This is a genomic window from Stenotrophomonas sp. CASM114, from assembly GCF_049384325.1.
Classification (GTDB): Bacteria; Pseudomonadota; Gammaproteobacteria; order Xanthomonadales; family Xanthomonadaceae; genus Stenotrophomonas; species Stenotrophomonas muris.
In genome coordinates, this window is the sequence record NZ_JBMRGJ010000001.1 from 452893 (window position 1) to 510563 (window position 57671).

Sequence of the window (57671 nt, forward strand, 5' to 3'; positions counted from 1 at the left end):
GGCCGGCATGCGCCAGGTGATCGAGCGCGAGATGAACCGCTTCACCGACGAGCGCCTGCGTGGCAGCCCGGTGCGCGCCACCGCGCTGGACCTGATGGACGAGTACGGTTTCGACGCCGGGCTGGCCCGCGACGTGGCCATGCAGATCCCGCTGGAAACCGAAGCCCATCGTGGCCGCGGCCTGATGCTGGGGCTGATCTCGCGCAAGCTGCCGATCGCCCCGGTCGACCCGCTGGAGGAAGGCGGCGTGATCGCGCTGGTCGGCCCGACCGGCGCCGGCAAGACCACCACCATCGCCAAGCTGGCCTCGCGCTTCGCCGAGAAGCACGCCCCGCGTGACGTCGCCCTGGTCACCACCGACACCACCCGCATCGGCGCCCGTGAACAGCTGTATGGCTACGGCCGCCAGCTCGGCATCGCCGTGCACGAGGCCAACAGCGGCACCGACCTGGACCAGCTGCTGGAACGCTTGAAGGACTACAAGCTGGTGCTGATCGATACCGCCGGCCTGGGCCCGCGCGACCGTGCCCTGGCCGCCCAGCTGCAGTGGCTGCGCGCCGCGCGCCAGGTGCGCACCCTGCTGGTGCTGCCGGCCAACACCAGCTTCGGCGACATGGACGAGGTGGTGCGCCGCTTCGGTGCGGCCAACCTGCAGGGCCTGGTGCTGAGCAAGCTGGACGAGACCGGCCGCTTCGGCAACGCCCTGTCGGTGGCCGTGGACCACGCCCTGCCGATCACCTGGGTGACCGATGGCCAGGACGTCCCGGAGGACCTGCACCGGGCCAGTGCAGCCAATCTTGTACTTCGCCTTGAAGATTTGCGCCGAGCGGCCGATATGCCCTGCAACCCGGAGTTGAACCATGCCGTCGCGTGAGTACGCCAAGCTGACCAAGACCTTCCCGCTGTCGGCCACCCGCAGCGAGCCGCTCGGCCCTGTGCGCACCATTGCCGTGACCGGCGGCAAGGGCGGCGTGGGCAAGACGAATGTGTCCGCCAACCTGGCGGTGGCGCTGGCCGGCATGGGCAAGCGCACGCTGCTGCTGGACGCCGACCTCGGCCTGGCCAACATCGACGTGATCCTGGGCTTGAACCCCACCTTTACGCTGGCCGACCTGGTGGCCGGCCGCTGCTCGCTGGACGACGTCATCGTCGAAGGCCCGAACGGCGTGCTGGTGGTCCCGGCCGCTTCCGGCCGCCGGCACATGGCCGAGCTGGCCCCGGCCGAGCATGTCGGCCTGGTCAACGTGTTCTCCGAACTGGAACGCGAGCTGGACATCATGGTGGTCGATACCGCCGCCGGCATCACCGACGGCGTGCTGACCTTCTGCCAGGCCGCGCAGGACACCGTGGTGGTGGTCTGTGACGAACCGGCCTCGATCACCGACGCCTACGCACTGATCAAGGTGCTGTCGCGCGAGCGCGGCGTGGACCGCATCCAGGTGGTGGCCAACATGGTGCGCGACCCGAACGAGGGCCGCGTGCTGTACGAGAAGCTTACCCGCGTCTGCGAGAAGTTCCTCGCCGATGTCTCGCTGAACTACCTGGGCTGCGTGCCGCAGGATGACTGGCTGCGCCTGTCGGTGCAGCGCCAGCAGCCGGTGGTGAAGGCCTATCCGTCCAGCCCGTCGGCGCTGGCGATCACCGAGATCGCACGCCGCACCGCGCGCTGGCAGGCACCGACCGAACCGCGCGGTGGCGTCGAGTTCTTCCTCGAACGCATCCTCAAGCAGCGTGGGGTGGCCGCATGAAAGGCGCAGCCCACCAGTACAGGGAAGTCCAGCGCTCGGCGGCCAACGAGGTCATCGCCCAGCATTCGGACCTGGTGCGACGCATCGCCCACCACCTGGCCGCGCGCCTGCCGGCCAGCGTCGAAGTCGATGATCTGATCCAGGCCGGCATGATGGGCCTGATCGAAGCCTCGCGCAGCTACGACGCCGACCAGGGCGCCTCGTTCGAGACCTATGCCTCGATCCGCATCCGCGGCTCGATGATCGACGAGATCCGCCGTGGCGACTGGGTGCCGCGCTCGGTGCACCGCCGTGCCCGTGATGCCGCCGCCACCATCCGCCGCCTGGAACAGAGCACGGGCCGTGCCGCCAGCGCCACCGAAGTGGCCGCCGCGATGGAGATGCCGCTGCCCGAGTACCTGAGGCTGATGGAAGACGCCGCACGTGGCCAGGTGCTGAGCCTGGAGTCGCGCATCGAAGACCAGGGCGAACTGGATACCGTCGCCCAGGGCGGCCCGACCCCGCAGCAGGTGCTGGAGCGCGGCGAGTTCGGTCGCGAGCTGGGCAAGGCCATCGGCCACCTGCCCGAGCGCGAACAGCTGGTGCTCTCGCTGTACTACGAGCAGGAGCTGAACCTGAAGGAGATCGGCGCGGTGCTCGGCGTGAGCGAGTCGCGGGTCTGCCAGATCCATGGCCAGGCCGTGCTGCGCCTGCGCGGCCGCCTGAAGATTTTCGAGGCCGTCGACGCCGGCCTGGAAGAATGAACATCCCCGAGGCGACTGCCCCCGGCCGCCCGGAATGAACAACAAAGGAACTCTGCTTTGAACAAGAACATGCGCATCCTCATCGTCGACGATTTCTCGACCATGCGTCGAATCGTCAAGAACCTGCTGGGCGATCTGGGCTTCACCAACACCGCCGAAGCCGAGGACGGGCATGCCGCGCTGTCGCTGCTGCAGAGCCAGCCCTTCGATTTCGTCGTCACCGACTGGAACATGCCGGTGATGACCGGCATCGAACTGCTCAAGGCGATCCGTGCCGACGCCAAGCTGAAGACCCTGCCGGTGCTGATGGTCACCGCCGAAGCCAAGCGCGAGCAGATCATCGAAGCGGCCCAGAACGGCGTGAACGGCTACATCATCAAGCCGTTCACCGCGCAGACGCTGGAAGAGAAGCTGGGCAAGATCTTCGAACGCCTGGCGGCCAGCGCCTGATGGATACCACGGTCGACAAGAACGCCCTCGCCCTGCGCCTGCAGGAAGCCCTGGATGCCCTGGAGTCCGGTGACGAAGCCGCCTGGCGGCAACGCATCGACGGACTGGTCGCGCTGCGCACGCAGCCGATGATGAGCGGCCTCTCGCGGCTGGCCCGCGAGCTGGGGCAGGCCCTGGGCGAACTGCCGACCGTGCCCAGCGAGGCCGGCGAACTGGACGATGCGTGCGCACGCCTGGACCACGTGGTGGCGATGACCGAACAGGCCACCCACCGCACCCTGGACCTGGCCGAGGAATGCCGCAGCCTGACCGAGCAGCTGCGCGCCGAAGGCCTGCAGCCAGGCCAGGACGCGCAGCTCGAGCGCATCCGCCACAACCTGACCGAGATCGCCCTGACCCAGAGCTACCAGGACCTGACCGGGCAGATCATCCGTCGCGTGGTCGGCATCGTCCGCCGCGTGCATGAAGGCTTCGGCGCGCTCGGCCTGCCGCCGGAACAGCATCGCACCGACCCGGAACTGGCCGGGCCGGCACTGAAGGGACTGGACCGCCACGCGGTCTCGCAGAACGACGCCGACGACCTGTTGTCGGATCTGGGGCTGTAAGCATGAGCGCGGTATCCGACGACATCACTGCCGATTTCATCATCGAGGCACAGGAAATCCTGGATCGCCTCGGCGAACAGCTGGTGTCGCTGGAGCAGGCACCGCAGGACACCGAACAGCTCAACGCGGTGTTCCGGGGCTACCACACGCTCAAGGGCGGCGCGGGTTTCCTCGGTGTCACCGCCATGGTCGAGCTGTGCCACGCCGCTGAAGAAGCGCTGGGCGCTGCACGTGCCGGCCAGGCCGTGCTGCAGGCCCATCACTTCGACGCCGCCCAGCAATCGCTGGACTACCTGCAGTCGATGCTCGATGCCGTGTCTTCCGGCACCGAGCCGGGCTATGCACCGCCGGACCTGATCGCCCAGTTCGACGTGCATGGAGGTGCAGCAGCGCCTGCCGCCGCTGCCGCGGCACCGACGGCCGGTGCCGGCGACCTGATCACCGATGACGAGTTCGAGGCGCTGCTCGACCAGCTGCACGGTGGCAACGCACCGACTGCGGTGGCGCCGGCAAAGAAGGCCGACGACGGCCTGATCAGCGAAGATGAGTTCGAAGCCCTGCTCGACCAGCTGCACGGCGGCGCCGCACCCGGCGCCAGGCCCGCAGCTGCGGTGGCGCCGGCACCGATCGCCGCCCCGCGCCCGGCGGCCGCACCGGCACCGGTGGCCAAGCCGGCCGCCAAGCCGCTGGCCGAAGCCGAACACACCGTGCGCGTGGACACCAAGCGCCTGGATGCGATCGTCAACCTGATCGGCGAACTGGTGCTGTCGCGCAACCGGCTCAAGACCCTGCGTGCGCGCCTGCGCGACGAGGAGCTGGACCGCGCCGTGTCCACCCTGGACATCGCCACCGCGCGCCTGCAGTCGGCGGTGATGCGCACCCGCATGCAGCCGGTGGGCAAGGTGTTCTCGCGCTTCCCCAAGGTCGCCCGCGACGTCGCCCGCTCGCTGAAGAAGGAAGTGGACCTGGAGCTGATCGGCGCGGAGACCGAGCTCGACCGCAACCTGGTCGAAGCGCTGGCCGACCCGCTGGTGCACCTGGTCCGCAACGCCATCGACCATGGCGTGGAAATGCCCGACCTGCGCGAAGCGCAGGGCAAGCCGCGCATGGGCCATGTGCGGTTGTCGGCGCAGCAGGAAGGTGACTACGTCAGCATCGAGGTGCAGGACGATGGCGCCGGCATCGATCCGGAAAAGCTGCGCGCGAAGGCACGCGAGAAGGGCCTGATCGATCCGGAAGCCGCCGCCCGCCTGAGCAGCGAGGAGTGCCTGCACCTGGTGTTCCTGCCCGGCTTCTCGACCAAGCAGCAGGTCACGGATATTTCCGGGCGCGGCGTCGGCATGGACGTGGTGCAGTCGCGCATCCGCGAACTCAGCGGGCAGATCCAGATCCAGTCGGAGCTGGGCCGCGGCAGCCGCTTCCTGATCCGCGTGCCGCTGACCCTGGCGATCCTGCCGACCCTGCTGGTGCAGGCCGGCGAGGACGTCTATGCGTTGCCGCTGGCGCGCGTGATGGAGGTGCTGCACGCGCCGCGCACCTCGCTGGGCTGGTTCGATGGCCGTGCCGTGCTCGACCGCCGTTCGCACACGCTGCCGCTGGTCGATCTGCGGCAGTGGCTGGATGTGACGCCGGCCGCATCGACCCTGCTGACCATCGTGGTGCTGCAGGCCGGCGAAGCGCGCTTCGGCCTGGTCGTGGACCAGGTCCGTGGGCGCGAGGAAGTGGTCATCAAGCCACTGCCGAAGGCCCTGCGCGGCCTGCGCGGTTACGCCGGTGCAACCTTGATCGGCGATGGTCGCATGGCGCTGATCCTGGATGTGGATGGCCTGCGCAGCCCGCACGATTGACCCGCTTGCTGAACCCGTAAAACCGTGAAGTCGCACCAGTAGCCCGTACCGGTGTCTCAAGTCCCATTCATACAAGCCGATACCGGATCCATGGATAGACTCAGCCTCATTGGACTCTTTCTCGCCCTGGCCTCGCTGGTCGGTGGCAGCATCCTCAAGGGCGCCGGCCTGGCGTCGTTGTGGTCGCCTGCGGCGTTCGTGATCGTCATCGTCGGCACCGTTGCCGCGATCCTGCTGCACACCTCGCCGGCGGTGTTCAAGCATGCGTTCAAGATCGTGCGCTGGGTCGTGCGCCCGCCGCACAGCGATCGCCGCGAACTGATCCAGCAGATCGTCGAGTGGAGCAACATCGCCCGCCGCCAGGGCCTGCTCGGCCTGGAATCGCAGGTGGAAGCGCAGCAGGACCCGTTCCTGCGCAAGGGCCTGCAGCTGCTGGTGGACGGTGTCGAGCCCGAATCGATGCGGCACATGCTGGAAATCGAACTGGGCAGCCAGGAACACCAGGACCAGGCCGGCGCCAAGGTGTTCGAAGCGATGGGCATCTACGCACCGACGCTCGGCATCATCGGCGCCGTGCTGGGCCTGATCGCGGTGATGAAGAACCTGGCCGACCCGAGCAAGCTCGGCCACGGCATCGCTGCGGCGTTCACCGCCACGATCTACGGCATCGCCTCGGCCAACCTGCTGTTCCTGCCGATCGCCGCCAAGCTCAAGAGCGTGATCTCGCACAACACGCGCGACCGCGAAATGGTCATCGAAGGCCTGATCTCGATCGCCCAGGGCGAGAACCCGCGCAACATCGAAACCAACCTCTCCGGCTTCCTGCACTGACATGGCCCGCCGCAAGCACCACGAAGAGCACGCCAACCACGAAGCATGGGCGATCCCCTATGCCGACCTGATGACGCTGCTGCTCGCCTTCTTCGTGGTCATGTACGCGATCTCGTCGGTGAACGAGGGCAAGTACCGGATCATGGCCGACGCGCTCACCGATGCCTTCGGTGGCGCGCCGCGCACGATCAATCCGGTGCAGGTGGGCAACAAGCAGGTGCAGGGTGGCGGCTGGGACAGCCCGTCGGTGATCAAGTCCGGCACCAAGATCGGACCGTCCGCGCCGGCGCCCTCGCACGACCCGACGCTGCTGCCGTCGATGGCCTCGCAGATGCGCATGCCGGTGTCGGTGCACAACCAGGAGCAGATCGCCCGTGCCGAGCGCCAGCTCAACACGATTGCCGACCGCCTCACCGCCGCCCTGGCGCCGCTGATCGACCGCGGCATGATCAGCGTGCGCCGCACGGAACTGTGGATCGAGGTCGAGATCAACAGCGACATCCTGTTCCCCACCGGCTCGGCCGCACTGGACGTACATGCGCGGCAGACCCTGGCCAGCCTGGCCGAGGTGCTGCGCGACGTGCCCAACAGCGTGCGCGTGGAAGGCCACACCGACAACGTGCCGATCGCCACCGCCACCTTCCCTTCGAACTGGGAGCTGTCGGCCGGACGCGCCGCCAGCGTGGTGCATCTGTTCGCCGACCAAGGCGTGCAGCCGTCGCGGCTGGCGATGGTCGGCTATGGCCAGTTCCGCCCGCGCGAAGAGAACGACAGCGCACAGGGCCGCAACCGCAACCGCCGGGTGATGGTCATCATCCTGGCCGACACCTCGCATTCGGTGGACCCGCTCGGCCAGCGCCTGAACGCAGCCACCGGCGCCACCGGCAGCACCGTCACCGAACAGGCCGCCGCAACGCCGGCCAGCGCCCCCACCTCCCCCATCGCACCGGTGACGTTGCCACCGGTGCCGGCTGGCAGCCGCGTCGGCGCCGCCGTTCCCCCGGCAATGAAGGAGTAATCCGATGCGCATCTGGGCAGTCGCCAACCAGAAGGGCGGAGTCGGCAAGACCACCACCACCCTCGCCCTCGGCCGCGGCCTGGCCGCGCTCGGCCATCGCGTGCTGCTGATCGACCTCGACCCGCATGCTTCGCTCAGCCGCGCCTTCGGCGTGCCGGTGGACCCGCCGCCGGCCGGCGTGCTGGAGCTGTTCGGCGCACCGCCAGCGGACCTGTCCGGCCTGTGCCATGCCAGCAATATCCAGGGCCTGGACTACGTCTGCGCGCAGTCCGCGCTGGCCACGCTGGAACGCCGTAGCGCCAACCAACCCGGCCTCGGCCTGGCCCTGCAGAACGCGCTGGCGCGCCACCAGGGCCAGCACGACTACATCCTGCTGGACTGCGCACCGACGCTCGGCCTGCTGATGATCAATGCACTGGCTGCCGCCGATCGCCTGATCATTCCGACCCAGGCCGAGCCGCTGGCGCTGCACGGCCTGGATGGCATGGTCCGCACCGGCGAGATGGTCGAGCGTTCGCGCCGGCGGCCGCTGCCGATCTCGATCCTGCCAACCCTGTTCGACCGCCGCACCCGCGCCGGCAACGAGTCGCTGCGCACCATGCAGGACCGCCATGGCAGCCGCGTCTGGGAAGATGCGATTCCGATCGACACCCGCATCAGCAACGCCGCCGGGCTGACCCTGCCGAGCGTCGGCGAAGACTACCCGGGGCGCGGCGTGGCCGCCTACCGGCGCGCCTTGAACTGGATTCTCGGCGAGGATGCCCGTGCCCTGGAGCAGGCCGCATGAACAGCACCGGCATCCTCGACGACTACCTGGACGAACTGCTGGGCGAGGCGATCGCCCCGGCCGCCGCTCCCCACCCCGCGCCGATCAGCACCGCCCCGGCCACGGCCACCGAAGCCGCCGCCGAACGCGAACCCACCTGGGATGACCTGCCGGCCGAGGTGATCTACGAAACCGAAACCGAGAGCGTTGCCGCTGCCCCTGCCGTGGACAATGCCGCACTGGAAGCCGCTTTCGATGCTGCGTCCGCGCCCGTCAGCGTGATCGATGCCGAACGCGAGCCCACCTGGGACGATCTGCCTGCTGAAGTGGTCTACGAAACGGATGCCGTCGTCGCGGCCCCGGCCGAGGATGAGGCTGCACTGGAGGCCGCCTTCGAGGCCGCCGCCGCGCCGGCCAGCGCCGGGCCCACCGAACGCGAGCCGACCTGGGATGACCTGCCCGACGAGGTCATCCACGAAACCGCGCCGGCCCCCGCTGCGGCCGCTGCGAACACCGGCCCGGAACCCACCTGGGACGATCTGCCGGACGAAGTGATCTACGAGACCGACCCGGCGGACAGCCATCGTCTCGCCCACACCGACAGCCCCGGCCTGCAGGCCGCCTTCGAGGCGGCCGCTGGTGGCGAAGACGTGCCTGCGCCGCCGCCCGCCGTGGTCGCAGCGCCGGTGGCACCCCCGGCGGCACGCCCTGCACCGGCCCCGGCAGCACGCGCCGCCACGCCGCCGCCGCGCGTCGCCGTCGATGCACCCGCAGGCAACCGCCCCGGCACCTGGCAGGAGCTGCAGGCGCAGGCCCACCAACCGGCCCGCAGCCCGCATCCGCAGAACCGTCGCGCCGGTGAACGCACCTCGCGCTGGCTGCGCCTGCGCTGCGGCACCCAGGCCTATGCGCTGGAACTGCTGAAGGTCCAGGAGGTCGTGCTGCCGGTGCCGCTGCTGCCGTTGCGCGGCACCGCTGCCGCCATGCTCGGCATCATGAACCTGCGCGGCCAGGTGGTCCCGGTGATGGACCTGGGCCTGCACCTGGGCGCGGCTGCCGCCGAGGACGACGCCCAGACCCGCATCGTGGTGCTGGAAGAAGACGGCGAGACCATCGGCCTGCGCGTGTCGGCAGTGGAAGATGTCGCCAACCTCACCGATTCACAGATCGAACCTCCCGATACCGCACGCATCTGCCAGATTTCCAACGACCTGTTCCGCGGCGTGGCCCGGGTCAGCCAGCGCCCGATGATCCTGCTGGACGCCACACGGCTGTTGAGCTGACCCCCAAAAAGGGGACGGAGGGGATTAAGTCGCAAGTGGCTCGGCGCTTGGCGCCGAAGCGGTGCCTGTCGGGGACGCAAGGGGTTGATCCGTTGGATCAACACCTTACATCCCCACTGCGCGGTCGCCGTTGCCGAGGGGGCTGCGGCAGAGCCAGGTCGCTTGCGACTTAATCCCCTCCGTCCCCTTTTCAACAGCGACCACATCGACGCACCGCGTCGATTCTTCTAAAGAACCCCACCGGGATGCCGTTATGGATCACGGAACCGTTTGTCCGGAGCAACGATGAGCACTGTCGAACTGGGTGGGGATCTCGGCATCGAGAGCACTACCGAGCTCAAGAACCGCCTTGCCCCCCTGGTGGAGCAGGCAGGCGAGCTGACCCTGGATGCCAGCCAGGTCGCCCGCATCCACACGGCCGCCGTGCAGGTGCTGTGTGCGTTCGTGCAGGCCCGCCGCGAGGCAGGCCTGGGCACCGGCTTCCACGGTTGCACTGCAACCTTCCGTGACGCCGCGCGCCTGCTGGGCGTCACCCAGGCCCTCGGCCTGGACGTAACCCATGACAACCTGAAATCTGTGGAGAACGCTGCATGAGCGCACGTATCTTGGTGGTGGACGATTCGGCGTCGATGCGCCAGATGGTGTCCTTCGCCCTCACCTCGGCCGGTTTTGCCGTCGAAGAAGCTGAAGACGGCGCGGTCGCGCTCGGTCGCGCCAAGGGCCAGCGCTTCAATGCGGTGGTTACCGACGTCAACATGCCGAACATGGATGGCATCGCGCTGATCCGCGAACTGCGCCAGCTGCCGGACTACAAGTTCACCCCGCTGCTGATGCTGACCACCGAATCTGCCGCCGACAAGAAGTCCGAAGGCAAGGCCGCTGGCGCTACGGGTTGGCTGGTCAAGCCGTTCAATCCCGAACAGCTGGTCGCCACCGTGCAGAAAGTGCTGGGCTGATCGCCCGGCACCGCTCCCCCTCTTCGCTTCCGGACCACCACTGCCATGAGCATGGACCTGCAACGCTTCCACGCCACCTTCTTCGAGGAGAGCCGCGAAGGCCTCGACGCGATGGAGGCTGGCCTGCTGGCCCTGGAATCGGGGCAGCAGGACGCGGAGATCATCAATTCGGTGTTCCGCGCTGCCCATTCGATCAAGGGCGGCGCCGGCACCTTCGGCTTCGACGCGATCGCCGGCCTGACCCACGTGCTGGAAACGCTGCTCGATGAGCTGCGCGCCGGCAAGCGGGCACTGGAAGGCCACGCCGTCGACGCCATGCTGTCTTCGGTGGACGTGCTGCGCGCCCTGCTGCGCGAAGCCGAACATGGCCAGGCTGCCGATCCGGCTGCCGTCGCTGCGGTGAAGGCACGCCTGGAAGCGGTTCTGTCCGGCCAGGCCGCAGCGAGCGCCCCGGCGGCCGCCGCAGCCAAGGTGGACGATACGCCGGAAGCCTGGCAGATCGGCTTCACCCCGGCGCCGTCGCTGTTCATGAGCGGCAACGACCCGCTGCGCATCATCCGCGAACTGGAACACCTCGGTTCGCTGCAGGTCGCCGCGCGCATGGACCGCCTGCCGGGCTTCGCGCAGCTCGATCCGCTCGAAGCCCACCTGGCGTGGGACTTGGGTCTGGTCGGCAAGGTGCCGCGCAGCAAGATCGAAGACACCTTCGCGTGGGTACTGGACGACTGCGAGCTGGACATCCGTCCGGCCGCACCGCCGAGCCTGGCCACCCAGGCGCCGGCCGCGGCTGCTCCCGCTCCGGCGGCAGCGTCGCCGTCGGCACCCGCCGCGCCTGCCGCCAGCGGTGGCGCCAGCCAGGAAGCGGAAACCTCCATCCGCGTCAGCGTCGACAAGGTCGACGCGCTGATCAACCTGGTCGGCGAACTGGTCATCACCCAGGCCATGCTCAAGCAGGTCTCGCATGCGCTGGACCCGGTTCACGCCGAGAGCCTGTTCGCTGGCCTGGACCAGCTTGAACGCAACACCCGCGACCTGCAGGAAGCGGTGATCGGCGTGCGCATGCTGCCGGTCGATGCGGTGTTCCGTCGCTTCCCGCGCCTGGTCCGCGACCTGTCCAGCCGCCTCGGCAAGCAGGTGCGGCTGCGCACCGTCGGCGAAGGTACCGAGCTGGACAAGGGCTTGATCGAGAAGATCGCCGATCCGCTGGTGCACCTGGTGCGCAACTCGATCGACCACGGCCTGGAAATGCCCGACGTGCGCCGCGGTGCAGGCAAGGACGAAACCGGCACGATCACCCTGGCGGCCTCGCACCAGGGCGGCCACATTGTCATCGAAGTCAGCGACGACGGTCGCGGCCTGGACCGCGCCAAGATCCTGGCCAAGGCCACCGAGCGCGGCCTGGCGGTGCCGGACAACCCGACCGATTCGCAGGTCTGGGACCTGATCTTCCAGCCCGGCTTCTCCACGGCCGATGCGGTCACTGACCTGTCCGGTCGTGGCGTCGGCATGGACGTGGTCCGCCGCAACATCCAGGCGTTGGGGGGCGAGGTGCAGATTGAAAGCAGCCTCGGCGCTGGCACCCGCACGCTGATCCGCCTGCCGCTCACCCTGGCCATCCTCGATGGCATGACCGTGGCGGTAGCCGGTGAGACCCTGATCCTGCCGTTGGCCTATGTGCTTGAGGCGTTGCAGCCGCAAGCCGAGGACATCCGCAGCATGGCCGGCGAAGGCCGCGTGCTGCGCGTGCGCGGTGAATACCTGCCGATCCTGTCGCTGAGCGAGTACTACGGCTACGGCAACCGTGCACCCGGCAGCGAATCGCTGGTGGTGGTGGTCGAAGGCGATGGCCAGAAGATCGCCCTGGAAGTGGACGAACTGGTCGGCCAGCAGCAGGTGGTGGTGAAGAACATCGAGAACAACTACCGCCGCATCGGCGGGGTGTCCGGTGCGACCATTCTCGGCGACGGCCGCGTCGCATTGATCGTCGACATCGGCGGGCTGGTGCGTTCACTGCGGATGCCGCAGGCCGCCTGATCCACACTGCATGCGTGTACTGGACCGCCGCCCTTCGGGGCGGCGGTTTTTGTTTGCGCGCTCTGCCAAGGGGGTCGGATCCCTTTCCGCAGGAAAGGGATCCGACCCCATCCCTTCTGTGAACTCCGTCGCCATGATGGTTGCGGGCGCAACTACTTCATCCAAGCGAAAGCACGCCGCTGCAACGCTTTCGCGCTGTCATCCCTACGCAACCGAATGTGATCTGCGTCCATAAAGTCCACGCGGACGGCGCCGTTATTTCGCAATGACGGCCGTCACCGAACCCCACCGGGCACCACCGTTCGCTCTGCAACCACCCCCAAACCGGCGCACAGACGCCGGCACTCTGCCCACCTGGAGCACCCTGCATGAAGTGGTTCCAAGATCTGCCCATCGCCCGCAAGCTGGCCGTGGGGTTCACCCTTACCACCCTGATGACCCTGGTCCTCGGCGCGTTCGCCCTGCTGCGACTGAGCGAAGCCAACGCGCAGCTGCGCGAGATGGCCGGCAACGATATCCCCTCGGTCCAGCACCTGGGCGAGGCGCGCTCGCAGCTCGGTGAGTTCCGCACCTACGAACTGGCCCAGCTGAGCATGCTCGACCAGCCGGAGAAGGTCGCCGACTACAACAAGCGCATGGACGATACCGCCAAGGCCGTACATGACGAACTGGCGGCGTACGCGGCGCTGCCGGCGCTGGACAAGGAGCGCGAACTGTATCGCGCCGCCAGCACCCAGCTGGATCGCTACTTCGCCGCCAACAAGGCGATGCGCGACGCCGTGGCCGCCGGTGATGGCACGCAGGCCCAGCAGATCTCCGATGAGCAGTCACGCCCGGCGCGCCGCGACCTGTTCGCTGCGATGAAGGCACTGGGCACCCACATCGCCGGGCAGATGGACGGCAAGATCGCCGACGCCAACGCCACCCATCGCACCAGCATGATCGCCATCATCGGCTGCATCGTGCTGCTGTCGCTGGTGGCCGCCGCGCTGGCCATCGTCATCTCGCGCGCCGTTACTGGCCCGCTGGGCAAGGCCGTGCATGCCATCCAGGCGGTTGCCCGCGGCGACCTCAGCGTCAGCACCCAGGCCACCAGCAAGGACGAAGCCGGCAGGATGCTGGCCGCCACGACCGAGATGACCGCAATGCTCCGCCGCTTCAGCGAGCAGACCCAGCTGATGGCACAGATGCACGCGGGACCGGACATCAGCCATCGCATTCCGGAAGATTTCCCGGGTGTCTATGGCCAGCTGGCCGGAGGCATCAATACGGTGATCTTCGAGCACCTGGATGCGATCCGCGATGCCATCGACGTGCTCAACCAGTACGCCATCGGCAATCTCACCCCGGATGCACGCCGCCTGCCCGGCAGCCGCGCGATCCTGCACGAATCGATGGACGCGGCCAAGGCCAGCCTGCTGGCGATCAATTCGCAGATCCAGCAGCTGGCCGCGGCGGCCGCTGCCGGTGACTTCAGCCAGCGCGGCGACGCACAGCGTTTCCAGCATGACTTCAAGCTGATGATCGAGCATCTCAACACCATGATGCAGGTGGCCGACGGCAACCTCGGCCAGCTCTCGCAGCTGCTGCAGTCGATCGCCGCCGGCGACCTGACCGCGCGCATGGAAGGCCAGTTCAATGGCGTGTTCGCGCGCATGCGGGATGATGCCAACACCACCGTTGCACAGCTGACCCAGATCGTCGGCCAGATCCAGGCCAGCGCCTCCAGCATCACCCTGGCCGCCGGCGAGATCGCCTCCGGCAACAGCGACCTGTCGCGCCGCACCGAGCAGCAGGCCGCCAACCTGGAAGAAACCGCCGCCTCGATGGAGGAACTGACCTCCACCGTGCGCCAGAACGCCGAGCACGCACGCCAGGCCAACCAGCTCGCCATCGGCGCGCACGGTGTCGCCTCGCAGGGCGGTGACGTGGTCGGCCAGGTGGTCACCACCATGTCGGCCATCGAAGCCTCGTCGAAGAAGATCGCCGAGATCATCTCGGTCATCGACGGCATTGCCTTCCAGACCAACATCCTGGCGCTGAATGCCGCAGTGGAAGCCGCCCGTGCCGGCGAACAGGGCCGCGGCTTTGCCGTGGTCGCCAGCGAAGTGCGCACCCTTGCCCAGCGCTCGGCCGCCGCCGCCAAGGAGATCAAGGGCCTGATCGACGACTCGGTCGGCAAGGTTGCCGAAGGCTCCAGCCTGGTCCACCAGGCCGGCAGCACCATGGGCGAGATCGTCGCCTCGGTGCAGCGCGTGACCGACATCATGGCCGAGATCTCTGCGGCCTCGCAGGAACAGTCGGCGGGCATCGAGCAGGTCAACCAGACCGTGGTGCAGATGGACGAAACCACCCAGCAGAATGCTGCGCTGGTGGAAGAAGCCACTGCTGCGGCGCGCGCGATGGAAGACCAGGCCGTGCAGCTGGGTGAAGCCGTGGCCCGCTTCCGGCTGGCATCGCAGGGCACGATGGCCATCCCGGCACGCCCGCTGGCCGCACCGGTACCGCGACAGCTCGCAGCCGCCGCGCCTGCGGCAAAGCCGGCCCCGGCACGTGCGCTGCGCACGGCAACGGCCCAGCCGGCGCTGGCCGCGGACGGCGACTGGCAGGAATTCTGACAGAACCACGGGGTCAGATCCCTTTCCTGCGGGAAAGGGATCTGACCCCTTACGCGTGGAAAGTGATGCAAATCCCACTTCATAATCCGGTGCAGAGGCCGATATCCCCATCGAGCCTCGCGCCAATGCGTGCTGGCGCCCGCCCCTGACCGTAGATTCCATGTCCGACGGCAACGACACTGCAGTGCATGATGTCCACGCGGCTGATGCCGCGGACGAACGATTCCTGGTCCGCAACCCGCGCCAGCTGCGCCAGCTGCTGCGCTCGCTGATCGACCAGCGATCGCTGATCAACGCCCATATCGACGGCCGCGACCGTTCCTTCCCGACCGCCCTGCTCGACCTCGACGAGGACGAAGACACGCTGCTGCTCGATGGCAGCCCGCAGGAGGCGTCCAACCGCGCCGCCGAACAGGCCGATCACCTGCTGTGCTTCGCCCAGCTCGAACGCGTGCTGGTACGGTTCCGGCTGCACGAACTGCAGCGCGTGGACAACGACGGCCATGTGGCCTTCCGTGCGCCGCTGCCTGACGAACTGGTGCACCTGCAGCGCCGCGAGCTGTACCGGCTGGAGACGCCGGTCACCGACTCGCCCCACCTGCTGCTGCCGCCTGGCGAAGCGCGGGCCGAAGCGCTGTCGATGCGGGTGGTGGACATCAGCGGTGGCGGCCTGGCCGTGGTGGTGCCCAATGACTGCGCGGTGTTTGGTCTGCAGAGGCGCTATCCGGCGCAGCTGTCGCTGCCGGACGGCCCCGACCTGGATATCGAACTGGTGGTCTGCAACCTGCTGCCGCAGCGTCAGCCCAATGGCATCGAGGTCAAGCGCGTGGGGATGCGCTTTGAATGTCTGCCACGCGGCGCCGACAGCGCCATCCAGCGCTACATCTTCCGCATCGACCGCCAGCGCAAGGCCCGCCGCAACGGCGAGCTCTGAGGCCGTCCGACCGGTAGTGCCGGCCGCCGGCCGGCAACCCTGGAACGCATGCCGGGGTCAGATCCCTTTTCCCTGAAAAGGGATCTGACCCCATCCACGGCACTGCCCGGCACCTAAAGTCCCCCCCGGCGGGGCCGATATCGAGCCTGACACCGGGACTTCCGGCAGAACCAGGACCCCTCGATGAACGACAAGACCAGCTCCGCCGCCAGCGCCGGTGGCGAATTCCTCAGCTTCACCCTTGGTGATGAGCACTACGGCGTGGACATCCTCAAGGTGCAGGAAATCCGCGGCTACGACGCCGTCACCCGCGTGCCGGACGCCCCGGACTACATCAAGGGCGTGATCAACCTGCGCGGCACCATCGTCCCGGTCATCGACCTGCGCCTGAAGCTGCGCCTGGACAACGCCCGCTACGATGCCTTCACCGTGATGATCGTGCTGAACGTGGAAGACCGCGTGGTCGGCATCGTCGTCGACAGCGTCTCCGACGTGATCCCCCTGTCGGCCGAGCAGATCCGCCCGACCCCGGAATTCGGCGCCGCCGTCGACACCCGCTTCATCTCCGGCATCGGTACCCACGACGATCGCATGCTGATCCTGCTGGACATCGAGACCCTGCTCGACAGCGCCGACATGGGCCAGGCCAACCTCGCCGAAGACGTCGCTGCCTGAGCAACCGGAACTGCTTCACGTTCCAGTCACAAAACCCTTCAGTTCCCTTCGGCGGTGCCGATAGGGGGACAGAAGCCGGTCGCGCAGGAGCGCGCAGGACCGGCCCGATCGTTACCATCCCCGGAGATACCCTCGATGAAGTCCCTGTTTGCGTTCGTCTCGGCCGCTGTCCTGGCCACCACCGCCGCCTCCGCTTTCGCCCAGTCGGCCGACATGATCCCGCCGGAAATGGCGCCGCGTTCGGTCGGCAAGGACGGCATGGTCTGTGGCAAGGTCGAAAAGGCCCGTTACGCAGAAGGCTCCGAAGGCCAGCCGACCTTCCTGTACATGGGCGGCGCCTTCCCGCGCCACACCTTCTCGGCGCGTATCGCCGGCGAGAACCGCGGCAAGTTCTCCTTCCCGCTGGAAACCCTGGAAGGCAAGACCGTGTGCGTGATCGGCAAGATCCAGCGCGACGCCTCGCGTGCGGAAATCGAAGTCAGCTCGCCGGCCGGGCTGAAGCTGGCCAACATCAAGTAATCCGCCGTTCGTCGGACCACGCCGGGCCTGGTCTTGGCGTGGTTTCTGCTGCAACCGGGCCCGATGCCCGGGCGCGTCTGCCTTAGGAGCTCGCAACGCCCATGCCGTGGATCAACAACCTGAAACTGATGCCGAAACTGCTGCTGACCTTCGGCGTCCTCCTGCTGGTGATGCTGCTGCAGGGCATCGTCGCCTATCGCGGCCTGCATTCGCTGAACAACGTGACCACCGAGCTGGCCGGTTCACGCATGGAGAGCATCCGCATGGCCGGCGAGATGCGCGGCATGCTGGGCGAGTACCGCAATGCCGCCTACCAGCAGCTGATCCGCGCCAGCGATGACGTCAAGTCCGATGCGCGCAAGCAGGGTGTCGACCTGCGCGCCAGCATGGACAAGTCGATCAAGGAGTATCCGAAGCTGGTCGACAACCCGCAGCAGAAGAAGCTGTTCGACGCCTTCGCCAAGGAATGGAAGGACGCCCTGGCATCCTATGACAGCGTCACCGAGATGCTGGAACTGGACCTGCCGGACGACGCCATCGATACCTTCGTCGGCGAAACCCGCACCAAGCACCGCAAGGCCGCCTCCGCGCTGGAGGCGCTGATCGCCGAAGACAACCGCCTCGCCCGCGCCTCGCGCGAAGAGGCCGCATCCACCTACTCCGCCTCGGCCGTGCTGACCGTGATCGCCCTGCTGGGCGGCGCCGCGCTCGGCCTGGTGCTGGTGTGGCTGTTTGCCCGCGCCCTGGTCGGCAGCGTGCGTGGCGCCGTCTCGGTGGCCAACGACGTGGCCGGCGGCAAGCTCGATGGCCACATCGACGTCAGCCGCCAGGATGAAGTGGGCGAACTGATGCAGGCCATGCAGCGCATGCAGCGCGACCTGCGCGAGCGCATCGAGACCGACCAGGCCATCGCCCGCGAGAACCTGCGCATCCGTACCGCGCTGGACTACAGCTCGACCGGCGTCTACCTGACCGACACCAGCAACACCATCGTCTACAGCAACCGCGCCCTGCAGCAGACCCTGAGCCAGTACCAGGACGAACTGCGCCGCGACCTGCCGGACTTCGATGCGCAGGCTTCGCTGATCGGCAAGCCGGTCACCGTGCTCGAACACCGCGGCGAGATGGACCAGACCCTGCTGGGCAACCTGAAGGCACACGGCGTCGCCCGTCGCCCGATGCAGTACGGCGATGCCCAGTTCGCCCAGGTGGTCTCGACCATCCGCAATGAAGGCGGCGACACCGTCGGCTACGTGGTGGAATGGCGCGACCGTACCCAGGAAGCGCAGGTCGAAGCCGAAGTGGCCCGCGTGATCGCCCAGGCCGCCGCTGGCGACCTGTCCGGCCGCATCGATGCCAGCGACAAGGAAGGCTTCTTCCTGCAGCTGGCCCAGCAGATCAACGGCCTGCTGGACGCCAATGCCGGCAGCATCGAGCAGATCTCCGGCCTGCTGGCCGCGCTGTCGCAGGGCGACCTGACCGTGCGCATGCACGGCGATTACCAGGGCGTGTTCGCCCGGATGCGCGACGACGCCAACGCCACCGCCGCGCAGCTGAGCGAGATCGTCACCCGCATCAAGCAGTCCAGCCGCGCGATCAGTTCGGCGGCCGGCGAGATTGCTTCGGGCAACAGCGACCTGTCGCGCCGCACCGAACAGCAGGCCGCCAACCTGGAGGAAACCGCTGCCTCGATGGAGGAACTGACCTCCACCGTGCGCCAGAACGCCGAGCACGCACGCCAGGCCAACCAACTGGCCATCGGCGCGCACGGCGTCGCCTCGCAGGGCGGTGACGTGGTCGGCCAGGTGGTCACCACCATGTCGGCCATCGAAGCCTCGTCGAAGAAGATCGCCGAGATCATCTCGGTCATCGACGGCATTGCCTTCCAGACCAACATCCTGGCGCTGAACGCGGCAGTGGAAGCCGCCCGTGCCGGCGAACAGGGCCGCGGCTTTGCCGTGGTCGCCAGCGAAGTGCGCACCCTTGCCCAGCGCTCGGCCGCGGCCGCCAAGGAGATCAAGGGCCTGATCGACGACTCCGTCGGCAAGGTCAACGACGGCTCGGCGCTGGTACACAAGGCCGGCGCGACCATGGGCGAGATCGTCGCCTCGGTGCAGCGCGTGACCGACATCATGGCCGAGATCTCTGCGGCCTCGCAGGAACAGTCGGCGGGCATCGAGCAGGTCAACCAGACCGTGGTGCAGATGGACGAAACCACGCAGCAGAACGCCGCGCTGGTGGAAGAAGCCACCGCCGCCGCACGTGCGATGGAAGAACAGGCCGGCCACCTCAGCGAGGCCGTGTCGATCTTCGTGGTGGACGAAGCCGAGGTCGTCGCCGCCCCGCGCGTCACCACCCCGGCACCGCGCGCCGCTGCACCGGCTGCCCCGGCCCCGGCTGCCACGCCGGCCCGCCGCACCGCCGGTGGTCGTCCGATGGCCACCGAACTGGCCGACGGAGACTGGCAGGAGTTCTGATGCCTGCCTGACCTGATGTACGAGAACGCCCTGGCCCTGTGCTGGGGCGTTTTTGTTTACCCCCCGGGGTCAGATCCCTTTTCCTCAGGAAAAGGGATCTGACCCCACGTCGACCCCATCGCGGGATCCTCTACGCCCTCAACTCAAGCCTGTCTTCAAAGTCGAACTCGAGTTGCCTCGGAACACGCAGCGCACGACATCGACGCCATGGCCTCAGGCTCTCCATGCTGATCGGCGGAGCCAGAACGAGCGCATGTTGCCACGCGGACAGCGCGCTCGCACCGGCACAACAACGGTACGTGTGGGAAATGGACAAACGCAGAAAGCGGGCCAGTGCGGGGACGCGGAAATTGTGGTGCTGCAACATCACCAGATAAGTGCTTGCCACGGAATACTTCAGCTCCCCCTCGCCCGGCGGGAGGGGAGCCTCTTCACGCAGTTGCAGAAAGGACAAGGGGTCCTGCCCGTCCGCACTCAACCGCGCCAGCAAGGGGTGACCTCCCTCCTCCCCGCTGGGTGCGTGATCCAGGCGTACGGCGTGCCTGACGTTCACATCGGTGTAGCGAACCAGCTTCTGGTACAGATAACTGATCAACAGGGTCCGATCATCAGGCGCCGCCAGATCCAGCGGCTCCCTCCCTTCGTCTCCCCATGTCGCAGCCAACAGCCATGCTTCATTGATCACATCCTGTTCGCTGCATTCCCCCTGGGTATGCCGCGCAACGCGCTTCAGATCGGCCCTCTGCTGCTCGACGAACGCCGCAAATCCATCCAATACGCAATCACCTCGACCCAAAACCTGGAACGTTGAACCGGGTGGCGAACAAGTGGCTATGGGGGAAGTTGCAAATGCGAGGTCCGCCGGATCTACGGGGTCAGATCCCTTTACCCGAGGAAAAGGGATCTGACCCTATGATCCGCAGGCAGCGCCGCAGCCGCCGCTGCAAGGAAACCTGAATACGTTCGGACACCGCACCTCAATCCCCCGCCCGCGCGGCCGATAACGGGGTTGTCACGGCGTATCCCGCCGCTGACCGGCACGGCGCCGCCCGCCCGCTTCGACCTGGTCCTGCTCGATGAATCTCCTGCATCGCTGGCAACACTACTTCCGCAATCTTTCCGTCCGGCGCAAGCTCAACCTGCTGACGCTGCTCATCGCGCTCGGCGTGATCGCGCTCTCGGTGATCGCCGCCCGCATGCAGTACCTGGACCTGACCGAAACCCGCAAGAGCGCGCTGAAGACCCAGGTCGAACTGAGCTACGGCATCCTGCTGCACTACCACCGCCTGGCCGGTACCGGCGAGCTCAGCGAAGAGGCCGCCAAGAGCGCCGCGCTGCAGGCGCTGGAGGTCATGCGCGCCGGGAACGATACCTACTACTTCAACATCTACGACACCGGCTACCGCCTGCTGATGCACCCGTTCCGCAAGGACCTGGTCGGCAAGGACATGAAGGACTTCCGCACCGACGACGGCGTACGGATCTACTACGACCAGGTCGAAGCGGCTCGCGCCGGCGGCGGCTTCGTCAACTACCGCTGGGCCAAGCCGGGCAGCAAGGGCGAGGTCGAGAAGGTCGCCTATGCCGGCCTGTTCGCGCCCTGGAACTGGGTGGTCAGCAGCGGCGTCTACATGGACGACGTGCAGAAACAGGCGCTGGTGTTCACCGCCATCATGGCGGTCTCTGGTGGCGTACTGGTGCTGATCGTGCTGGCCCTGAGCTGGGTCATCGGCAACCGCATCGCCGTGCCGCTGAAGCAGGCCACCGCCGTGGCCGAAGGCATCGCCGGCGGCAAGCTGGACAGCCACATCGGCCCGCAGCCGCACGACGAAACCGGCCGCCTGCTGGAGGCCATGGCCGGCATGCAGCAGCAGTTGCATGCGGTCATCACCGGCCAGCGCGAAATGGCGCGCCGTCATGACGGTGGCGAACTGAGCTACCGCATCGACGCCAGCGCCTTCCCCGGCGAGTACGGGCTGATGGTGCAGGAAACCAACGCCCTGGTCGGCGGCCACGTGCAGACCCTGCACGACGTGCTGGACGTGGTGCAGCAATACGCGGTCGGCGATCTCAGCCGCGACATTGCACGCTACCCGGGCGAAAAGGCCGCGATGACAACCACCGTTGATACGGTCAAGGCCAACCTCGGCCGCATCAATGCCGAGATCAAGCAGCTGGCCAGCGCCGCCGCGGCCGGCGACTTCAGCCTCCGTGGCGATGCGCAGCGCTTTGATCACGATTTCCGCCTGATGCTGGAGAACCTCAACGCGATGATGGCGGTCAGCGATGACAACCTCGGCAAGCTCTCGCAGCTGCTGTCGGCCATCGCCGAAGGTGACCTGACCGCACGCATGCACGGCGACTACCAGGGCGTCTTCGCACGCATGCGCGACGATGCCAACACCACCGTTGCACAGCTGACCCAGATCGTCGGCCAGATCCAGGCCAGCGCCTCCAGCATCACCCTGGCCGCCGGCGAGATCGCCTCCGGCAACAGCGACCTGTCTCGCCGCACCGAACAGCAGGCCGCCAACCTGGAAGAAACCGCCGCCTCGATGGAGGAACTGACCTCCACCGTGCGCCAGAACGCCGAGCACGCCCGCCAGGCCAACCAGCTCGCCATCGGTGCGCACGGTGTCGCCTCGCAGGGGGGTGAAGTGGTCGGCCAGGTGGTCACCACCATGTCGGCCATCGAAGCCTCGTCGAAGAAGATCGCCGAGATCATCTCTGTGATCGACGGCATTGCCTTCCAGACCAACATCCTGGCGCTGAACGCCGCAGTGGAAGCCGCCCGTGCCGGCGAACAGGGCCGCGGCTTCGCCGTGGTCGCCAGCGAAGTGCGCACCCTCGCCCAGCGCTCGGCCGCCGCCGCCAAGGAGATCAAGGGCCTGATCGACGACTCGGTCGGCAAGGTCAACGACGGCTCGGCGCTGGTGCACAAGGCCGGCGCGACCATGGGCGAGATCGTCGCCTCGGTGCAGCGCGTGACCGACATCATGGCCGAGATCTCTGCGGCCTCGCAGGAACAGTCGGCGGGCATCGAGCAGGTCAACCAGACCGTGGTGCAGATGGACGAAACCACCCAGCAGAATGCTGCGTTGGTGGAAGAAGCCACTGCTGCGGCACGCGCGATGGAGGACCAGGCCGGCCAGCTGGCTGACGCCGTGGCGATCTTCCGCCTCGACAACCAGGTGTCCGCCGCAGTGAAGGCCGTGGCCGCGCGCGCGGAGCCGGCCCGTATCACCACCGTGGCACGCCCGCAGCCGACCAGCACGCCCGCTCCGGTCCGCCGCAGCAGCAACGCCAGCACCTTCGCCGCCAGCGACAGCGACTGGCAGGAATTCTGAGACCCACCCGCGGCGGCTGCGGCCGCCGCCTCTGCCGATGGACACGTCCCCCGTGCAAAGTCCTACCCCCATCGTCACCGGCCCGCGCGAATTCGAGTTCGCCGACCGCGATTTCCGCCGCGTCTGCGACCTGATCTACCAGCGCGTGGGCATCGCCCTCGCGCCGGCAAAGCGCGACATGGTCTATGGCCGCCTGTCGCGCCGCCTGCGCACGCTGGGCATGCGCAGCTTCCAGCAGTACCTGGACCATCTGGAGCAGGAAGATGGTGACGAATGGCAGGCGTTCACCAACGCGCTGACCACCAACCTGACCTCGTTCTTCCGCGAACCGCATCACTTCGACAAGCTGCGCGAGGAACTCCAACAGCGCTCCAGCCGCACCCCACTGCTGCTGTGGTCGTGCGCGGCGTCCACCGGCGAAGAGCCCTACTCGATGGCGATCACCGCCTGCGAGGCCTTCGGCACGTTGAAGCCGCCGGTACGCATCATTGCCACCGACGTCGATACCCAGGTGCTGGCCACCGCCGGCCGCGGCGTCTACAACATCGATCGCGTCGCCAGCCTCGATCCGGACCTGCGCCGCCGCTACTTCCAGCGCGGCAGCGGCCCCAACGAGGGCCAGTGCCGCGTGCTGCCGGCGCTGCGCGAACTGATCGAGTTCCGCCCATTGAACCTGCTCGCCCCGCGCTACGACGTCGGCGGCCCGTTCGACGCGCTGTTCTGCCGCAACGTGATGATCTACTTCGACAAGCCGACCCAGCGCGCCATTCTCGGTCGCCTGGTCCAGCACCTGGCCGATGACGGCCTGCTCTACACCGGCCATTCGGAGAACTACCTGCACGCCGCCGACCTGATCCAGCCCTGCGGCCGCACCCTGTACCGCCGTGCGGCAAAGGCCGGCGCATGAATGCCTCGCTGCGTACCGACGATGTGATGCGCTACCAGGATGCGCGCTTCCAGACCATCGCCGCCAAGCTGCTGCCGACCCAGTACCTGGTGGTCGATGACACCACTGCGCTGACCACCACGCTGGGCTCCTGCGTGGCGGCGTGCCTGCGCGACCCGGTGCTGAAGATCGGCGGCATGAACCACTTCCTGCTGCCGGAGGGCAACGCCGGTGACGGCGCACCCGCACGCTACGGCAGCTATGCGATGGAACTGCTGATCAACGACATGCTCAAGCGGGGCGCCCACCGCAAGCGCATCGAAGCCAAGGTGTTCGGCGGCGCCAACGTGCTCAAGGGCTTCACCAGCAATCCAGTGGGCACCCGCAACGCCGAGTTCGTGCGCCAGTACCTGCAGGCCGAGCACATCCCGATCATCGCCGAGGACCTGTGCGGCATCCATCCGCGCAAGATCTGGTTCTTCGCCGACACCGGCCGCGTGGTGGTGCAGCGCCTGCCGCATGCGCATGAGGCCGAAGTGGCCGCCACCGAATCGGCGGTGCGTGCGCGCCTGTCCAAGGCGCCGGTCACCGGTGGCGTGGAGCTGTTCGAATGACCTTTACCGGCAACGCCCCCTGCCGGGTGCTGATCGTCGACGACTCTGCCGTCGTGCGGCAGATGCTCACCGAGATCCTGTCCAGCGATCCCGCCATCGACGTGGTCGGCACCGCCGCCGACCCGCTGCTGGCCCGTGAAAAGATCAAGCGACTGGCCCCGGACGTGATCACCCTGGACGTGGAAATGCCGCGCATGGACGGGCTGGCGTTCCTGGAAAACCTGATGCGCCTGCACCCGTTGCCGGTGGTGATGATCTCCTCGCTGACCGAGCGCGGCGCCGACACCACCCTGCAGGCACTGGCGCTGGGCGCCGTGGATTTCGTGTCCAAGCCGAAGTTGGACGTGGCCCGCGGCCTGCAGGGCTACGCCGACGAGATCATCGCCAAGGTCAAGATGGCGGCGCGCTCGCGGGTACGTCCGCTGGTGCGCGCTGCCGCGCCGAAGCTCATGCTGGACGCCGCGCCCGCGATACGCCCGGCCGCGCCGCAGTTCCGCACCACCGACCGGCTGATCGCGATCGGCTCCTCGGCGGGCGGCACCGAAGCGCTTCGCGTGGTACTGGAGGGCATGCCGGCCGACGCGCCCACCGTGGTGATGACCCAGCACCTGCCGGCAAGCTTCAGCAGTGCCTTCGCCGAGCGACTGGACCGCCACTCGGCGATGGCCGTGCGCGAGGCCAGCGACGGCGAAGCAGTACTGCCCGGCCACGCCTACCTTCCACCCGGCGGCAAGCACCTGCGGATCATCCGCGACGGTGCGCGCTGGCGCTGCCGCGTCGACGACGGCCCGGCAGTGAACCGCCACAAGCCCGCGGTGGACGTGCTGTTCCGCTCGGTCGCGCAGAGCGCCGGTGGCAATGCGATCGGTGCCATCCTCACCGGCATGGGCGACGACGGCGCACGCGGCCTGCTGGAAATGCGCCAGGCCGGCGCGCCGACGCTGGTGCAGGACGAAGCGACCAGCGTGGTCTGGGGCATGCCCGGCGCCGCGTTCAAGCTGGGCGCGGCCGAGGAACAGGTGCCACTGGAGCGGATCGCCGAGCGACTGCTCGCCCTCGCCCGCGGCTGAAAGGCCCCTGTAGAGCCGAGCCCACGCTCGGCTCTGCACCCTTCTGGACACCTCCAAGAGACGTCAGGCGCAATTGCCGATCCGCCGGCAGCACCTTCGACCATTGATGTTTCAACGGCGCTGCTCGAGGCTGGACCCTGCCGCAAGCCATGCGCGCCAAACGGGAGGCCCGCAGGACACCGACTTGGAGCGCGGCTGGAGCGGGTCGTATAGTCAGGTATCGCACAGCAATGGAACGCCGATGAACGTTACCCCGCAAGGCCGCGCTGCTCGGGTACGCAGGGAGGGAGATCCGGGTAACGGGCAATACCCACTGCGCAACCTGTCGCATTTGCCCGGATGGGGCGCCGTCGTTCGTGATGAGACCGCATGTTCCAGGGATCAAGGAAAATCCTGCAGCGACATGGACCGCTCATGCTGAAAGTTCTCCCGCCCCTTGCTCACGTTGCGTTGATCGCCTCGATCACACTGGCCGTTCCGGGCTGCAACAAGGAACGCTCATACCCGGTCTATCGCGAGAATCCGGCGCCAAAGGATGCGCTGCCGATTGTGATTCGGGTCCACGATGCACCCGTGGATGTCCCCGTTCCTTCGGTCTTCGTCACGTATGAGATAGACCCACTCTGTCTCCCTCCGGTCAACAATTGGGAGGGGGTGCAGTACGAGCCGAACCAGCACAAGGTTGAGCTTCAGGCACAGCGCCTCAGTGCCACTGAATTCAGCAGTGTTGTATTCAACGATGGCATGGAAGTTGCCGACTATTACGGCCGCGGCCCGTGCACTTGGACACCCGTGCTCGTGGAAGCTTCATTCGCCTTCATCATCGATGATCGCCCTATCCAAGCAACCGCATGGACTTCATTCACAAAGCTTGAAACCGAGAAACTCGCTACTACCTACGTACATCGCGCCTTACGCCCCATGACTTCAGGGGGATCGCCAGAGTGGACGCCTACCGAGCCTTCGACTTGGTACGAGAAGATGCCTCAAGATAAGCGAAAGGATTACTTCCCAATCGAAATCTCCACACGGACTGAAGGAACAGCCCAATGAATCCTGGAGCAAATGCAGCCCTCTCAGATCATGTCTACAAGGATCCGCTCCCTGCGCCCAAGGCCATTGTTACCATTGCCGGGACGGAATATCGTGTATTGGCCAGCCTAAACTCCGCCACCGGCTACCAAGGCGTCATTTACCATAATCTCGAATCCAAAGAAGTAATCGTCACCCATCGCGGTACCGAGTTTGATCGCCAGCCTCTGATTGACGGCGGCATCGACGCTGCGATGGTCACCGCAAGAGTCAACGCACAACTCGGTGATGCCCTCGCACTGACCAAGCAGGCGATCGATCTGGCTAAAGAGAATGGGTATGGTCCGGTGTACGTCACCGGCCACTCGCTGGGCGGCGCGCTCGCCCAGATCACTGCACACCACTACAACCTCCCCGGCGACGCATTCAATCCTTACGGTGCTGCCGGGCTGGCGTATCGCCTTCCTGAGGGCCAGCCGGCCAACGCGGCGCCCTTCACCAACCATGTGATGGCCGGCGACCTGGTCAGCGCGGGCGGTCCTCATTACGGCAAGGTCGAGATGTATGCGCTGCCCAGGGAACTGGAGGTCCTGCGCAACGCCGAGCACGGCCAGCGCATCGCCTCGCTTGGAACACCTGGGATGAAAAGCGGCCATGTCATGTCCGCCGCAGTGGCGGTCCAGTTGGGCGACTCCCATCGATTGGTTCATTTCCTTGATCGCGTGACCGACAAGGGCCCGGTGCCGTCTGTACTGGACAATCCCCAGGCCCGGATCACAGATCCCGAAGACCTGCGCAGGATTGCCGACTACCGCAGTGATGTTCATCAGTTGCGCGCAGGCGCGACCATGCTGGTCGGCGGCGGACCTGGCCTGCTGCGCGACGGGGTCAATTACCTGCGCGGTATTGAGGAAGCCGGTGCATATGCCCGCCGCGAGGCTGAAGCGGAGCAGCGGGCCCAGAATGCGCTCAGGCCGGGGGAGCAACTGACCCAGGATGCAACCGACAAGGGCTCGCCCTCTCTCGGCAATCCCGGCTTCTCTCCCAGGAGTCCATTGCAGGAGAGCATTGAGTCAACCGTGGACAAGGCAGGCTTGGATCCCAGGAAGGAAGGCCATCCAGACCATGCGCTCTACCAGCAGATCCGCGATGGTGTATCCGCCGTGGATGCCAGGCACGGGCGCAGCTTCGTTGAAACCAGTGAGCGCATGACGGCCAGCCTGCTTGCGACGGCCAAGAGCAGCGGCCTCGAACGCGTTGATCATGTGGTCCTGGGCAGTCCACCCAGCGATGGCTCGGGCCCTCGCATGTTCGTTGTGCAGGGAGCACCGGACAATCCGGCACACCTGCGGGCGTCGGTTCCGATCAGCGAGGCAATCAATACGCCGGTGGAGCAGTCGATCGCCAAGGCCGAACAGATTGCGCAGGCACAGCAGGTCGGTCAGCAAGACCACGTCCAGGAGCAGACCCGAACCGCGATGCGCATGGGCTAGGCCGCCTGGCCGGGCACAATAGAAACCCGGCTTTCACCGGAGGTTCTTCGTTTCAACGGGTTGCCGGCCAGCGGCCGGCACTACCATGCGTCGTCCGCTCACAAAAAAACCCCCGGCGCGAGCCGGGGGTTTTCAGTTACCGCATCAGGCAGCGACCGTCTTGGCCACGTCCTGGTATTCCTCGATCTGGTCGAAGTTCATGTAGCGGTAGATCTCCGCGCCGCTGGCGGCGATCACGCCCACATCGGCCATGTACTCTTCCTTGGTCGGGATGCGGCCCAGACGCGAGCAGATCGCGGCCAGTTCGGCCGAACCCAGGTACACGTTGGTGTTGCGGCCCAGGCGGTTCGGGAAGTTGCGGGTCGAGGTCGACATCGCGGTGGAGCCTTCGCGGATCTGCGCCTGGTTGCCCATGCACAGCGAGCAGCCCGGCATTTCCATGCGCGCGCCGGTAGCGCCGAAGGTGCCGTACACGCCTTCCTTGGTCAGCTCCGAAGCATCCATCTTGGTCGGCGGGGCCACCCACAGGCGGGTCGGCAGGTCACGCTTGCCTTCCAGCAGTTTGGCCGCCGCACGGAAGTGACCGATGTTGGTCATGCACGAACCGATGAACACTTCGTCGATCTTGGCGCCGGCCACCTCGGACAGGGTCTTCACGTCGTCCGGGTCGTTCGGGCAGGCCACGATCGGCTCGTGGATGTCGGCCAGGTCGATCTCGATGACGGCGGCGTACTCGGCGTCGGCATCCGGCTCCAGCAGCTGCGGGTTGGCCAGCCACGCTTCCATCTTCTCGATGCGACGCTGCAGCGAACGCGGGTCCTGGTAACCCTCGGCAATCATCCACTTCAGCAGCGTGATGTTGCTGGTCAGGTACTCGATGATCGGTTCCTTGTTCAGGCGCACCGAGCAACCGGCCGCCGAACGCTCGGCCGAGGCATCGGACAGCTCGAACGCCTGTTCGACCTTCAGCTCCGGCAGGCCTTCGATTTCCAGGATGCGGCCGGAGAAGATGTTCTTCTTGCCAGCCTTGGCCACGGTCAGCAGGCCGGACTTGATCGCGTACAACGGGATCGCGTTGACCAGGTCACGCAGGGTCACGCCCGGCTGCATCTTGCCCTTGAAGCGCACCAGCACCGACTCCGGCATGTCCAGCGGCATCACGCCGGTGGCCGCGGCGAAGGCGACCAGGCCCGAACCGGCCGGGAACGAAATACCCACCGGGAAACGGGTGTGCGAGTCACCACCGGTGCCGACGGTGTCCGGCAGCAGCATGCGGTTGAGCCAGCTGTGGATCACGCCGTCGCCCGGGCGCAGCGAGACGCCGCCACGGGTGGAGATGAACTCCGGCAGGGTGTGGTGGGTCTTCACGTCCACCGGCTTCGGGTACGCGGCGGTATGGCAGAACGACTGCATCACCAGGTCGGCCGAGAAGCCCAGGCACGCCAGGTCCTTCAGCTCGTCGCGGGTCATCGGGCCGGTGGTGTCCTGCGAGCCCACCGAGGTCATCTTCGGTTCGCAGTAGGTGCCCGGGCGCATGCCCTGGCCTTCCGGCAGGCCACAGGCCCGGCCGACCATCTTCTGCGCCAGCGAGAAGCCCTTGCCGGTGTCGACCGGCTGCACCGGCAGGCGGAACAGATCGGTCGGGGCCAGGCCCAGCGCTTCGCGCGCCTTGCCGGTCAGGCCACGGCCGATGATCAGCGGAATGCGGCCACCGGCACGCACTTCGTCGAACAGCACGTCGGACTTGACCTGGAACTCGGCGATCACTTCACCGTTCTTCAGCGCCTTGCCTTCGTACGGACGCAGCTCGACCACATCGCCGTGTTCCATCTTCGATACGTCCAGCTCGATCGGCAGCGCGCCGGCATCTTCCATGGTGTTGTAGAAGATCGGGGCGATCTTCGAACCCAGGCAGACGCCACCGGCGCGCTTGTTCGGGATGAACGGAATGTCGTCGCCGGTCCACCACAGCACGCTGTTGGTGGCCGACTTGCGCGAGGAACCGGTGCCGACCACGTCGCCGACGTAGGCGACCAGATGGCCCTTGTCCTTCAGGTCAAGGATCTGCTGGATCGGGCCGCGCTTGCCGTCTTCTTCCGGGGTGAACGGCGCGTCGTCGCGCTTGTTCTTCAGCATCGCGAGGGCGTGCATCGGAATGTCCGGGCGGGTGGTCGCGTCCGGTGCCGGCGACAGGTCGTCGGTGTTGGTCTCGCCCGGCACCTTGAACACGGTGACGGTCAGGCTCTGCGGCACTTCCGGATTGCTGGTGAACCACTCGGCATCGGCCCAGCTCTGCAGCACGGCCTGGGCGTTGGCGTTGCCGGCCTTGGCCTTTTCCTGCACGTCATGGAACGCATCGAACACCAGCAGGGTCTTCTTCAGGCCGTTGGCGGCGATGGTGCCGACGCTGGCGTCGTCCAGCAGCTGCACCAGCGGGGCGACGTTGTAACCGCCGAGCATGGTGCCCAGCAGTTCGGTGGCGCGCTCGCGGCTGATCAGCGGGTTCTGCTCGCTGCCCAGGGCGATCGCCGCCAGGTACGAGGCCTTGACCTTGGCCGCGTCATCGACACCGGCCGGCACGCGATGGGTCAGCAGGTCGAGCAGGAACTCGGCCTCGCCCTGCGGCGGGTTCTTCAGCAGTTCGATGACATCGGCCGTCTGCTGCGCGCTCAGCGGCAGCGGCGGGATGCCAAGCGCAGCGCGCTCGGCGACGTGGTGGCGGTAGGCTTCCAACATGACAACTCCCGGGTAATGCGTAGGTTGAAATAACAAAGTGGGCTCAGGCGTGCGGCACGATCAGCTTCAGGCCCTTGAAGTAGTCGCGGTAAAACGTGTCGTTCCAGGTGATCAGGCCGTCACACTGCAGCAGTGCGTGGGCGCCGACCATGAATTCGTCCAGGCTGCGGCGGCTGCCGCCGCGCTGGCGATGACGGCGGTGCATCTCGCCGGCGCGCAGCGCCGACTTGGCTTCCATCGGGTTGAAGTGCACGCCCATTTCTTCCAGCGCTTCGAGCACCTCGGCGCCGCCGCGCAGCGATGCGCAGACCTCGGCCAGGGTCGCGCCACAGACCACCACGCGGCCACCGACCAGGCTCTGCCGGAGGATGGCTTCCACGGCATCGGCCTGCGGACCATTGCTGAGCAGCTCGACCAGCACCGGTGAATCGACGGCGATCATCACGGCTTATTCCTCGTCACGCACCGCGCGTACCGCTGCGTCGGACGATTCGAAGCCGTCCAGCGCAAACTTGCCGCGCGCCCGTGAAATCGCATCGTCAACACTCTTGCGCAGGATGATGCGGCTGCCGTCCAGCTCGACCTTCAGCAGCGTGCCCTTGGTCAGGCCGAGGGCATCACGCACCGCCTTGGGCAGGGTGATCTGTCCGCGTTCTGCAACAGTGGCTTCCATCGGCAGGCCCTCCAGAGTATGCACAAATTATACATACTTCCCCGGGCATACTTCCACCCTGAACAGGACCGGCGCCCCGCCAGCCCTTGCCTCGCAAAGGATCGGCCACAAACGTGACATACGCCATACACCTTCCCCTGTAGTCTGGAACCGATGCCGCAGGCCGGAACCCGGCCCGGATGAATCCATTCAGTCTGAGGTTCATACTGGGACGACCGGGGCCGTCAGGCCCGCGGCGACCGCAAGCAGGCCCGCCCATGCGCGGGCCACTGCAAGCCATCCGCAAGAAGGAGTTACCCCGCATGAGCGATTCGTTCTCCACCCGCAGCCAGCTGAACGTCGGCGGCAAGACCTACGACTACTTCAGCCTGCCCACGCTGGGCCAGCGCTTCGATATCTCCCACCTGCCCTACTCGATGAAGATCCTGCTGGAGAACCTGCTCCGGCACGAGGACGGCGGTATCACCGTCGGCAAGGACCACATCGAAGCCGTGGCCCGCTGGAACCCGGCGACCGAGCCGGACACCGAGATCGCCTTCATGCCGGCGCGCGTGGTCCTGCAGGACTTCACCGGCGTGCCCTGCGTGGTCGACCTGGCCGCGATGCGCGACGCGGTCGTCAAGCTGGGCGGCTCGCCGGAGCAGATCAACCCGCAGATCCCCTCCGAACTGGTCATCGACCACTCGGTGCAGGTCGATGTGTTCGGCAAGCCGGACGCGCTGGACCTCAACGGCAAGATCGAGTTCCAGCGCAACCAGGAACGCTACGGCTTCCTGCGCTGGGGCCAGAAGGCCTTCGACAACTTCAAGGTGGTGCCGCCGAACACCGGCATCGTCCACCAGGTGAACCTGGAGAACCTGGCCCGCGTAGTGATGACCGCCGACAAGGACGGCAAGGCGGTCGCCTACCCCGATACCGTGTTCGGTACCGACAGCCACACCACCATGATCAACGGCATCGGCGTGCTTGGCTGGGGCGTGGGCGGCATCGAAGCCGAGGCCGCCATGCTCGGCCAACCGTCGTCGATGCTGATCCCGCAGGTGGTCGGCTTCAAGCTGACCGGCAAGCTGCCCGAGGGTGCCACCGCTACGGACCTGGTGCTGACCGTCACCCAGATGCTGCGCAAGCTGGGCGTCGTCGGCAAGTTCGTCGAGTTCTACGGTGACGGCCTGCAGCACCTGCCGCTGGCCGACCGTGCCACCATCGGCAACATGGCCCCGGAGTACGGCGCCACCTGCGGCATCTTCCCGATCGACGCCGAATCGCTGAACTACCTGCGCCTGTCCGGCCGCAGCGAAGAGCAGATCAACCTGGTCGAGGCCTACGCCAAGGCACAGGGCCTGTGGCACGAGCCGGGCAGCCCGCACGCCCAGTACAGCACCACGCTGGAACTGGACATGGGCACGGTGAAGCCGTCGCTGGCCGGCCCGAAGCGCCCGCAGGACCGCGTGCTGCTGGAAGACGTGCAGAAGAACTACCGTGAAGCCCTGGTCGGCATGACCGCCAACCGTGACAAGCGCAGCGACGACGTCTCCTCGTTCGTCAACGAAGGCGGCGGCGCCGCGGTCGGCAACGAGCAGCTGGCCAAGGGCTTCGCCGACATCGAGATCGAAGGCCGCAAGGTGCGGCTGAAGGATGGCGCGGTGGTCATCGCCGCCATCACCTCCTGCACCAACACCTCCAACCCGGCGGTGATGATCGGTGCCGGCCTGCTGGCCCGCAATGCGGCCGCCAAGGGCCTGAACCGCCAGCCGTGGGTGAAGACCTCGCTCGGGCCGGGCTCGCGGGTGGTCACCGATTACCTGGAAAAGGCCGGCGTACTGAAGGAGCTGGAAAAGATCGGCTTCTACGTGGTCGGCTACGGCTGCACCACCTGCATCGGCAACTCCGGCCCGCTGCCGACCGAAGTCAGCGCCGGCATCGCCACCGGCGACCTGGTGGTCACCTCGGTGCTGTCGGGCAATCGCAACTTCGAGGGCCGCGTGCACCCCGAAGTGAAGATGAACTACCTGGCCAGCCCGCCGCTGGTGGTGGCCTACGCCATCGCCGGCACCACCGACATCGACCTGACCACCCAGCCGCTGGGTACCGGCAGCGATGGCCAGCCGGTGTTCCTGCGCGACATCTGGCCGAGCAACAAGGAAATCGGCGACGTCATCGCCGCCACCATCGGCCCGGAGATGTTCAAGCAGAACTACGCCGACGTGTTCAAGGGTGATACCCGCTGGAACACCATCGCCTCGCCGGACGGCAACCTGTACGCGTGGAGCGATGCCTCCACCTACATCAAGAACCCGCCGTACTTCGATGGCATGACCATGCAGACCGGCAGCATCGACGATGTGCACGGCGCACGCGTGATGGGCCTGTTCGGCGATTCGATCACCACCGACCACATCTCCCCGGCCGGCAACATCAAGAAGGACTCGCCGGCGGGCCGCTTCCTGCAGGAACGCGGCGTGCAGCCGGCCGACTTCAACAGCTACGGCAGCCGCCGCGGCAACGATGACGTGATGGTCCGCGGCACCTTCGCCAACATCCGCATCAAGAACCTGATGTTCGGTGGCGAGGAAGGCGGCAACACCCTGTACTACCCCGCCGGCGGTGGCCAGCCGGAGAAGCTGGCGATCTACGATGCGGCCATGAAGTACAAGGCCGACAAGGTGCCGCTGGTGGTGCTGGCCGGCAAGGAATACGGCACCGGTTCGTCGCGCGACTGGGCGGCCAAGGGCACCCTGCTGCTGGGGGTGAAGGCGGTCATCGCCGAAAGCTTCGAGCGCATCCACCGCTCCAACCTGGTCGGCATGGGCGTGCTGCCGCTGCAGTTCCGCAACGGCGAGAACGCGCAGAGCCTGGGCCTGGACGGCTCGGAAGTGATCGACATCACCGGCCTGCAGGACGGTGCCAGCAAGCGCGCCACGGTCACCGCGACCAAGGCCGATGGCACGAAGAAGACCTTCGAGGTCTCGGTGATGCTGCTGACCCCGAAGGAAGTCGAGTACTTCCGTCATGGCGGCCTGCTGCAGTACGTGCTGCGCCAGCTGGCAGCCAAGTAACGGAAAAGGGCCGGATCCTTGCGGGTCCGGCCCTTTCCGTCTGCGATGCCCCCCTGTAGAGCCGAGCCTGCGCTCGGCTGCTTCTGCGCCAACAGCAGCCGAGCATGGGCTCGGCTCTACAGAGGCGCTCAGCGGCGGGGTGCGTCCGGGTCGGTGCGCAGCGCCTTCAGCAGGCCCCACATGTAGAACGCCAGGGTGAACGAGAACGGCAGGCCACACAGCACCACCGCCGTCTGCATCGCACTGAAATTGCCCGCCAGCAGCAGGCCGACGCTGGCCACGGTGATGCCGGCCGCCCAGAACACGCGTAGCCAGATCGGCGCGTCATGGCCGTCTTCCACACCATCGTCAACGCGACGGGTGCACAGGTTGGCGATCATCAGCGTGCCCGAGTCGACCGGGGTCAGGAACAGCACGAAGCCGATCACCACTGCGGCACCGGCCACGTACGGCGCGCCGGGCAGGTATTCCAGCAGCTTGAACAGCGTCATCGCCGCATCGTGCTGGGCCACCTCACCCAGGATCGCCTGGCCGTGGTTGAGCACCAGGTCGATGGCGGTGTTGCCGAAGATCGACAGCCAGGCCAGGGTGAAGCCGAGCGGGATCAGCAGCACGCCCATGATCACTTCGCGGATGGTGCGGCCACGCGAGATGCGCGCCACGAAAAGGCCGACGAACGGCGCCCAGGCGATCCACCAGGCCCAGTAGAACAGCGTCCACGACCCCATCCACTCACGGCCCTTCGGGTCGTTGAGGTACATGTCGAAGCTCTTGCGCACGAACGCCCCAAGGTAATCGCCGGTGTTCTGGATCAGTCCGTCGAACAGGTGCAGGGTCGGGCCGGTGACCAGCACGAACAGCAGCAGGCCACACAGCAGGCGCACGTTGAGGTTGGACAGCCAGGCAATGCCCTTTTCCACACCGGCGACCACGCCGATGGTGGCCACCGCCATCATCACCAGCACGATGGCCACCAGCACCTGCGGCGTATCCGGGATGTGGAACAGGTAGACCAGGCCGGACTGCACCACCAGCGCGCCGATGCCGAGGTTGGTCACCATCGAGATCAGCGTGGCGAGGATGCCGAAACCATCGACCATGTCGCCGATGCGACCATGGATGCGCTCACCGAAGATCGGGTACAGCGCCGAGCGCAGCGCCAGCGGCAGGTCGCGGCGGTACGCGAAGTAGCCCAGCGCCACGCCGACCAGCGCGTACAGCGCCCAGCCGTGCAGGCCCCAGTGCAGGAAGGTCAGCACCATCGCTTCGCGGCCGGCGGCCACGGTCCCGCCGGGTTGCCCGGGCGGATGCAGGAAATGGTCCAGCGGCTCGTAGGCGCCGTAGTAGAGCAGCGCGATGCCGATGCCGGCCGAGAACAGCATCGAGACCCAGGCGACGTAGCCGAAGGCAGGTGATTCCTCGTTGTGGCCCAGGCGGATGCGGCCATACGGCGAGAACGCCAGCCACAGCACGAAGCCCAGGCACAGCACGATCAGCAGCATGTACCACCAGCCAAACGCGGCCGACACCTCGGCCTGCGCCCATTGCAGCCAGTGCTCGCTGCCTTCGGGATAGAGAACGGTGAGCAGCCCGAGGATGCCGATCGACACCGAGGAGCTGAGAAAGACAAAACGGTTCAAGCGCAGGGGCGAACGCTTGGGATGAGCCAGGGAAGACATGGGATCGTCTCATCAGTCCGGGGGAGCACATGGGCGGGGCCGGACCGGTAAACCGGGCCCATGGCGTGGGGCGCGAGCGCATCCTAGGGTTTATTGATTGAACGTTCAATCAATAAAAAGCATAATGGCGGGCAGCCGATCCTTCGGGTCGCAATCCGTGGAGAGACAATGCCGAAGAAAGGCGTGGAACCGGTACGGCGCGAACAGCTTATCCGGGCCACTTTCCAGACCATCGACGAGATCGGCATGGCCGACGCGACCGTCGCCACCATCGCGAAGAAGGCAGGGCTGTCCAGCGGCATCGTCGCCCACTACTTTGGCGACAAGGACGGCCTGCTCAATGCTGCAATGCGGCAGATCCTGCGCGAGCTGAAGGACGCCGTCGCCCGCTACCGCGCCGAGGCCAGCGATGACCCCCGCGAGCAGTTGCGTGCCATCGTCGATGGCAACTTCGACGACAGCCAGATCAACGGTACCGCAATGCGCGTCTGGCTCACGTTCTGGGCCGCCAGCATGCACCAGCCGGAACTGGCCCGGCTGCAGCGCGCCAACGACCAGCGCCTGTTCTCCAACCTGTGCCACCAGTTCAACCGCCTGCTGCCCCACCCGCAGGCCCGCCTGGCCGCCCGTGGCCTGGCCGCGATGATCGACGGCCTGTGGCTGCGTGGCAGCCTGGTCGGCGGCCAGTTCAACGCCGACAAGTCGCGGCGCATCGCCTACGGCTACATCGACTTCCAGTTGCAGGCTGCCGCGCTATAAGCGCTTCAGCACCCGCCCCCTTCCAAGGAGTACGCCCCATGACCACCCTGCCCGTCCAACAGCTCTACATCCACGGCCAGCGCGTCGATGCCACCAGCGGCAAGACCTTCAAGACCGTCAACCCGGCCACCGGTGAGGTGATCGCCGAAGTGCAGGTTGCCAGCCAGGCCGACGTCGAGCGCGCCGTGCAGAGCGCGGCCGAAGGCCAGAAGGTGTGGGCCGCGATGACGGCCATGGAGCGCTCGCGCATCCTGCGCCGCGCCGTCGAGCTCCTGCGCGAGCGCAACGACGAACTGGCCCACCTGGAAACCCTGGACACCGGCAAGGCGCTGGCCGAGACCACCACCGTGGACATCGTCACCGGCGCCGACGTGGTCGAGTACTACGCTGGCCTGGCCACCGCCATCGAAGGCATCCAGCTGCCGCTGCGCGAATCGAGCTTCTTCTACACCCGCCGCGAACCGCTGGGCGTGGTGGCCGGCATCGGCGCCTGGAACTACCCGATCCAGATCGCCATGTGGAAGTCGGCCCCGGCCCTCGCCGCCGGCAATGCGATGGTGTTCAAGCCGTCCGAAGTGACCCCGTTGACCGCGATCCGGCTGGCCGAGATCTACACCGAAGCCGGCGTGCCGGCCGGCGTGTTCAACGTCGTGCAGGGCCCGGGCCGCGAGATCGGGCAGTGGCTGACCGAGCACCCGGTGATCGAGAAGATTTCCTTCACCGGCGGCGTCGCCACCGGCAAGAAGGTCATGGCCAGCGCGGCGTCCTCGTCGCTGAAGGAAGTGACCATGGAGCTGGGCGGCAAGTCGCCGCTGGTGATCTGCGATGACGCCGATCTGGACCGCGCCGCCGACATCGCGGTGATGGCCAACTTCTTCAGCTCCGGCCAGGTCTGCACCAACGGCACCCGCGTGTTCGTGCCGCGCAGCATGCTGGCCGCGTTCGAGGCCGCCGTTGTCGAGCGCGTCAAGCGCATCCGCATCGGCGACCCGATGGCCGCCGAGACCAACTTCGGCCCGCTGACCAGCTTCCCGCACATGGAAAACGTGCTGCGCTACATCGAAAGCGGCAAGGCCGAAGGCGCCCGCCTGCTGACCGGCGGCGGCCGTGCCACCGAAGGCGCGCTGGCCAATGGCGCGTACGTGCTGCCGACCGTGTTCTCCGACTGCCGCGATGACATGACGATTGTCCGGGAAGAGATCTTCGGGCCGGTGATGAGCATCCTCGCCTACGACGACGAAGACGAAGTGGTGCGTCGTGCCAACGACACCACCTTCGGCCTCGCCGCCGGCGTGGTCAGCAAGGACGTCAGCCGCGCCCACCGCATCATCCACCGCCTGGAAGCCGGCATCTGCTGGATCAACACCTGGGGCGAATCGCCGGCCGAAATGCCCGTCGGTGGCTACAAGGAATCCGGCGTCGGCCGCGAGAACGGCATCTCGACCCTCGGCCACTACACCCGCATCAAGTCGGTGCAGGTCGAGCTGGGCGACTACGCCAGCGTGTTCTGACCGGCGCGCCGCCAGCACGCCCCATCGTCCGGCCACCGCGCCGATCCGACATCCCGCCGGGACGCCTGCATGCAGGGCGCCCCGGCCTGCAGGAGACACCCATGAGCACCCACAACGAGTACGACTACATCATCATCGGCGCCGGTTCGGCCGGCAACGTGCTGGCTACCCGCCTCACCGAAGATGCCGATGTCAGCGTGCTGCTGCTGGAAGCCGGTGGCCCGGACTACCGGCTCGACTTCCGTACCCAGATGCCGGCGGCACTGGCCTTCCCACTGCAGGGCAAGCGCTACAACTGGGCGTACAAGACCGATCCGGAGCCCTTCATGAACAACCGCCGCATGGACTGCGGCCGCGGCAAGGGCCTGGGCGGCTCGTCGCTGATCAACGGCATGTGCTACATCCGCGGCAACGCGATGGACTATGACAACTGGGCCAGCATGCCGGGCCTGGAAGACTGGACCTACCTGGACTGCCTGCCCTACTTCCGCAAGGCCGAAACCCGTGATATCGGCCCCAATGACTACCACGGTGGCGACGGCCCGCTGCGCGTTACCACGCCGAAGGCCGGCAACAACGAGCTGTTCGCTGCGATGGTCGAAGCCGGCGTGCAGGCCGGCTACCCGCGCACCGACGACCTCAACGGCTACCAGCAGGAAGGTTTCGGCCCGATGGACCGCACGGTGACCCCGAAGGGCCGTCGTTCCAGCACCGCCCGCGGCTACCTGGACCTGGCCAAGCCGCGCCCGAACCTGACCATCGTCACCCACGCGCTGACCGACCGCATTCTGTTCTCGGGCAAGCGCGCCGTGGGCGTGCAGTGGCTGCACAGCGACCAGCCGCAGCGCGCCACCGCCCGCCGCGAAGTGCTGCTGTGCGGCGGCGCCATCGCCTCGCCGCAGATCCTGCAGCGCTCGGGCGTCGGCCCGGCCGACCTGCTGCGCAGCCTGGACATCGACCTGGTGCACCACCTGCCGGGCGTCGGCGCCAACCTGCAGGACCACCTTGAGATGTACCTGCAGTACGAGTGCAAGAAGCCGGTGTCGCTGGCGCCGGCACTGAAGCTGTACAACCAGCCGGCGATCGGTGCCGAGTGGCTGTTCCTGGGCACCGGCATCGGCGCCAGCAACCAGTTCGAGGCCGGTGGCTTCATCCGCAGCGACGCCGAATTCGACTGGCCGAACCTGCAGTACCACTTCCTGCCGGTGGCGATCAATTACAACGGCTCCAACCCGATCAAGGCGCACAGCTTCCAGATGCACGTCGGTTCGATGCGCTCACCCAGCCGCGGCCGCATCCACGTGCGCTCGAAGGACCCGCGCGAACATCCGAGCATCCTGTTCAACTACATGTCGCACGACCAGGACTGGCGCGAGTTCCGTGCGGCGATCCGCATCACCCGCGAGATCTTCGCGCAGCCGGCGCTGGCCCCGTACAGCGGCCGCGAGATCTCGCCGGGAAGCGCGCTGCAGACCGACGCGCAGATCGATGCGTTCGTGCGCGAGCACGCCGAGACTGCCTATCACCCGTCGTGCTCGAACAAGATGGGCCATGCCGACGATCCGATGGCGGTGGTCGATGGCCAGGGCCGCGTACACGGGCTGGAAGGCCTGCGCATCGTCGATGCCTCGATCATGCCGCAGGTGGTGACCGGCAACCTCAACGCGCCGACCATCATGATGGCCGAGAAGCTGGCCGACGTGATCCGCGGCCGCACCCCGCTCGCCCGTAGCACCGCGCCGTACTACAAGGCCAACGGCGCACCCGTTCGCAAGCAGGGTTGACGCAGCCGGCCCGCTTGGGGCCACGGTAGTGCCGGCCGCTGGCCGGCATCCATCGTATGGTCCGTCCAGCGCAGATGCCGGCCAGCGGCCAGCACTACCCAGCAAGGGGCTCTTCGGGGCCTCTTCGCGTTTTCCCTACGGCGGGGTATGCTGCAATGACCGGCCGTTGTCGATACGCTCAGGGCCGGACCTAATACATCACGATTCCTGGAGGGGGAATATGAGTCTGGATCGTCCCTGGCTGCAGAGCTATCCGAAAGGCGTTCCCGCCGAGATCGACGTCAACGAGTTCCATTCGGTAGCTTCGGTCTTCGACGCTTCCGTCGCGAAATTCCGCGACCGTCCCGCCTACTCCAGCTTCGGCAAGGTCCTCACCTACGGCGAGACCGACGCGCTGGTCGAACAGTTCGCGGCCTACCTGCTCGGTGAGCTCAAGCTCAAGAAGGGTGACCGCGTCGCCCTGATGATGCCCAACTGCCTGCAGTACCCGGTGGCCACCTTCGGCGTGCTGCGCGCCGGCCTGACCGTGGTCAACGTCAACCCGCTGTACACCGCCCGCGAGCTCAAGCACCAGCTGGTCGATGCCGGCGTGACCGCGCTGGTGGTGGTCGACAACTTCGGCGACACCGTCGAGCAGGTCATCGCCGATACGCCGGTCAAGCATGTGGTCACCACCGGCCTGGGCGACCTGCTCGGCGCCAAGGGCGTGATCGTCAACTTCGTGCTGAAGTACATCAAGAAGATGGTGCCCAACTACCATCTCAAGGGCGCGGTGCGCTTCCGCCAGGCGCTCAAGCTCGGCAGCCGCCACAGCCTGCCCAAGGTCGAGATCGACCACGACGACATCGCGTTCCTGCAATACACCGGCGGCACCACCGGCGTGGCCAAGGGCGCGATGCTGACCAACCGCAACCTGATCGCCAACATGCAGCAGGCCTCGGCCTGGATCAGTGCGTCCGGCATCGAGATGGGCAAGGAGTGGATCATCACCGCCCTGCCGCTGTACCACATCTTCGCGCTGACCGCGAACGGCCTGGTCTTCATGAAGTTCGGTGGCTGCAATCACCTGATCACCAACCCGCGCGACATGAAGGGCTTCGTCAAGGAGCTCAAGTCGGTGCGTTTCACCGCCATCACCGGCGTCAACACGCTGTTCAACGGCCTGCTCAACACCCCCGGTTTCGACACGGTCGACTTCTCCTCGCTGAAGGTCACCCTGGGCGGCGGCATGGCGGTGCAGCGCGCCGTCGCCGAGCGCTGGAAGAAGGTTACCGGCGTGACCCTGGTCGAGGCCTATGGCCTGACCGAGACCTCGCCGGCAGCCTGCATCAACCCGCTTACCCTGACCGAGTACAACGGCTCGATCGGCCTGCCGATCCCCTCCACCGATGCCTGCATCAAGGATGACAACAGTGCCATCCTGCCGCTGGGCGAGGTCGGCGAGCTCTGCATCAAGGGCCCGCAGGTGATGAAGGGCTACTGGCAGCGCCCGGAGGAATCGGCCAAGGCCATCGACGCGGACGGCTGGCTGCATACCGGCGACATGGCCAAGATGGACGAACACGGCTTCTTCTACATCGTCGACCGCAAGAAGGACATGATCCTGGTGTCCGGCTTCAACGTGTACCCGAACGAAGTCGAGGACGTGATCGCGATGATGCCGGGCGTGCTGGAAGTGGCCGCGGTCGGCGTCCCGGACGACAAGTCCGGCGAGGTGGTGAAGGTGGTCATCGTGAAGAAGGACCCGAACCTGACCGCCGAAATGGTCAAGGAGCATGCCCGGGCCAACCTGACCGGCTACAAGCACCCCAAAATCGTTGAATTCCGAAAGGAGCTGCCGAAGACCAACGTCGGCAAGATCCTCCGTCGCGAACTCCGCGATACGCCCGCCCAGTAAGGGTTTGCGGCAATCTGGACAGTGCAGGGCCCGGGGCGGAAACGTCCCGGGCCCTTTCGCATGCGACGCCGCTGAGGCGGTGTAGCATCGCCGCGTGTGTGGACCGTTCGGCCCGCCGGCCACCCACCTGACACTGCGGGCCGCATGCCGAGGACCCTTCCATGAGTACCATCGAAAAGCTGCCTTCAAGCGGCTCACCGTTCGCCACCATCCGTACCGAAGACAGCGCCGACGGCGCTGCCCACTGGCTGTTCATGCACGCCGATGCCGCCACCGGGATCCGCCCCTGCTGCCGCAAGGACATGCTCGACGAAATGTGGAGCTACATGGCGGCCATCACCCGCAGCCCTGCCGAACGCCACAACGGGACATTGCGGCATTTCGTGCTGGCCTCCGATGCCGTCGCCTACAACCTGGGCGGCGACCTGGACCTGTTCACCCGCCTGATCCGCGAAGGCAACCGCGACCTCCTGCTGAACTACGCCCAGCGCTGCGTGGAGGGCGTGCACCACCTGCATACCGGGTTCGGTGGCGATGTCCGTTCGATCGCGCTGATCCAGGGTGACGCCCTCGGCGGCGGCCTGGAAATGGCCCTGGCCTGCCACACCATCGTCGCCGAGGAAGGCAGCGGACTGGGCCTGCCGGAGGTGCTGTTCGGCCTGTTCCCGGGCATGGGTGCGTACTCCTTCCTGTGCCGGCGCGTGTCCCCCCATCTGGCCGAGAAGATCATCCTCGACGGCCGGGTCTACAGTGCCGAGGAAATGCATGCCATGGGCGTGGTCGACGTGCTGGTGAAGAAGGGCGAAGGCCGGGCGGCGGTCGAGGAACTGATCCGCCAGCAGCAGCGCACGCCGCAGTCCTATCTGGCGATGAATGCCGCACGCGCCATCGCCCAGCCGGTCAGCTACGACGAACTGCTGGAGATCACCAAGGTATGGGTCGATTCCGCCCTCGCACTCGGCGACCGCTCGCTGCGCACCATGGATCGCCTGATCAAGGCCCAGACCCGTCGCGCCAGTCTCGACGCGGCCTGATTCCTCCCCTCCCCCAGGATGGGTTCAAGCCCGGCTGGCCACCGGGCTTTTTTTGGGTTCACGCCACGCCTCAGCGCGCTTCACCATCATCGGCGGCGCCGCGCATGCGGCGTTCGGCCCGCGCGTCCAGCGCGCGCCGACCTTCCTTGATCGCCTCCTGCAGGATGCCCAGGCGCTGACGCCATTCGGTCTTGAGCTGCCAGTCGGCCATCCGCATCAGCTCGCCGGCACGGTTGGACGCGCGCATCAGGCCGAGGTTGCTGGCCACGCCCTTGATCGCGTGGGATTGTTCGCGGAACACATCCCACTGCGTGGCCTCGCCGGCCTGCTCGGCCTTGCCCATGCAGCTCGCCACGTCCTCCAGGCACTGGCGGATGAACTCACGTTCGAAGCCCTCGCCCATGCCCAGCGAAGCCAGTTCGTCCAGCACGCTGCTGTCGAGCACGCCATCCTGCAGCGGCGCCGCCGGTCGCACCACCGGTGCGGCCATGGTCTTCAGCTGGGCATTGCTGGCGATCTCGGCCAGCGTATCGAGCAGGCGCACCGCAACGACGGGCTTGGCCAGGAAGGCATGTGCGCCGGCCTGGGTACAGCGCTGGATCGCCTCGGGCGTTACATCCGCACTGAGTACCAGTACCGGCGTGCGCGGACCGCCGCCGGCCTGCATCACCCGCAGTTCCTTGAGCATGTCCAGCCCGCTCATGCCCGGCATGTGCAGATCGACGATGACCGCGTCGAACTCGCTGTCGGCCAGCGCATCCAGCACCGCCTCACCGCCGTCCACGCACAGCACGCGATGGCCGGCCTTCTGCAGCAGGCGCTGCAGGACCATGCGGTTGGCCTCGTGGTCGTCGGCCACCAGGATCTGCATGCTGCGCACGCGGGCGCGATGGCGCAGGAACGGATCGGCAAAAGCGATCACGTTGCCGCCCGGGCCCGCGTCTTCGTCGCCGCTCAGGCTCGGCACCACGCCCGGCACCTGCGGCTGCGGCGGCGCGAACGGCAGCTCGACCCAGAAGTGGCTGCCGCGGGGCGGGTTTTCCAGATAGCCGATGTCACCGTCCATCGCCTCGACCAGGCCCTTGGCGATGGTCGTGCCCAGCCCCGTCCCCTCGTGGCGGCGCGCCATGCTGACATCGGCCTGCTCGAACGCGTCGAACAGCCGTGCACGCATGGCAGGTGGCACGCCGATGCCGGTGTCGAGGATGTCGAAGCGCAACCGCACCGCCCCGCTGGCATCGGCCTGCACCACGCCGACACGTATCTCGACCCGGCCATGGTCGGTGAACTTGACCGCGTTGCCGGCCAGGTTCAGCAGGATCTGCCGCAGGTGCCCGACATCGCCGCGCACGCGTGGCGGCACACCATCGGCCACCTTCACCCGGTAATCCAGCCGTTTGGCCTTGGCCTGTGGCAACAGGATCAGACCGATCGCCTGGATCACGTCGGCCACGGCGAAGTCCTCGGCCACCACGCGCAGCTTGCCGGCCTCGATGGCCGAGATGTCCAGCACTTCCTCCACCAGTGCCAGCAGGCTGCGCGACGACGCCTGGATGGTGTTGAGGCACTCGCGCTGCTCGTCATCCAGGCGCGTGGTGGCCAGCACTTCGGTCATGCCGTTGAGACCGTTCAACGGCGTGCGGAACTCATGGCTCATGTTGGCCAGGAACCGGCTCTTGGCCTCGCTGGCGCGGCGCGCCTCGGCCATCGCTTCGGTCAACTGCCGCAGCAATGTCGAGAAGTACAGCGGCACCGCTGCCAGGCCCAGCCAGAGGCCGATGGCCAGGCGGAAATTCTGTTGCCAGTAAGGCGTCAGCATCACGGTGCAACCGAAGCTCACCATCGCCATGGCCACCGCCACGTACAGATAGTGGTTGCCAAAGCGCATGCCATTGCCGACCGTCACCCACATCACCACGATGTAGACCCAGGCCAGCGGCTCACCCATCTGCACCATGCCGGCAGCAATGAGGCCGTAGTCAGCCAGCATCCCCAGCACGCGGCGGGGATCGGAACGCGCCGGCCGCCACAGCAGCCAGCCGAACAGCAACAGTGACAGGCTCAGGCCGGTCAGCACGATCGCCAGCACACCGACGTACTGGGTGTGCGGCAGATCGTGGCGCGGTGCCGGCAACAGTACGTAGGCCAGGATCAGGCTGATCAGCACGATGCGGACGATCTGCTGGCCGTGCTCGCTGTCCTGGCGCTGGGACAGGCGCAGCCGCAGCTGCGACAACAGGCGTTTCACGCGCCCAGCCCCGGGCGCGCGGACGCCATCGAATGCTCGGCGCAGATCTGGTCGAGCTGTTCGCGGCCGCGCAGCAGCGCGTCCACGCATCGGGGATCGAACAGGCGGCCACGCTGGGCGTAGAGATAAGCCAGAGTGGCTTCCATGGTCCATGCTTCCTTGTACGGACGGGGCGAAATCAGGGCGTCGAAGACATCGGCGACGGCCACGATGCGCGCTTCCAGCGGAATCGCGTCGCCGACCAGCCCATCGGGATAGCCACTGCCGTCATAGCGCTCATGATGACGCAGTGCGATCAACGCGCCAACCTGGATGAAGCGATTCTGGCTGCCGCTCAGCAGTTCATGGCCAATCCGCGGGTGCCGGCGCATGATCGCCAGCTCTTCCTCGTTGAGCTTGCCCTGCTTGAGCAGCACCGCATCGGGAATGGCGATCTTGCCCATGTCATGCAGCGGCGCAGCCATTTCGATCAGGCGCACCTCCTCTTCGGGCAGCCCGAGCTGTTCGGCGATCAGTCCGGCCACGCGCGCCATGCGCTCCAGGTAGGCGCTGGTGCCGGCATCACGGAACTCGATCGCGCGTGCCAGCCGCGACAGCGTCTCGCGCTCGCGCTCTTCGACCTCATGCATGCTGGCCAGCAGGCGCTGCTCCAGCGACAGCGCCCGCTGCTTCACGTTCTCGGTCTGCTGGCGCAGCTGCAGCAGGTTGTAGCAGCGCGCCCGCAGCTCGCGCGGGCGGATCGGCTTGACCAAGAAGTCGATGACGCCTGCTTCCAGTGCCGCTTGCCGGATCGGCTCGTCACCGACCACGGTGATCAGGATCACCGGAATGTCACGGTGCTTGGGCAGGCGACGGAAACGACGGGCGAATTCCAGCCCATCCATCTCCGGCATGCGGTAATCGAGCAGAAGCAGGTCGACCGGATGGGCTTCGCACCAGGCCAATGCGGTCAGCGGGTCTCCGAAGTCATACACGCTCAGTTCCGGCGCGATGTCTTCGATGACGTGACGCAGCATCGTCCGGGCCGAAGTCTGGTCGTCAACGATGACGATGTTCAACGCGTACTCTGCCTGGTTTCTCGACCACGCTGGATCATCAGCAGGCGAGGATACTCTGCCGCTGCGAACGCTCGCACCCTGCATCGGCCTGACTCCCGTGTCATGCGTCCCGATTCATGATCGTCATCACAATGTGAAGCGGACTCCCCACACCGTGCCCTCCCCCTGGCGCCGATCAAGCCATAACAGGCGTCAAGGTAGTGCAATTACGATACGCCGAGTGCGGGACGCGTCAATCGCGCCGTCTCGTTTCGGGACGGCGCGCACAATCGGGAGTCAAAAAGGCGACTTACTGCTCCGGACGCATGTACGGGAACAGCAGTACATCGCGGATCGAGCTGCTGCCGGTCAGCAGCATCACCAGGCGATCCACGCCGATGCCGAGGCCGCCGGTCGGTGCCATGCCGTACTCCAGCGCACGGATGTAGTCGGCGTCGTAGTGCATGGCCTCGTCATCGCCACCTTCCTTCGCCGCCACCTGGGCCTGGAAGCGCTGGGCCTGGTCTTCCGGATCGTTCAGCTCGGAGAAGCCGTTGGCCAGCTCCTTGCCGTTGACGAACAGCTCGAAGCGGTCGGTGTAGCCCGGGTCATTGTCGTTGGCACGGGCCAGCGGCGAGACCTCCACCGGATGGTCAGTGATGAAGGTCGGCTGGATCAGGGTGTGCTCGACGGTGGCCTCGAAGATCTCCAGCAGCAGCTTGCCCCAGCCGTAGGACGGCTTGACGCGGATCTTCAAGCGCTCGCAATGGCGCAGCAGCGCGTCGCGGTCGGTGCAGTCCGCCGCAGAGATTTCCGGATTGTGGTGGCGCACCGCCTCGTCCATGCGCCAGCGGCGGAATGCCGGGCCCAGGTCGATCTTCGCGCCGTCCCATTCGACCTCGGTGCCACCGTTGACGGCCTTGGCCACGTCACGGATCACGCCTTCGGTCAGGTCCATGATCTCGTTGTACGTGGCATAGGCCTCGTACAGCTCCATCATGGTGAATTCCGGGTTGTGGCGGGTGCTGACGCCTTCATTGCGGAAGTTGCGGTTGATCTCGTACACGCGCTCAAGGCCACCCACGGTCAGGCGCTTGAGGTACAGCTCCGGCGCCACGCGCAGGTACAGGTCCAGGTCCAGCGCATTGTGGTGGGTGGTGAACGGCTTGGCCGCCGCGCCGCCGGGGATGTAATGCATCATCGGCGTCTCGACTTCCAGGAAGTCGCGGTTGTCCAGCCACGCGCGCATGGCGCGGATGATCTTCGAGCGCTTGATGAACACCGCGCGCGACTCCGGGGTCACGATCAGGTCGACGTAACGCTGGCGGTAACGCTGCTCGACGTCGGCCAGGCCATGCCACTTGTCCGGCAGCGGGCGCAGCGACTTGGTCAGCAGGCGGATCGATTCGGCCTTGACCGACAGCTCGCCGGTCTTGGTACGGGTCAGGCCGCCTTCGACGGCGATGATGTCGCCCACGTCCCAGCCCTTGAAGGCGGTATAGGCATCGCCCAGCACCGCGCCCTGCAGGAACAGCTGGATGCGGCCGGACTCGTCCTGGATCTGCGCGAAGCTGGCCTTGCCCATGATGCGCTTGGCCATCAGGCGGCCCGCCATCTTCACCTGGCGGCCGTTGCCTTCCAGGGCCTCGGCGGTCCAGGTTTCGGCATCTGCGAATTCTTCCTGCAGGCGGCCGGCGAAGTCCTCGCGACGGAAGTCGTTCGGGTACGCGATGCCCTGCCCACGCAGCGCTTTGAGTTTCTCACGGCGCTCGGCGATCAACTTGTTTTCGTCGACGGGGGGGGTATCGGTAGCTTCGCTCATGGATCTGCGGGAATCGTGTAGTGAGGGGGGATGCAGCGCCCGGCACAGCCGGTTGCCCAGCATACCAAAACCGCCCAGCCCCAGCCGGGAGAGGGGTCAGATCCCTCTGCTGCGCAAAGGGATCTGACCCCGACCGGGACCCCACCTGGACCCTGGATGTCTACCTGTTGCCGGGGAACGCCTGGCGCAACTCATCCACCAGCACCCGCTGGTTCTCCGAATAGTCCACCGGCACCGACACCAGGTGCACCCCGCCCTCGTTGAAGGCCGCTTCCAGGGTCGGGATGAACTGCTCGATGGCCGTCACCTCGTGGCCCTTGCAGCCATAGGCCTCGGCGTACTTCACGAAATCGGGGTTGCTGAAGGTCATGCCGTAGTCGGTGAATCCGTCCACGGCCTGCTTCCAGCGGATCATGCCGTAGGCACCGTCGTTGAGGATCAGCACCACCAGGTTCAGGCCCAGCCGGCGGGCCGTCTCCAGCTCCTGGCTGTTCATCATGAAGCCGCCGTCGCCGCACACCGCCAGCACCCGCCGCTGCGGATACAGGATCGAGGCCATGATCGCCGACGGCAGGCCCGCGCCCATCGTCGCCAGCGCGTTGTCCAGCAGCAGCGTGTTGGCCACCTGGGTGCGGTAGTTGCGCGCGAACCAGATCTTGTACATGCCGTTGTCCAGCGCCACGATGCCATCCGGCGGCATCACCTGGCGCACGTCGTGCACCAGCCGCTGCGGGGTGAACCCGGCCTCTTCGGCCCGGTCGGCCAGGTGTTCGAGGATGGTCGCGCGCAGCGGCAGCAGCGCAGCGGCATTCGGCACCGCGCCCTCGATGCGGTCGGCCAGCTGGGTCAGCGAACGACCGATATCGCCGATCACCTCCACCTGCGGGAAATACACCTGTTCCACCGCCGCCTGCGAGTACCCGATATGGATCACCGTCGGCCCACCCGGGCGCATCACGAATGGCGGCTTCTCGGTGACCTCGTGGCCGATGGTCACGATCACGTCGGCCTGGTCGATCGCCATGTGCACGTAATCGCGCTCGGTCAGCGCCGCGGTGCCCATGTACAGGCCTGAACCACCGGCCACCGCGCCCTTGCCCATCTGCGTGGTGAAGAACGGGATGCCGGCGCGCAGCACGAACGCGGACAGCGCGTCGCTGGACTGCGGCCGCGAGGCCGCCGAAGCGATCATCAGCAGCGGCCGCTTTGCATTGCGGATGAGCTCTGCTGCCCGATCCAGCGCCTCCGGGCTGGCAATGGGACGGTCCACCGCGTGCGGCGGAATCAGCGCCACGCCCTCGACCTCATCGGCAGCAATGTCTTCGGGCAGCTCCAGCAACACCGGGCCCGGGCGCTCTTCCTGGGCGACACGGAACGCCTCGCGGACGATGGTCGGAATGGTGCGTGCCGAGACGATCTGCCGCGCCTGTTTGGTCAGCGGCTTCATCGTGCCGACGATGTCGACGATCTGGAAGCGCGCCTGCTTGCTGGCGACGATGCCCTTCTGGCCGGTGATCATGATCACCGGCCACGCACCCAGCAGCGCATAGGCGGCGCCGGTGGTGAAGTTGAGCGCGCCCGGGCCGAGCGTGGCCAGGCATACGCCCGGCTTGCCGGTCAGGCGGCCGTAAGTGGCCGCCATGAACACCGCCGCCTGTTCGTGGCGGGTGATGACCAGTTCGATGCTGGAATGGCGGAGCGACTCGACCACGTCGAGGTTTTCTTCGCCGGGAATGCCGAAAATGCGCTCGACGCCTTCGTTCTCAAGTGCGGCGACGAGCAGATCTGAACCCTTGGACATCGGATGCCGTCCTTTGTGCTGGACTGATGGTGGATCGTTGCAGGAAGGATGAGAGCCGCGCGTCAATGCTTGTCGAACCACACTGTCTGCGCGTTGACGAATTCACGGATGCCGAAGTGCGAGAGCTCGCGGCCGAAGCCGCTCTTCTTCACACCGCCGATCGGCACGCGAGGGTCGGAAGCGGAGAAGCCGTTGACGAACACACCGCCGGTCTGCAGCCGGCGCGCCAGCTGCATGGCCCGCGCGCGGTCACCGGTCCACAGGTTGCCGCTGAGGCCGAACTCGCTCTGGTTGGCCAGTTCCACCGCGTGGTCGGCATCGCGGGCGCGACTGATCGAGGCCACCGGCCCGAACGTTTCCGTGTCAAAGGCCTGCATGCCCGGCTCTACGTCCGCCAGTACGGTGGGCGCGTAGAACGCGCCCGGGCGATCGAGCTGATGGCCGCCGACGAGCAGCTTCGCGCCTGCGTCCACCGAGGCGCGCACCTGCGCGTCCAACTGTTCCAGCAGGTCCTGGCGTGCCATCGGACCAATGCGATTGCCCGCTTCACGGCCATCACCGATGGTCAGCGCCTGCACTTTCTGGCAGAACTGCGCCACGAAGCGGTCGTACACCGCGTCTTCAACGATGATGCGCTTGCCGGCAATGCAGACCTGCCCGGTGTTCTGGAAGCGCGAGGTCACCGCCGCATCGACGGCCGCATCCAGGTCAGCGTCGGCCAGCACGATGAACGGATCCGAGCCGCCCAGTTCCAGCACCACCTTCTTCAGCGCCTGCCCGGCCTGGGCAGCGATGCTGCGGCCTGCGGCCACGCTGCCGGTCAGGGTGACGGCGGCGATGCGGTCATCGGCGATCGCACGGCTGGTACCCTCGCGGCTGATGTTGGCGGCGATGAAGGTGCCTTCCGGCAGCCCGGCATCACGCCAGGCGGCATCGAGCAGCTGCGCGGTGCCGACGATGTTCTCGGCCGGCTTCAGCAGGAAGCCGTTGCCGCCCATCAGGATCGGTACCGCCGCGCGCATCACCTGCCAGTACGGGAAATTCCACGGCATGATGCCCAGCACCACGCCCAGCGGCAGGTAGGACACGTAAGCCTTGTCGTCGGGCACCTGGGTCGGCTCGTCGCGCAGGAACTGCGCACCGTGGTCGGCGTACCAGTCGCACAGCACGGCACACTTCTCGATCTCGGCCAGTGCTTCGGCCTGCACCTTGCCCATCTCGGCGATAGCCAGCGCAGCCAGCGTCTCGCGGTCACGGCGCAGTACGCCCGCCATCGCACGCAACACCTGCGCTCGCTGTTCCAGGCTGCGGGCGCTCCAGGCGGCGAAACCGGCCTGACCGCGATCGAGGATCGCTTCCAGCTCGGCATCCGTGGCGAAGGGATGGCTGGCGATCTGCTGGCCGGTGGCCGGATCGCGGGAAATGGCGGTGCTGGGGGCAGCGGACATGCAGGTCTCCTGGTGTCTCGACGACGGGCGGCGGCCCGTCTCCTGCACAGGAATGTGGACCCGATTGGCGGAGGCAACAAGGCGTCTGCTTATCCTGTGACCTGCACTTACCTGTCTGAATGGGGGGTGTCGGCAGGGCTGCGCCCTGCACCCGCTACGATCCAGAGCAACAGCAACAGCAGAAGCTGGTTTCCTGAGGGATGGCGGGGTGGGTCCGGTTGCGGGAGACGCCGTAAACCCTTCCATGGGGGCTTGGCCGCGGCATCCATGCCGCGGACACTCCCGCAACCGGACCCACCCCGCCTTCGACGGTTTTCCGCGATCTGTCGGAAATGCTCTTGGGGTCAGATCCGTTTTCCATAGGAAAACGGATCTGACCCCGGAATTTCTTTCGATATCTGACAGATGTGTCGACCAAGGTCGACACCTACCAACAGCCGCGTGAACCTTTCAAAGGTGGGGCGGTGTCGGCGTGCGGGGTGTCAGCCGCATGGATGCGGCTGCCAAGCCCCCAGGGACGGGTTTACGGCGTCCCCGCGCTCCGACACCGCCCCGCCAACCCACGGAATCCAGCTCTAGCTCTGGCTCTGGCTTTGGCCGTTGCATTGAGCAGGTGCAGGGCTGCAAGCCCTGCCGAACACCCCCTACTTTCGCGGCAGGTAGGTCACCAGGGAAAGATCGTGCCGGCTCTCCGGTACCAGCGCCACGTACTGCAGGTCCAGCAGCCCGCGCGTGGGATGGTTCAGCTTCTTCGCACCCTCATCGAACCGGCGCACGTCGTGCTCCGGCCACCACTGGCGGAATTCTTCGCTGTGCGCGGCGAGGTCCTCGACCAGCGCCAGGAACGGCGCCTTGTCCGGCGCCTGCGCCATCGCCGCGCGGAAGCCGGCCAGCAGGCCGCGGGTCATTTCTTCCCAGTTGAGGATCAACGTGCGGTACGGCGGGTACAGGAACATCAGCCGCAGCGTGTTGCGCTCATGCGGCGCCAACTGGCTGTAGTCCACGAACAGATCGGCAATGGCCGGATTCCAGGCCAGGATATCGAAGCGGGTGTTGCGCACGTAGGCCGGGATCGGCTGCATCGCCTCCACCAACTGGCGCAGGCCATCGGTCACGCTCTCGTCCGGCGACTCCAGCGGCACGCCGTAGCCGGACAGCGCAAACGCATAGGCGCGCTCGTCGTCGCTCATGCGCAGCACCTGCGCCAGCCGCTCCAGCACCTCGGGCGAGGCGCGCACTTCACGGCCCTGCTCGATCCAGGTGTACCAGCTGACACTGACCCCGATCGCCAGCGCGACTTCCTCGCGTTTCAGGCCCGGGGTACGCCGGCGCCCGGCCGGCAGGCCGAGCGTGGCGGGGTCGACACGGGCACGGCAGGCCTTGAGGAAGCCGCCCAGTTCCTTGCGTTCACTTTCGCTGCGCATCATCGCCCTCCGTTGCGGAAGGCGATGCTATCCGCGCAGGCGCGTCGATCAGGCATCGACGCGCTTGGAGCCCACGGCCAGGCCGGCCTTCAGGCTGGCCTCGACGAACTCGTCCAGGTCGCCGTCGAGCACCTTCTGCGTATCCGAGCGCTCGATGCCGGTACGCAGGTCCTTGATACGGCTCTGGTCGAGCACGTAGTTGCGGATCTGGCTGCCCCAGCCGATGTCGGACTTGGTGGCTTCCACCGCGTCCTTCTCGGCGTTGCGCTTCTGGATCTCCAGCTCGTACAGCTTGGCGGCCAGCATCTTCATCGCGTTGTCGCGGTTCTGGTGCTGGCTGCGGCCGGTCTGGCAGGCCACGACAATGTTGGTCGGGATGTGGGTGATGCGCACCGCCGACTCGGTCTTGTTCACGTGCTGGCCACCGGCACCGGACGAACGGTACACGTCGGTACGCAGGTCGGCCGGGTTGATGGTGATGTCGATGTTGTCGTCGATTTCCGGCGACACGAACACCGAGGTGAAGCTGGTGTGGCGGCGATTGTCCGAGTCGAACGGCGACTTGCGCACCAGGCGGTGCACACCGGTCTCGGTCTTCAGCCAGCCATAGGCATAGTCGCCTTCCACGCGCAGCGTGGCCGACTTGATGCCAGCAACGTCGCCGCCGGAGACTTCCATCAGCTCGGTCTTCCAGCCACGCGATTCACACCAGCGCAGGTACATGCGCAGCAGGATCTCGGCCCAGTCCTGGGCTTCGGTACCACCGGCACCGGCCTGGATGTCGACGAACGCGGCCGCATTGTCCATCTCGCCGGAGAACATGCGCTGGAACTCCAGCTTCTCCACGTGAGCCTGGTGCTTGTCGAGGTCGGCGACCACGGCCAGGGCGGTGTCCTCGTCCTGCTCGGACTCGGCCAGCTCCAGCAGCTCGGTGGCATCGTTCAGGCCATCGAGCACCGAGGCGATGCCGCCCACGGTCTTTTCCAGGCTGGAACGTTCGCGGCCCAGGTTCTGGGCGTACTCGGCGTTGTTCCAGACGTCGGGGCTTTCCAGCTCCCGCGTTACTTCTTCAAGACGCTCTTTCTTGGCGTCGTAGTCAAAGATACCCCCGAAGCGACAGCACGCGATCGGTCAGATCGGTGATGCGCTGGCGGACAGGATTCAGTTCGATCATGTCGGCGGTTATGCATTCAAAAGATGACTGGTAATGATACCGCAGGCTGCGGGTGCCCGGAATGAGGGCCTCACCCTGCCCCCAGCGCCTGCCGCAGCAGCGGCAGCTGGCGCCGGCTGCACGGCACTTTCGCCCCGTCGGCCATGTGCAGCAGGGCCTCGCCTCCGTCCAGCGGCTCGATCGAGCGCAACTGGCCGCGATTGATCAGCCAGCTGCGATGCGGGCGCAGGAACTCGCCCGGGTCCAGCCGCTGCTCCAGCACCGCCATGGTGATGCGCAGCGGGTAATCGTGGCCGCGTACCCGCAGGTTCACATAGTTCCCCGCGGCCTGGGCATACTCCACGTCCGCCGTGGCGACCAGGAACTCCTTGCCCAGCTTGCGCACCAGGAAGTGCTGGGGGCGCTCGACCGGCTCCACCGGCGGGCCGACGTCCGGCTCGGCCAGCAGGCTCGCCTCGCCCTGCCTGCGCCTGCCGAACCAGCTGGCAAAGTGCTCAAGGGCCACGAACATCGCGAACGTGCGCACATCCTTCAGGTATTCGTAGGCAAAACGCTCCAGCCAGCCGGCATCATCCTGGTAGCGATGGCCCAGCGACCCGTAGGCCAGGTGCCGCAGCAGCACCATCCCCACCACGTGCAGCAGCGACCAGCCGACGCTGGCCAGCAGATACAGCGGCAATCGCCGCTTCCAGGTATCGGCATGCAGCGGCCAGCGCTCGCAGCCCCACCACAGCAGCGGCAGGGTCAACAGGACCAGGCCGAGGCTGCTGAACTCCCAGATCATCGGCTCCCACAGCCCGAGATCGGCGCCGCGGCGACTGGCGTCCATCACTTCCACCAGCGCATTGGTCACTGCCGAGGCCGACAGGATCGCCGCCCATACCAGCAGGCGGGTTGAAGTACGCCAGCGCGATGGTCGGCCCTGGGTCATTGCTGCATCCATGTCGTTGCGGTGCTCCAGCCTGCCTCAAGGGACAAAGGGTAGCGGCTCCATTGATCCCACCACCCCCGCCATTGGTCACTGCGTCGGTTCCAGCGGCCCCTTGCCAGTCGCCGCACGGACCGGGCGGCGTCACCTTGGCTCGACTCTCCGGCACACCACCACCATGACCCGACGCTACGACATCGACGCCCTGCGCGTGTTCGCCTTCGCCCTGCTGATCCTCTACCACACCGCCATGGCCTACGTGGACGACTGGGGCTTTCACCTCAAGAGCGTGCATACCGCCGAATGGCTGCAGTGGCCGATGCTGTTCGTCAACCGCTGGCGGATGTCGCTGCTGTTCCTGATCTCGGGTATCGCCATCGCGCTGATGCGGCCGGAAGGCAGGTTGCTGCGCTTCGCCGGCCTGCGCACCTGGCGGCTGCTGCTGCCGCTGCTGTTCGGCATGTTCGTGATCGTGCCGATCCAGCCCTATTGCGAAGGCGTGGCAAACGGCCACGTGGCACCCGGCTTCGGCCACTTCCTGCTGCGCTACTGGCAGGTGCGGCCGTGGCCGGAAGGCAGCTTCGCCGGCTGGCAGTACGGCATCACCTGGAACCACCTGTGGTACCTGGCCTATCTGTGGAACTACACGCTGGCCTTGGCCCTGTTGATGCCATTGCTGGGAACGACGGTGGTTCGCCGCGCGATGGCGCTCTGCGCAGCATCGCCGATGCTGCTGATCGGCCTTCCGTCCGTCCTGCTGCTGGCCTGGGTGATCTGGCTGGAGCCGATCTACCCGTCCACCAATGCCCTGCTCGGCGACTGGTACCAGCACGCGAAGTACGCGACGGTGTTCCTGGCCGGCTACCTGCTGGGTCGTGAACCGGTGTTCTGGGAGCGCGTGGTCGCCCTGCGCCGCACGACGCTATGGCTGGCGCTGGCTGCCGTCGGCTGGTATCTGGGGTTGCGCATCCTTGGCCAGGTACTGCCAGCTGACTCCTCGCTGCGGCAATGGCCCGAACCGTTCTGGGACCTGCAGGGCCGGGCCAGCCAGTCGCTTTACGTATGGACCGCGCTGCTGGCCATCCTCGGCTGGGGAAAGGTCTTCCTCGATCGCCCGTTCCGCTGGCTGCCGTACTGCACCGAGGCGATCTATCCCTGGTACATGCTGCACCAGAGCCTGATCATCGTGCTGTTGTTCTGGCTCAAGCCACTTCAGTTGGGCCCGTGGATGGAACCGGCCCTGCTGCTGGCCGGTACTGTCGGCGGCTGCCTGCTGATCCATGAGTTGCTGATCCGTCGCGTGCGTTGGCTGCGGCCCCTGTTCGGCCTGCGTGCGAATCCGCCGGCGGCGCCAATGGCGCGCACCGCAGTAGTGTAGAGCCGAGCCCGCGCTCGGCTGCCTCTGCCATGAGCCGCGCATGTGCCCGGCGCTACATCAAGGCAGTCGAGCCAGCTCGACTCTACACGGGTGTCCGAGCGGTCAACGCACCTCGAACTCGCCCACCAGCACGGTTTCGGCGCGATCCTTCAGCCGCATCGTCACCATCTGGTCCTTCTGCTTGGCCGTGCCCCAGTGGGTGGTCAGGCGCAGCATCAGCGTCGTCGCACCGGTCACCAGTTGCTGGCGACTGCCGAAATAGTTCGCCTCGACCTTGTACTTGCCCGGCTTGGCGTTGCGCAGCGAGAACTGCTCGGGGCCATAGCCGCCGGTGAAGTCCTGCGACATCCGCCCGCCCTGGTAGGTCTGGCGGTTGCCGTAGTAGGCACGCTCGCCGTTCGGGTCGGTCACCCACAGGTCCATGTCGCTGTTGTCGGCATCCCAGGACAGCACCACGCGCAGGTCCAGCGGCATTGCCTGCAGCAGGCGCGGGTCGATGGCCGAGGTATCCAGCCGTGGCGTGCTGCGCGCCACCAGGTTGGTCAGCTCATCCAATGCGATCAGGGCGATGCCATCGAAGCGGCTGTCCCACGGCCGCACCACCACCTGGTACAGCGGCGCCAGCGCCTGTTGCGGCTTGCCGGCCGCTGCCAGCGCCAGGCCCAGGTCGCGGAAGCTCTGCGGTTCTTCCTGGCCCATCGCCAGCACCTGCTCGAACACCGGCACCGCCAGTGCCGGGGCATCAGCCTGCATCAGCCGGTAGCCGAGCACGCGCAGCAGATGCCGGTTGTCCAGATCCATCTCGGCCAGGTTCGACAGTACCCGCAGTGCCAGTTCGCGCTGGCCCTGCTCCAGCAGCAGGTCGGCCACATCGAGGAAGAACGCGCTGCTGTCGGCGTGGGCATCGCGCTCGGCCAGATAGCGGTCGTAAAGTTGCGACGGCGGACCCTGGCGCAGGCGCCGGGCGATGGCCGAGTCCGGCTGCCAGGCCGCCAGCTGGATGCCGAGTTGGCCGTCGTTGGCAGCAGCGGGCGCAGCGACACGGCCACCAGTGACTGTGATTGAATCCAGGGCCTTGTTCGATGCAGGCGCTGAGCGACGCGCACGCGCGCTGCTGGCTTCCATGCGCTGCTCGGCGGCGGCGGCCATCGGTGCCGGGGCGGGTGGTGCCGCCGGGGCCGGCGCGGCGAGCATCGCCACCGGCGCTGATTCCATCGCGTAGTCCGCGGAGGCCACTTCGAGTGCCCCGCCCTTCGGCTGCGGCGGCACACCCTTCGGCCAGCTGCGGTTCCACCACTGCTGGCGCTCCTTCCAGCGAGCGGCCACTTCATCCAGG

General features: G+C 66.8%; 45 protein-coding genes (2 of these 45 only partly in view). 31 read left to right on the plus strand and 14 right to left on the minus strand.

Annotation, left to right across the window (positions count from 1 at the left end; genetic code table 11):
- The 18 genes from flhF to VG566_RS02205 all read left to right on the plus strand — a co-directional run.
- Positions 1-874, plus strand: partial view of a flagellar biosynthesis protein FlhF gene (gene flhF / locus VG566_RS02120; protein WP_069116910.1) — the 3' portion only. Its footprint begins 743 nt before the window's first position; only the last 874 of its 1617 coding nucleotides appear in the window; the start codon falls outside the window, past its left edge; its stop codon occupies positions 872-874.
- A complete protein-coding gene (locus tag VG566_RS02125; RefSeq protein WP_005416424.1) occupies positions 861-1748 on the plus strand; it encodes a MinD/ParA family ATP-binding protein in 888 nt (295 codons plus the stop codon). The genes flhF and VG566_RS02125 overlap by 14 nt, the downstream gene beginning before the upstream one ends.
- Complete coding sequence (locus VG566_RS02130; RefSeq protein WP_014647032.1) at positions 1745-2491, plus strand: RNA polymerase sigma factor FliA; 747 nt, start codon at positions 1745-1747, stop codon at positions 2489-2491. The genes VG566_RS02125 and VG566_RS02130 overlap by 4 nt, the downstream gene beginning before the upstream one ends.
- A 57-nt stretch (positions 2492-2548) precedes the next feature.
- Complete coding sequence (cheY, locus tag VG566_RS02135; RefSeq protein ID WP_005413247.1) at positions 2549-2941, plus strand: chemotaxis response regulator CheY; 393 nt, start codon at positions 2549-2551, stop codon at positions 2939-2941.
- Positions 2941-3546: a protein phosphatase CheZ gene (locus tag VG566_RS02140; protein WP_006442968.1), complete on the plus strand. Its 606-nt coding sequence runs from the start codon at positions 2941-2943 to the stop codon at positions 3544-3546. Before cheY ends, VG566_RS02140 begins: the two co-directional genes overlap by 1 nt.
- A gap of 2 nt (positions 3547-3548) precedes the next feature.
- Complete coding sequence (locus VG566_RS02145; protein ID WP_100449999.1) at positions 3549-5393, plus strand: chemotaxis protein CheA; 1845 nt, start codon at positions 3549-3551, stop codon at positions 5391-5393.
- Between the two features lie 90 nt (positions 5394-5483).
- Positions 5484-6224: a flagellar motor protein gene (locus tag VG566_RS02150; RefSeq protein ID WP_005409527.1), complete on the plus strand. Its 741-nt coding sequence runs from the start codon at positions 5484-5486 to the stop codon at positions 6222-6224.
- 1 nt (position 6225) lies between these two features.
- The gene (motD, locus tag VG566_RS02155; protein WP_014647029.1) at positions 6226-7242 is read left to right on the plus strand and encodes a flagellar motor protein MotD; all 1017 of its coding nucleotides are present in this window, start codon (positions 6226-6228) and stop codon (positions 7240-7242) included.
- A 4-nt stretch (positions 7243-7246) separates the two neighbouring features.
- The gene (locus VG566_RS02160; protein ID WP_241883837.1) at positions 7247-8029 is read left to right on the plus strand and encodes a ParA family protein; all 783 of its coding nucleotides are present in this window, start codon (positions 7247-7249) and stop codon (positions 8027-8029) included.
- Positions 8026-9291: a chemotaxis protein CheW gene (locus tag VG566_RS02165; RefSeq protein ID WP_241883836.1), complete on the plus strand. Its 1266-nt coding sequence runs from the start codon at positions 8026-8028 to the stop codon at positions 9289-9291. Before VG566_RS02160 ends, VG566_RS02165 begins: the two co-directional genes overlap by 4 nt.
- Positions 9292-9576: 285 nt before the next feature.
- Positions 9577-9885, plus strand: a complete 309-nt coding sequence (locus VG566_RS02170; protein WP_014647026.1) for an STAS domain-containing protein — start codon at positions 9577-9579, stop codon at positions 9883-9885.
- Positions 9882-10247, plus strand: coding sequence for a response regulator (locus tag VG566_RS02175; protein WP_005409521.1), 366 nt, complete (start codon positions 9882-9884; stop codon positions 10245-10247). The genes VG566_RS02170 and VG566_RS02175 overlap by 4 nt, the downstream gene beginning before the upstream one ends.
- 45 nt (positions 10248-10292) lie before the next feature.
- Complete coding sequence (locus VG566_RS02180) at positions 10293-12281, plus strand: chemotaxis protein CheA (RefSeq protein WP_014647024.1); 1989 nt, start codon at positions 10293-10295, stop codon at positions 12279-12281.
- Between the two features lie 368 nt (positions 12282-12649).
- Entirely contained in the window at positions 12650-14899 is a 2250-nt protein-coding gene (locus tag VG566_RS02185; RefSeq protein WP_423172683.1) for a methyl-accepting chemotaxis protein, read from the plus strand.
- 160 nt (positions 14900-15059) lie between these two features.
- On the plus strand, positions 15060-15833 hold the full coding sequence (locus tag VG566_RS02190) for a flagellar brake protein (protein ID WP_197562187.1): 774 nt from the start codon (positions 15060-15062) through the stop codon (positions 15831-15833).
- A 183-nt stretch (positions 15834-16016) separates the two neighbouring features.
- Positions 16017-16508: a chemotaxis protein CheW gene (locus tag VG566_RS02195; protein ID WP_014647021.1), complete on the plus strand. Its 492-nt coding sequence runs from the start codon at positions 16017-16019 to the stop codon at positions 16506-16508.
- A gap of 135 nt (positions 16509-16643) precedes the next feature.
- Positions 16644-17027: a hypothetical protein gene (locus VG566_RS02200; RefSeq protein WP_014647020.1), complete on the plus strand. Its 384-nt coding sequence runs from the start codon at positions 16644-16646 to the stop codon at positions 17025-17027.
- A gap of 101 nt (positions 17028-17128) precedes the next feature.
- Entirely contained in the window at positions 17129-19504 is a 2376-nt protein-coding gene (locus tag VG566_RS02205; RefSeq protein ID WP_100449980.1) for a methyl-accepting chemotaxis protein, read from the plus strand.
- A 130-nt stretch (positions 19505-19634) separates the two neighbouring features.
- Here VG566_RS02205 and VG566_RS02210 read toward each other — a convergent pair whose 3' ends face one another.
- Positions 19635-20279 (minus strand): hypothetical protein, encoded by a 645-nt coding sequence (locus VG566_RS02210; protein WP_032959438.1) that lies wholly within the window; start codon positions 20277-20279, stop codon positions 19635-19637.
- Between the two features lie 301 nt (positions 20280-20580).
- Here VG566_RS02210 and VG566_RS02215 point away from each other — a divergent pair, with 301 nt between their 5' ends.
- The 6 genes from VG566_RS02215 (at position 20581) to VG566_RS02240 (ending at position 27946) form a co-directional block, all read left to right on the plus strand.
- On the plus strand, positions 20581-22851 hold the full coding sequence (locus tag VG566_RS02215; RefSeq protein ID WP_164110427.1) for a methyl-accepting chemotaxis protein: 2271 nt from the start codon (positions 20581-20583) through the stop codon (positions 22849-22851).
- A 37-nt stretch (positions 22852-22888) separates the two neighbouring features.
- Positions 22889-23758, plus strand: a complete 870-nt coding sequence (locus VG566_RS02220; RefSeq protein WP_049416359.1) for a CheR family methyltransferase — start codon at positions 22889-22891, stop codon at positions 23756-23758.
- Entirely contained in the window at positions 23755-24351 is a 597-nt protein-coding gene (cheD, locus tag VG566_RS02225) for a chemoreceptor glutamine deamidase CheD (protein ID WP_014037083.1), read from the plus strand. The genes VG566_RS02220 and cheD overlap by 4 nt, the downstream gene beginning before the upstream one ends.
- Positions 24348-25421 (plus strand): protein-glutamate methylesterase/protein-glutamine glutaminase, encoded by a 1074-nt coding sequence (locus VG566_RS02230; protein ID WP_423172670.1) that lies wholly within the window; start codon positions 24348-24350, stop codon positions 25419-25421. The genes cheD and VG566_RS02230 overlap by 4 nt, the downstream gene beginning before the upstream one ends.
- A 414-nt stretch (positions 25422-25835) precedes the next feature.
- The gene (locus tag VG566_RS02235; RefSeq protein ID WP_111206958.1) at positions 25836-26474 is read left to right on the plus strand and encodes a hypothetical protein; all 639 of its coding nucleotides are present in this window, start codon (positions 25836-25838) and stop codon (positions 26472-26474) included.
- Positions 26471-27946, plus strand: a complete 1476-nt coding sequence (locus tag VG566_RS02240) for an XVIPCD domain-containing protein (protein ID WP_241883833.1) — start codon at positions 26471-26473, stop codon at positions 27944-27946. The genes VG566_RS02235 and VG566_RS02240 overlap by 4 nt, the downstream gene beginning before the upstream one ends.
- Before the next feature lie 144 nt (positions 27947-28090).
- Here the strand turns inward: VG566_RS02240 and acnB are convergent, their stop codons facing one another.
- From acnB to VG566_RS02255, 3 genes are read right to left on the minus strand one after another with little or no spacing between them, the layout of a single operon-like run.
- Positions 28091-30682: a bifunctional aconitate hydratase 2/2-methylisocitrate dehydratase gene (gene acnB / locus VG566_RS02245; RefSeq protein ID WP_126412081.1), complete on the minus strand. Its 2592-nt coding sequence runs from the start codon at positions 30680-30682 to the stop codon at positions 28091-28093.
- A gap of 43 nt (positions 30683-30725) precedes the next feature.
- Positions 30726-31124 (minus strand): type II toxin-antitoxin system VapC family toxin, encoded by a 399-nt coding sequence (locus tag VG566_RS02250; protein ID WP_005416402.1) that lies wholly within the window; start codon positions 31122-31124, stop codon positions 30726-30728.
- A gap of 6 nt (positions 31125-31130) precedes the next feature.
- Positions 31131-31355 (minus strand): AbrB/MazE/SpoVT family DNA-binding domain-containing protein, encoded by a 225-nt coding sequence (locus VG566_RS02255; protein ID WP_005409505.1) that lies wholly within the window; start codon positions 31353-31355, stop codon positions 31131-31133.
- 302 nt (positions 31356-31657) lie between these two features.
- Between VG566_RS02255 and acnA the strand changes: the two genes are divergently transcribed.
- Positions 31658-34411, plus strand: coding sequence for an aconitate hydratase AcnA (gene acnA, locus VG566_RS02260; RefSeq protein ID WP_197561695.1), 2754 nt, complete (start codon positions 31658-31660; stop codon positions 34409-34411).
- 128 nt (positions 34412-34539) lie between these two features.
- On the opposite strand, the gene VG566_RS02265 is transcribed toward acnA, so the two are convergent.
- Complete coding sequence (locus VG566_RS02265) at positions 34540-36090, minus strand: BCCT family transporter (protein WP_053494859.1); 1551 nt, start codon at positions 36088-36090, stop codon at positions 34540-34542.
- A 168-nt stretch (positions 36091-36258) separates the two neighbouring features.
- Between VG566_RS02265 and betI the strand changes: the two genes are divergently transcribed.
- From betI to VG566_RS02290, 5 genes are all read left to right on the plus strand, one after another.
- Positions 36259-36849: a transcriptional regulator BetI gene (gene betI / locus VG566_RS02270; RefSeq protein WP_014647011.1), complete on the plus strand. Its 591-nt coding sequence runs from the start codon at positions 36259-36261 to the stop codon at positions 36847-36849.
- A gap of 38 nt (positions 36850-36887) precedes the next feature.
- Entirely contained in the window at positions 36888-38360 is a 1473-nt protein-coding gene (gene betB / locus VG566_RS02275; protein WP_014647010.1) for a betaine-aldehyde dehydrogenase, read from the plus strand.
- A 101-nt stretch (positions 38361-38461) separates the two neighbouring features.
- Positions 38462-40144, plus strand: coding sequence for a choline dehydrogenase (gene betA, locus VG566_RS02280; protein WP_014647009.1), 1683 nt, complete (start codon positions 38462-38464; stop codon positions 40142-40144).
- 220 nt (positions 40145-40364) lie between these two features.
- Positions 40365-42041 (plus strand): long-chain fatty acid--CoA ligase, encoded by a 1677-nt coding sequence (locus VG566_RS02285; protein ID WP_100449976.1) that lies wholly within the window; start codon positions 40365-40367, stop codon positions 42039-42041.
- 161 nt (positions 42042-42202) lie between these two features.
- Positions 42203-43075 carry a crotonase/enoyl-CoA hydratase family protein gene (locus VG566_RS02290; RefSeq protein ID WP_014647007.1) on the plus strand — a complete coding sequence of 291 codons (873 nt, stop codon included), beginning with the start codon at positions 42203-42205 and terminating at the stop codon, positions 43073-43075.
- A 70-nt stretch (positions 43076-43145) separates the two neighbouring features.
- Here VG566_RS02290 and VG566_RS02295 read toward each other — a convergent pair whose 3' ends face one another.
- The 8 genes from VG566_RS02295 to VG566_RS02330 all read right to left on the minus strand — a co-directional run bounded on the left by VG566_RS02295 (position 43146) and on the right by VG566_RS02330 (position 54960).
- Positions 43146-45323: a response regulator gene (locus VG566_RS02295; RefSeq protein ID WP_241883832.1), complete on the minus strand. Its 2178-nt coding sequence runs from the start codon at positions 45321-45323 to the stop codon at positions 43146-43148.
- Positions 45320-46465, minus strand: a complete 1146-nt coding sequence (locus VG566_RS02300; RefSeq protein WP_032959453.1) for a response regulator — start codon at positions 46463-46465, stop codon at positions 45320-45322. The genes VG566_RS02295 and VG566_RS02300 overlap by 4 nt, the downstream gene beginning before the upstream one ends.
- Positions 46466-46670: 205 nt before the next feature.
- On the minus strand, positions 46671-48182 hold the full coding sequence (lysS, locus tag VG566_RS02305) for a lysine--tRNA ligase (RefSeq protein WP_012480078.1): 1512 nt from the start codon (positions 48180-48182) through the stop codon (positions 46671-46673).
- Positions 48183-48342: 160 nt separating this feature from the next.
- Entirely contained in the window at positions 48343-49983 is a 1641-nt protein-coding gene (locus tag VG566_RS02310) for an acetolactate synthase large subunit (RefSeq protein ID WP_014647004.1), read from the minus strand.
- 62 nt (positions 49984-50045) lie between these two features.
- Positions 50046-51431 carry an NAD-dependent succinate-semialdehyde dehydrogenase gene (locus VG566_RS02315; RefSeq protein ID WP_241883831.1) on the minus strand — a complete coding sequence of 462 codons (1386 nt, stop codon included), beginning with the start codon at positions 51429-51431 and terminating at the stop codon, positions 50046-50048.
- A gap of 644 nt (positions 51432-52075) precedes the next feature.
- Entirely contained in the window at positions 52076-52858 is a 783-nt protein-coding gene (locus tag VG566_RS02320; protein ID WP_057495109.1) for a helix-turn-helix transcriptional regulator, read from the minus strand.
- A 45-nt stretch (positions 52859-52903) separates the two neighbouring features.
- Positions 52904-54029, minus strand: a protein-coding gene (prfB, locus tag VG566_RS02325; protein WP_014037064.1) for a peptide chain release factor 2 whose coding sequence is annotated in 2 segments (ribosomal slippage) — positions 52904-53953 and positions 53955-54029 — 1125 coding nt in all. Because the reading frame shifts where the segments join, the coding sequence is not laid out codon by codon here.
- Between the two features lie 70 nt (positions 54030-54099).
- Positions 54100-54960: a LytTR family DNA-binding domain-containing protein gene (locus VG566_RS02330; protein ID WP_241883830.1), complete on the minus strand. Its 861-nt coding sequence runs from the start codon at positions 54958-54960 to the stop codon at positions 54100-54102.
- A gap of 175 nt (positions 54961-55135) precedes the next feature.
- On the opposite strand from VG566_RS02330, the gene VG566_RS02335 reads away from it, so the two are divergent.
- Entirely contained in the window at positions 55136-56335 is a 1200-nt protein-coding gene (locus tag VG566_RS02335) for an acyltransferase family protein (protein ID WP_100449973.1), read from the plus strand.
- 102 nt (positions 56336-56437) lie between these two features.
- Here VG566_RS02335 and VG566_RS02340 read toward each other — a convergent pair whose 3' ends face one another.
- Positions 56438-57671: the 3' portion of a VIT domain-containing protein gene (locus VG566_RS02340; RefSeq protein ID WP_241883829.1), read on the minus strand. Its footprint extends 1679 nt past the window's final position; only the last 1234 of its 2913 coding nucleotides appear in the window; the start codon falls outside the window, past its right edge; its stop codon occupies positions 56438-56440.

Excerpts from the sequence above, each read along its gene's own strand:
- VG566_RS02125 (WP_005416424.1), top strand. The coding sequence starts at position 861 with ATGCCGTCGCGTGAGTACGCCAAGCTGACCAAGACCTTCCCGCTGTCG.
- VG566_RS02130 (WP_014647032.1), top strand. The coding sequence starts at position 1,745 with ATGAAAGGCGCAGCCCACCAGTACAGGGAAGTCCAGCGCTCGGCGGCC.
- VG566_RS02140 (WP_006442968.1), top strand. The coding sequence starts at position 2,941 with ATGGATACCACGGTCGACAAGAACGCCCTCGCCCTGCGCCTGCAGGAA.
- VG566_RS02145 (WP_100449999.1), top strand. The coding sequence starts at position 3,549 with ATGAGCGCGGTATCCGACGACATCACTGCCGATTTCATCATCGAGGCA.
- VG566_RS02150 (WP_005409527.1), top strand. The coding sequence starts at position 5,484 with ATGGATAGACTCAGCCTCATTGGACTCTTTCTCGCCCTGGCCTCGCTG.
- motD (WP_014647029.1), top strand. The coding sequence starts at position 6,226 with ATGGCCCGCCGCAAGCACCACGAAGAGCACGCCAACCACGAAGCATGG.
- VG566_RS02160 (WP_241883837.1), top strand. The coding sequence starts at position 7,247 with ATGCGCATCTGGGCAGTCGCCAACCAGAAGGGCGGAGTCGGCAAGACC.
- VG566_RS02165 (WP_241883836.1), top strand. The coding sequence starts at position 8,026 with ATGAACAGCACCGGCATCCTCGACGACTACCTGGACGAACTGCTGGGC.
- VG566_RS02170 (WP_014647026.1), top strand. The coding sequence starts at position 9,577 with ATGAGCACTGTCGAACTGGGTGGGGATCTCGGCATCGAGAGCACTACC.
- VG566_RS02175 (WP_005409521.1), top strand. The coding sequence starts at position 9,882 with ATGAGCGCACGTATCTTGGTGGTGGACGATTCGGCGTCGATGCGCCAG.
- VG566_RS02180 (WP_014647024.1), top strand. The coding sequence starts at position 10,293 with ATGAGCATGGACCTGCAACGCTTCCACGCCACCTTCTTCGAGGAGAGC.
- VG566_RS02185 (WP_423172683.1), top strand. The coding sequence starts at position 12,650 with ATGAAGTGGTTCCAAGATCTGCCCATCGCCCGCAAGCTGGCCGTGGGG.
- VG566_RS02190 (WP_197562187.1), top strand. The coding sequence starts at position 15,060 with ATGTCCGACGGCAACGACACTGCAGTGCATGATGTCCACGCGGCTGAT.
- VG566_RS02195 (WP_014647021.1), top strand. The coding sequence starts at position 16,017 with ATGAACGACAAGACCAGCTCCGCCGCCAGCGCCGGTGGCGAATTCCTC.
- VG566_RS02200 (WP_014647020.1), top strand. The coding sequence starts at position 16,644 with ATGAAGTCCCTGTTTGCGTTCGTCTCGGCCGCTGTCCTGGCCACCACC.
- VG566_RS02205 (WP_100449980.1), top strand. The coding sequence starts at position 17,129 with ATGCCGTGGATCAACAACCTGAAACTGATGCCGAAACTGCTGCTGACC.
- VG566_RS02215 (WP_164110427.1), top strand. The coding sequence starts at position 20,581 with ATGAATCTCCTGCATCGCTGGCAACACTACTTCCGCAATCTTTCCGTC.
- VG566_RS02220 (WP_049416359.1), top strand. The coding sequence starts at position 22,889 with ATGGACACGTCCCCCGTGCAAAGTCCTACCCCCATCGTCACCGGCCCG.
- cheD (WP_014037083.1), top strand. The coding sequence starts at position 23,755 with ATGAATGCCTCGCTGCGTACCGACGATGTGATGCGCTACCAGGATGCG.
- VG566_RS02230 (WP_423172670.1), top strand. The coding sequence starts at position 24,348 with ATGACCTTTACCGGCAACGCCCCCTGCCGGGTGCTGATCGTCGACGAC.
- VG566_RS02235 (WP_111206958.1), top strand. The coding sequence starts at position 25,836 with ATGCTGAAAGTTCTCCCGCCCCTTGCTCACGTTGCGTTGATCGCCTCG.
- VG566_RS02240 (WP_241883833.1), top strand. The coding sequence starts at position 26,471 with ATGAATCCTGGAGCAAATGCAGCCCTCTCAGATCATGTCTACAAGGAT.
- acnB (WP_126412081.1), bottom strand. The coding sequence starts at position 30,682 with ATGTTGGAAGCCTACCGCCACCACGTCGCCGAGCGCGCTGCGCTTGGC.
- VG566_RS02250 (WP_005416402.1), bottom strand. The coding sequence starts at position 31,124 with ATGATCGCCGTCGATTCACCGGTGCTGGTCGAGCTGCTCAGCAATGGT.
- VG566_RS02255 (WP_005409505.1), bottom strand. The coding sequence starts at position 31,355 with ATGGAAGCCACTGTTGCAGAACGCGGACAGATCACCCTGCCCAAGGCG.
- acnA (WP_197561695.1), top strand. The coding sequence starts at position 31,658 with ATGAGCGATTCGTTCTCCACCCGCAGCCAGCTGAACGTCGGCGGCAAG.
- VG566_RS02265 (WP_053494859.1), bottom strand. The coding sequence starts at position 36,090 with ATGTCTTCCCTGGCTCATCCCAAGCGTTCGCCCCTGCGCTTGAACCGT.
- betI (WP_014647011.1), top strand. The coding sequence starts at position 36,259 with ATGCCGAAGAAAGGCGTGGAACCGGTACGGCGCGAACAGCTTATCCGG.
- betB (WP_014647010.1), top strand. The coding sequence starts at position 36,888 with ATGACCACCCTGCCCGTCCAACAGCTCTACATCCACGGCCAGCGCGTC.
- betA (WP_014647009.1), top strand. The coding sequence starts at position 38,462 with ATGAGCACCCACAACGAGTACGACTACATCATCATCGGCGCCGGTTCG.
- VG566_RS02285 (WP_100449976.1), top strand. The coding sequence starts at position 40,365 with ATGAGTCTGGATCGTCCCTGGCTGCAGAGCTATCCGAAAGGCGTTCCC.
- VG566_RS02290 (WP_014647007.1), top strand. The coding sequence starts at position 42,203 with ATGAGTACCATCGAAAAGCTGCCTTCAAGCGGCTCACCGTTCGCCACC.
- VG566_RS02300 (WP_032959453.1), bottom strand. The coding sequence starts at position 46,465 with ATGCAGGGTGCGAGCGTTCGCAGCGGCAGAGTATCCTCGCCTGCTGAT.
- lysS (WP_012480078.1), bottom strand. The coding sequence starts at position 48,182 with ATGAGCGAAGCTACCGATACCCCCCCCGTCGACGAAAACAAGTTGATC.
- VG566_RS02310 (WP_014647004.1), bottom strand. The coding sequence starts at position 49,983 with ATGTCCAAGGGTTCAGATCTGCTCGTCGCCGCACTTGAGAACGAAGGC.
- VG566_RS02315 (WP_241883831.1), bottom strand. The coding sequence starts at position 51,431 with ATGTCCGCTGCCCCCAGCACCGCCATTTCCCGCGATCCGGCCACCGGC.
- VG566_RS02320 (WP_057495109.1), bottom strand. The coding sequence starts at position 52,858 with ATGATGCGCAGCGAAAGTGAACGCAAGGAACTGGGCGGCTTCCTCAAG.
- VG566_RS02330 (WP_241883830.1), bottom strand. The coding sequence starts at position 54,960 with ATGACCCAGGGCCGACCATCGCGCTGGCGTACTTCAACCCGCCTGCTG.
- VG566_RS02335 (WP_100449973.1), top strand. The coding sequence starts at position 55,136 with ATGACCCGACGCTACGACATCGACGCCCTGCGCGTGTTCGCCTTCGCC.